The sequence below is a fragment of the Bradyrhizobium cosmicum genome (assembly GCF_032290525.1).
Taxonomy (GTDB): Bacteria; Pseudomonadota; Alphaproteobacteria; order Rhizobiales; family Xanthobacteraceae; genus Bradyrhizobium; species Bradyrhizobium cosmicum_A.
This window is the reverse complement of record NZ_JASXTA010000002.1, coordinates 450,582-506,615: the sequence shown is the minus strand read 5'-3', so window position 1 is coordinate 506,615 and position 56,034 is coordinate 450,582. Positions and strand designations below refer to the sequence as shown.

Below are 56,034 nucleotides of genomic sequence, written 5' to 3'. Positions count from 1 at the left end.
CCCGAGAACGAAGGGCAGCCGCAGCAGCGACTGCCAGACCCGCGCCAAATTGTTGCGGCGCTTGTGCAGTTCCGGTGCGGGAGTGACATCGGCGACCGATGATGGCGGATCGGCAATCGGCAGCGCCTGCGCTGGCAGCCGCGCGGTCTGCGGCACGCGCCCCTCCAGGAAGGCGACCGGACGCCGGATCGCGCGGAAGATCACCCACTCCGCCGCGAGGGCGCAGCCGAGCACCAGCGCCAGCTTCCAGGCGATCTCGATCAGGAGATTGTAGGCGGCGGGATCGTTCGCGGTGCGCACGATCCAGTAATAGAAGGCCGGGAAATGTGTCAGCGTCCGCGCGACGCCGGCGATCTCACGCGAGATCTCGCCGATCTCTTCCGACACTGTGAGCAGAAGCTGCGCGCCGAGGCCGTCGGCCGAGAGCGGGATCGGCGATTTCTGCTCGGGCGCGGGCGGCGCCGGCTGCTGCGGGCCCGATACATGCGCGATCGCGCGGAGCGTGTCGATCATCTGCGCGCGCTTCTTGTCGTCCTGGAGCGTCTCCAGCGCCCGCTTGGCCTCGTCCGGCGACAGCGCGGCTGCACTGCTGGCAGCCGGCGGCTCGGCGCGGGCGCTAGAGAGAGACGAGATCGCGAGGAAGAGAGCGGCGAGGAGCGCGGAGGCAAGCTTATGCGACACGAGGATTCCTTAGAAAAACAAATGCGCCCCGGCGGAATCGGAATCATCACCGCCGAAACGCATGCGTCATGTCGGATTGCCGTTATTCGCCCGCGCCCTGTGTCGGAAGTTTGCCGATCAGGCGGCAATCTCTTGGCATTTGCCGCAGCGCAGGATCGAGAACCAGGATCGAGAAGCACGTCTCAACGCCGACTCGCGCCTGCTGGAAGGCGCCGCGCAAAACACTCTCCCGTCATTCCGGGAATCGGACCTGGAATGACGGCGAGGAGGAGAGAGAAAGCAGGTTGTGAGGACATTTGCGACGGTGGCCCTCGTCAAAGGCATCCGTCACAAAAAGCGTGTTGCAGAATGCACAGCGCCGGGCAGGTAGGGGCTTTGCCTTACTGATGCAGCCCGCTAAACCTTGACCCGGCGTGCCGTTCGCGGTTTTTGCCGCTATGCGATAGTCCGAACGAGCTCCATCGCACTTAACGCGGCTGGATTTGCGGAGGTGGAGTCATAGACCTCCCCTTGCTCATGAGGTGGACGTTGCGCGTCGCGTATTCGCGACCACCGTGATGCTCCTCCCGAGACACAAAACTGTCAAGCAGGATCAGCGGCCGCAAGGATCACATTTGGGCGCGAGTTCCTGGATTGCAAAGCATCGCATCGTGAATTGCCGAAGCGAAAGCCACCGACGCCGGCACATGCTTCGACGCTGCAACCGCCGATGTCGAGCGCTTCTGCTCATGATGGGCGACGGGGGGCGATGGTGACATCATGCCCCTGTTTTGCCCGACGAGTCAAATCGAATTCGTAAAATCCGCAATCGCTCGCGCCGTCTCCGTCAAGCCATTGATTTCGCTATCCCCGGCTACTGTGCATGGGGTTGTTTTCGCGGTTTTTTGTCCGTGGCCATGAACGCGCGGGCTTCAGACGCCAGCTGACTGTCACTTCGCGCGCCTCTTGCCTTCCTTGCCCTCTTTCTCCAGCGCCTTGCGCACCAGCTCGAATTCCTCCAGCGAGGCCTTGTCGGCACGGGGAAAGCGCAGGTCGAGCTTTTCCAGCGCCGCAACGATCGCCGAGCCGATCACGACGCGGGCGAACCATTTGTGGTCCGCAGGCACGACATACCAGGGCGCATGAGGCGTCGCGGTGTGGCGGACGATGTCCTGATAGACCGCCTGGTAGCGCGGCCACAGCGCGCGCTCCTTGATGTCGTCCAGGGAGAACTTCCACTGTTTGGCCGGCTCCTCCAGCCGAGCGAGGAAGCGTTCGCGCTGCTCGTCCTTGGACAGGTTGAGGAAGAACTTCAGCACCAGCGTGCCATTGCGGCAGAGGTGGCGCTCGAAGGCGGAGATGTCCTCGAAGCGCTCCTTCCAGATGTTCTTGGTGACGAGCTTTTGCGGCAGCTTCTGTCTGGCAAGGATCTCCGGGTGTACCCGCGTGACCAGGCATTCCTCGTAGTGCGAGCGGTTGAAGATGCCGATATGGCCGCGCTCGGGCAGCGCGACCGCGTGCCGCCAGAGGAAATCGTGGTCGAGCTCCTTGCTGCTCGGCGCCTTGAAGGCAGTGACTTCGCAGCCCTGCGGGTTGATGCCCTCGAAGATTGCCTTGATCGCGGAATCCTTTCCGCCGGCATCCATGGCCTGGAACACGATCAGCACGGACCAGCGGTCCTGGGCGTAGAGCTTCTCCTGGAATTCGATCAGCCGCTTCTTGTTGGCCTCGAGGATCTCCTGCGCCGCCTCCTTGTCGAGATCGCCCTTCTCGTTGGTCTTGTAGTCCTTGAGGTGAAACTTGCCCGATCCATCATAGCGGAACGGCGTGATATAGCGGTCAAGCTCCTGGGCGAGCGATCTGGACGGCTTCTTGTTCATGAGCGCGGGGCACCTTGCGTTGCGGCTTCAATCGGTCGAGCACGCTACCAAGGATACCCTTGGGAAGGAATATGATGAAAAGCACGAGCAGCACGCCGTAAACGAGATTGTCCCAGCCGACCGCCTTGGTGCCGAAGCCGATGCGCAGCGTCTCGGCGAGCAGGATGGTGATGACGGCGCCGAAGGTCGGGCCGAGCGAGACGAACAGCCCACCGACGATGGCGGCGAACACCATCTGGAGCGACACCGCGATGCCGCTGACGGTGTCGGGCGTGATGAACATCTGGTACTGGCAGTAGATCGCCCCGGCGAGCGCCGTCATCAGCGCGCTGAGCAGCGTGATCTTCAGCTTCTCCGCGGTGACGTCGACGCCGGCGGCGGCCGCGGCGTCCTCGTCCTCCGAGATCGCCTCCAGCGCATAGCGTGCCATGCTGCGGTCGACCCAATGCCAGACCACGATGCCGAACAGCCAGATCCCGAGCGCGATCAGGTACCAGGTGATCTTGTCGTCGAATTGCAGCGCCAGCAGCTTGTTGCCGGCCGCCCGGTTCGGCGTGTAGCCGAGCGAGCCGCCGGTGTAGTCGCGCGTCGCGGTGATGACCTGCAGCACGATGCCGGACAGGGCCAGCGTCACCAGCACGAAATAGTGCCCGGTGATGCGGAAGCGGAAGCAGGGATAGCCGACGATCATCGCCAGCGCGCCGGCCGCGACCATGCTGACGGGAATGCCGACCCAGGGCGACCAGCCCAGATGATTCCAGAGCAGCGCGGTGACATAGGCGCCGATCCCCATGAAGCCGCCATGGCCGAGCGAGACCAGGCCGAACCGCCCCATCATCGACCAGGACGTGTAGGCGAACGACCAGATCAGGATCAGCACCAGGATGTGCAGATGATAGGGATCGCGATAGACGAACGGCAGCGCGACCAGCGCCGCCAGCCCTATCCCCCAGGCTGCAAGCCGTCCCTGCCCCATCATCGGCGCCTCGCAAGCAGGCCCGCGGGCCGGATGAACATCATGACGATGAAGAAGGCGAAGGCGAGCACGTAGCCCCATTCGAGATCGGAGAACAGGCCGCCGAGCGAGATGATCTCGGCGAACACGAAGGCGGCGATGAAGCCGCCGATGAAATTGCCGAGGCCCCCGAGCACGCAGATCAGGAAGGTGATCGGCCCGAAGGAGAGGCCGACGAAGGGGTGCACGTCGTATTGCAGCACAAGAAGGCAAGCCGCGAGCCCGGCCAGCGCGCCGCCGAGTGCCGAGGTGACGAGATAGATGCGCTTCGTATCGACGCCCATCAGCGCCATGATCTGGCGGTCCTGCGAGATGGCGCGGATCGCGGTGCCGGTGAAGGTCCTGGTCATGAACAGATAAACCGCAACCATGCCGACCAGCGCGGCCAGGAACGACAGCAGCCGGGCGTAGCTGAAGTTCATGTCGCCGAAAACCAGCACCGGCAGGCGGATGCCGAGGTTGCGGAAGTCGATGCCGAAGGCGACGGTGGCAAAGCTCTGCAGGACGAACAGCACGCCGCCGGTCGCGAGCAACTGGTTGATCGGCGGTGCCGTCAGCAGCGGCGCGATCACGAGGTAGTGCAGCGCCGCGCCGAGGATGCCGACAAGCACGATGGTGAGCGGCGCCGCGACGAAATAGCTGATGCCGTAATACTGCACCAGGAAATACATGGCGTACATGCCGATCATCACGAGCTCGGCGTAGCAGATCCAGGTCACGTCGATGACGCCGAAGATCAGATTGAGCCCGAGCGCGAGCAGCGCGAGCACGCCGCCGAGCAGGATGCCGTTGATCACGGCCTCCAGCAGATAGATGTCGAAAATCTCCAGGAACGCCTGCATGAACCTCACACCCCGAGATACGCTTCCTTGACCGTGTCGCTCGCCAGCATTTCGGCCGAGGTGCCGGACGCCCTGATCGTGCCCGCCTCGATCAGGTAGGCGCGGTCGACCACTTTCAGCACCTGCTGCACGTTCTGCTCGACGATCAGCACGGTCAGGCCGCGGGCGCGGATCCGCTTCACGAGCTCGAACACCTGCTGCACCACCACCGGCGCAAGCCCCGCCGAAGGCTCGTCGAGCAGCAGCAGTTTCGGATTGGACATCAGCGCGCGGCCGATCGCGCACATCTGTTGCTCGCCGCCCGACATGGTGCCCGCCATCTGAGAGCGACGCTCCTTCAGGCGCGGGAACAGTTCGAACACGACGTCGAGACGCTCGGCGTAGTGGCCGCGCGCCTCCTTCATGAAGGCGCCCATCTTGAGATTGTCGTCGACCGTGAGCTGCGGAAACAGCCGGCGGTTTTCCGGCACATGGGCGATGCCGAGGCTGACGATCTTGTGCGGCGGTGTCGCGACGAGATCGACGCTCTCCATTTTGATCGACCCGCGCGAGGGACGGATCAGGCCGGAGATCACGCGCATCAGCGTGGTCTTGCCGGCACCGTTGGGTCCGATGACACCGACGGCTTCGCCCGCCCTCACGTCGAGATTGACGTCGAACAGCGCCTGGAACGTGCCATAGCCTGCATTGACACCGCGGAGCTCCAGCATCATTGGCCTCCCGCGCGGCGGCGCGCTGCTGCGGCCGCGGCCTGCGTGGTCTCGGCATCGGTGCCGAGATAGACCTCGATCACGCGCGGGTCGCCGGCAACGGCACTCGGCAGTCCCTCCGAGATCTTCTCGCCGTGATCGAGCACCATGACGCGATCGACGACACGCATCAGCACGCCCATGATGTGCTCGACCCAGATGATGGTGATGCCGAGCTCGTCGCGGATGTTGCGCAGCATGTCGGCCGCCTGCCCCATCTCGGCCTCGTCGAGGCCGCCGAGACTTTCGTCGGCGAGCAGCAGTTTTGGCGCGGTGGCAAGCGCCTTGGCGAGTTCGAGCTTCTTCAGGCCGGCGGCGCCAAGCCCATCGACGCTGGCATGACGATCGGTGGGCAGGCCGACCATGGCCAGCGACCGCTCTGCCGCTTCTTCCGCCTTGACGCGGCTGTGGCGGCCCTGGCCGTAGAAACCGGCCAGCGCGACGTTCTCGAAGATGGTCAGGCGGCGGAACGGCCGCGGAATCTGGAAGGTGCGGCCGATGCCGCTATTGATGATCCGGTGCGGTGCGAGGCCCGCGATCTCGGCACCGCCGAACAGGATCGAGCCGGAGGTCGGCGCCAGCGTGCCGGAGAGCATGTTGAAGATCGTGCTCTTGCCCGAGCCGTTGGGGCCGATCAGGCCGAGGATCTCGCCCTGGTCGACCTTGAACGACACGTTGTTGACGGCGGTGAAGCCGCCAAACCGCTTCACCAATCCGTTCACTTCCAACACCGGAGCACTCCGCTACTGGTTGCTGTAGGTGGTGCCCTTCGGCAGCGGCAGCACGGCCTCACGCTGCGCCTGGCTCTTCGGCCACACCACGGAGGATTTGTCGTCGATATACTGGATCACGACCGGGAACGAGCGCTCGTTCTGCCCGGCCATCGGCGTACCCTCGCCGTAGAACTTGACGCCAAAGCCGAGCATGGTGCCGCCCTCGGGGATGTCGGTGTCGAGCGCGGCCTTGCGCAGCGCGTCGGGATCGACGCCGCCATATTTCTTGATCGCGCGCGGCAGCACGTCGGCCATGAAGACGTAGGTGTTGGACGCGCCGATGCCGACATGCGCCGAGCGGATGGCGACACCCGGCCTGATCTTGTCGAACTCCTCGCCGACCATCTTGATCACGGCCGGGAGCTTCGGATCCATGGTCTTCTGGTTGGCGAGCCAGATCGAGATCGGGTCGGCGTTGAAGATGTAGGCGGCGTCCATCCCCATGCCCTCCTTCAGCTTCTCATAGACGCCGTAGCCTGCGCCGTGCCCCATCAGTGCGCCGAACTTCAGCCCCTGCTCGCGGGCCTGGCGCAACAACAGCGTGATATCGGGGTTGTAGCCGGTGTGGAAAATGACGTCGGGCTTGGCGCGCTTCAGCTTGGTCACCAGCGCGGAGAGATCAGGCGCGGTCGCCGAATAGCCTTCGTTCATCACGACGTTGAAGCCCGCCTTCTTCGCGCCGGCCTCGTTGCCCCTGGAGACGTCGACGCCATAGGCGCCGTCCTCGTGGATGATCGCGACGCGCAGATCCTTCGGCTCCTTGTCGAACTTCGCCTTGGCGTTCTGCGCGATGAAATCCATCGTCATCATGCCGAACTGATCGCCGCTCGCCTGGGGGCGGAAGACGTATTTGTAGCCCTTCTCGTTGAACACGGCCGACGAGATGCAGGTCGTCATCCACATGAACTTCTTGAGCTGCTCGACGCGTGCGGCCACCGGCACGCATTGCGCCGAGGAGAAGAAGCCGAGCACCATGTCGACCTTTTCCTGCTCGCGCAGGCGGACGGATTCGTTGATGGCAATATCGGGTTTGCTCTGCGCGTCGGCGTAGACCGCCTCGATCTTGTAGCCCTCGACGCCGGTCTTGGCGAAATGGTCGAGGATGATCTTTGCGCCGACATAGTTGAGCTCGGATCCGCCGCCGGCGAGAGGTCCGGTCAGGTCAAAAACAACGCCGATCTTGATTTTCTTCTCTTGAGCCTCGGCCGAAGTCACCAGGCCCGTCGCTGATATCGCAACCAACAGCCCACGTACCAAACGGGCAGCCATGCGCAGGCGCATCAAAACCTCCCTGGACGATTGTGCATTGCATTCGTCTTGCTTATGGTTTGACCCCATCACATGGGCTGAGCGCAGCGATGTCAAGCCTCGCGCGTCAGCGCGATGCGAACTGCTGCTCGACAAAGGCCGTGACAAATCGCGGCATGGACGGCGTGAGATCACTCACCCCGCGCACGAGATGAATGGCCGACAATTCCGGTTCGGCCTCCCGCGCCAGATTGGCTTCGATCCGGGCGCGCGCGGCGTCACCGGGCATGTCAAGGTTGAGAATCTGAATCATTGCAATCGCCTCCTTCGTGACGACGCAGTGCCAATCCGGCTCGGCCCAGTATTCCGTCGCGGTCAGGCCGGTCTCCTCGCCCAGTTCGCGGACGACACTGCCGCGAATGTCGAGCACGCCGTCCCTGATGTCGTCGAGATCGGGCGTGCCCGAGGGGAAATAGATGCGGCCCTCGTTGGCGGTGTGCTGCGCCATCTCGCCCATGATGAAAGCGCCGTCGGAGGTGCGCAGCGCGCCCATGCCGAAGCCATTGAACACCGCCGTGTCGGGAAAGCCCCAGTCGCGCCAGGCGAGGAAGCTCGCGAAATCGGTTTCGAAGTAGGTCGCAGCCAGATGGCCGTCCGTAAACACGGCATCCCGCCCGAGCAGGACGCGGCCATTCCAGAGCCTCGGCCGCTCGCGCTGCTTTTCGGCGAAGTGCGCGGTGATGTCGGCTCGGCGCTCTTCCGCGAACGCCCAGACGATCGGCCGCACGGCAAGATCAAGCGTCGTGACGCGATGAATGACCAATGACGTCATGACGCCTGATTACAATGTCTTCGCATCAGTTTTTGGCGCTCCCCGTGGTCTTCTTGGCTTGATCGACGTATTTGTTGGTAAAAGTCTTGCTGACGTCGATCTTGGCATTCGCCACCTCGGGCGAGCCGACACTGAACACGGCGAGCACGGCATCGGCGCCCTTCGGGTCCATCTTGCCGGTTTCGGAGAACATCGGGATCGTGTTCTTCAGCGCGGCGAGATAGAGGTCCTTATTCTTGCCGACCAACTCATCCGGCATCTTCGCCATGATCTCCTCGGGCGAATGCGAATGGATCCAGGCAATCGTAGCGAGCATTGCATTGGTGAGCGCCTGCGTTTCCTTCTCGTGGGCGTTGATCCAGGCAACGGTCGAGTACAGCGCGCCGCCCGGATATTCGCCGCCGAACGTCTCGAGCGTATCCTTCTGGGTGCGGGTGTCGCTGAGGATGCGCAGATCCTTGTGGCTGCCCTGGAGCACGGTGACGGAGGGATCGAGCATCACGGCCGCATCGATCTGCCCCTGCTCCATTGCGGCGACCGCGGTGGCGCCGAGGCCGACGCCGATCACGGCGACGCTGGCAGGATCGAGCCCATTCTTCTTCAGCATATACTTCAGGAAGAAGTCGGTGGAGGAGCCGGGCGCGCTGACGCCGACCTTCTTGCCGGCGAGATCCTTGATCGACTTGATTTCGTTCGTGTGCGAGGGCGAGACCACCAGCACGAGGCCGGGATAGCGGTCATAGACCACGAAGGCCTGAAGCTCCTGCTTCTTGGCGGCAAGATTGACGCAATGGTCGAAATAACCGGAGACCACGTCGGCGCTGCCGCCGAGCACCGCCTTGAGCGCGTCCGAGCCGCCCTTGAGGTCGACCAGTTCGACGCTTAGGCCGGCCTTGTCGTATTCGCCGAGCTGCTTTGCCAGCACCGTCGGCAGATAGCACAGGCAGGCACCGCCGCCGATAGCGATGGTGACCTTGCTTTGCGCTGCGGCAAGCGAGGTGGTGAGCGTCAGCGCGAGCAGCGCGCCGGCGAGCCTGGCAATCGTGTTCTTCATTGGTTTCCTCCGTTCGGCTGGCGGCACCATAATGCAGCGCACCGGGCTTGAGAAGCACAACCAGGCTCTGGCCATCGGCCTTTCAGCGCAATAGCATGAACCGACAAGAACAATTCTCGATGGGGAGGAGTCCATGAATCGCTTTGTTGCCGGGCTGTCGATCGCCGATGGAGGGCGACGCGCTCGGGAACGCCAACGCTGTCGGCTACCGTTCCAAGATGTTCGCTAGCGCCGACGGCGCCACCATCTCGATCCAGGTCGGCAATGTGCCCAAGCACATGCATCCCAACACCAACGAGATCCAGTATATCCTGGATGGGACCGGGACGATCTGGCTCGGCGACAAGGAGGTCACGGTGAAGCCGGGTGACCTCGTCATCATCCCGAAGAGCACGCCGCATGGCGGCACCAAGCCGATCAGCGGACAGGTCAAGGCGATCGCCATCAAGACGCCGCCGCAGGCGCCTGACGACACCAAGCTGCTGGATTGAGCTTTCGCGATTGGGGCTCGCGCGGATGCGCGGGCGCCCCGCTTCGGTCAGCCGCGTCCGTCCGCGGTCGGCCGCCAGACCAGGAGACGTCGCTCCACCAGCGTGACGCCGAAATCGATCAGGATCACGAAGGCCGACAGCACGAACATGCCGGCGAATACGCCGGCGACGTCGAAGATGCCTTCGGCCTGCTGGATGAGATAGCCGAGCCCCGCCGCCGACCCCAGATACTCGCCGACGACGGCGCCGACCACGGCGAAGCCGACCGAGGTGTGCAGCGACGAGAACATCCAGGACAGCGCCGATGGCCAATAGACGTGCCGCATCAATTGCCGCTCGCTCATGCCGAGCATACGGCCGTTGTCGAGCACGGTGCGGCTGACCTCCTTGACGCCCTGATAGACGTTGAAGAACACGATGAAGAACACCAGCGTCACGCCGAGCGCGACTTTGGACCAGATCCCGAGGCCCAGCCACAGCGCGAAGATCGGCGCCAGCACCACGCGCGGCAGTGCGTTGACCATCTTGACGTAAGGGTCGAACACCGCGGCAACCAGTGGCTGGCGCGCGAACCAGAAGCCGACCAGCACGCCGCCGGCCGATCCGATCACGAAGGCCAGCACCGATTCCGTCAGCGTAATGCCGAGATGCTTCCAGATCACGCCGGATGAGAACCACTTCACGATCTGGGCAAAGACGTCGAAGGGATTGGAGAAGAAGAACGGCGGCAGCAGGATCTTGCCGAATATGGGGACGGTCGACAGCACTTGCCACAGCACAATGCCGACGACCGCGACCAGGACTTGCAGCGCGAGCAGCGTCGGGCGCGACATCAGACCGCCTCCGCCGCGTGAGTGGACTGCGCGTAACCCTTCATCACCTCGTCCTTGAGCACGCTCCATATCTCGCGGTGGAGCGCGTGGAACTCCTTGTCCAGCCGCACCTCGAAAATGTCGCGTGGGCGCGGCAAGCTCACGCGCCAGTCGCCGATGATGCGCGAGGACGGTCCCGCCGACATGATCACGACGCGGTCGGCGAGCGCGATCGCTTCTTCGAGATCGTGGGTCACGAACAGCACGGCCTTGCGATCCGCATTCCAGAGATCGAGCAGCAGATTGCCCATCACCTGGCGGGTCTGCGCATCGAGCGGTCCGAACGGCTCGTCCATCAGCAGGATTTTCGGATCGCGGATCAAGACCTGCGCCAGCGCCACGCGCTTGCGCTGGCCGCCCGAGAGCATATGCGGATACCGATTGGCGAAGGCGCCGAGGCCCACGGAAGTGAGCCATTTCTGCGCCCGCGGCAGCGCCTCTGCGCGCGGCGTGCCCTTGATCTCGAGCCCGATCGCGACATTGTCGAGCGCGGTCTTCCAGGGGAACAGCGCGTCGGCCTGGAACAGGTAGCCGGCATCCCGGTTCAGCCCCGCAAGCGGCCGGTCGAATATCTTGACGCTCCCGGCGGCCGGCTTCAGCAGCCCTGCCGCGACGTTGAGCAACGTCGATTTCCCGCAACCGGTCGGCCCGACGATGGCTACGAACTCGCCCTGTGCGACCGCCAGATGCGCCTTCTCCACCGCCGTATAGACCCGTCCGTCCCCGAGGTGGAACGCGACCTCAGCGTCTTCCAGCGCCACTGCCGTCGGCGTCGTCATGTATTCCCTCCAAATTTGGTCCGATGCCTTAGCCGCTCGCGCGGCCAAGTTCAATCAAGCCGCCAAGCGTGCTACGCATGGGCCTCATCATCCCCTCCCTCCACGGGCGGGTCAGCGAAGTGAGCCCGCCCGATGCCCTCCCGGCCGATGATCGGCTATGCCCGCGTCACCAAGAGCTTCGGTCCGCTCAAGGCGGTCGACGATGTGTCGCTCGACATCGTCGAGGGTGAGTTTGTGGCCGTCGCGGGCGGCTCCGGCTCGGGCAAGACGACGCTGCTGCGGCTCGCCAACCGGCTGATCGAGGCGGACGGCGGCACCGTCACGGTCGAAGGCGAGGACGTGCAATCCGTGGATCCGGTCGCGCTGCGGCGCCGGATCGGCTACGTCTTCCAGAGCGGCGGACTGTTTCCGCATTTGAGCGTGGCCGACAACATCGGGATCACGCCGAAACTGCTGGGCGTGCCGGCGGTGGAGATCACGGAGCGTGTCGACGAGTTGTTGGAGCTCGTGCAGCTCGACAGGACCGCACACCGCGACCGCCTTCCAGAGACGCTGTCGGGCGGCCAGCGCCAGCGTGTCGGTGTTGCGCGGGCGCTCGCGGCCGGTCCCCGCATCGTGCTGATGGATGAGCCGTTCGGCGCGCTCGATCCCCTCACCCGGGATGCGCTCGGCGACGACTATCGTTCGCTGCATCGCCGCCTCGGCCTGACCACCGTGATGATCACCCATGACATGACGGAGGCGATCCTGCTCGCCGACCGCATTGCGGTGATGCGCGCCGGAAAGCTGCTGGCGCAAGGCACGCCCGCGGAGCTCTCGAAGAGCAGCGACGATTACGTGCTCGAACTGTTGCGCACACCACGGCGGCAAGTCGAACGATTGAACGCGCTCTTGCCACAGAGCGGTGCGGCATGAGCCTGTTCGCCGACCCGCGCTGGGGCGAGGCGCTGTCGCACTTGCCCGACTATCTCGGCAACCACGTGCGGGTGAGCCTGGCCGCATTGGCGCTTGGCCTGATCGTCAGCCTCCCGCTGGCCATTCTCACCCGCAACCGGCCGGCGCCGCGAAGTATCCTGCTCGCGCTCGCCAGCATCGTGCAGACCGTGCCGGGTCTGGCGCTGCTCGCGCTGTTCTATCCGCTGCTGCTCGCGGCCGCCTCGGTCACGCTGGCCTGGTTCGGTGTCTCCTTTTCCGCCTTCGGCTTCCTGCCGGCGATGCTGGCCCTGGCGCTCTATTCCATGCTGCCGGTGCTGCGCAACGGCATCACCGGGCTCAACGGCATCGATCCGGCGCTGGTCGAGGCCGCCAAGGGCGTTGGCATGACCGCACGGCAGTCGCTCGTGATGGTCGAGCTGCCGCTGGCGCTGCCGGTGATGATGGCCGGGATCCGCACCGCCGCGGTGTGGGTGATCGGCACCGCGACGCTCTCGACCCCGATCGGGCAGACCAGTCTCGGCAATTACATCTTTGCCGGGCTTCAGACCCAGAACTGGGTGTTCGTGCTGTTTGGCTGCGTTGCATCGGCCCTGCTGGCCCTTGCCGTCGATCAGCTGCTCGGGCTGATCGAGAGCGGCCTGCGACAACGCAGGCGCACGCTTACAGCGCTTGGCGGCATCGGAATCGCGGCACTGGTCGCCGCGACGCTGGTGCCGACGATGGGGCGCTCTTCACAAAGCTACGTCGTCGGCGCCAAGACCTTTGCCGAGCAATATGTGCTGTCGGCCCTGCTCAGGGATCGCCTCCAGACGGCAGGCCTGTCGGCCACGGCGCGATCGGGCCTCGGCTCCAGCGTGATCTTCGAGGCGCTGAAGGCCGGCGACATCGATCTCTACGTCGATTATTCCGGCACGCTCTGGGCCAACCAGCTTCATCGCGCCGACATCAAGCCACGCGCGGAGCTGCTGGCGGATTTGAAGATGTCGCTCACCAAGGACAATATCACCCTGCTCGGCGAACTCGGCTTCGAGAATGCCTATGCGATGGTGATGCCGAAGAGACGCGCTGATGCGCTTGGCATCCGCACCATCGCCGATCTTGCCGTCCATGCGTCAACGATGTCGATTGCCGGCGACTACGAGTTCTTCTCCCGCCCCGAATGGGCCGCGTTGCAAAAGGCCTATGGGCTCCAATTCCGAGCCCAGCGCCAGATGCAGCCGGACTTCATGTATGCTGCGGTCGCCAGCGGCGAGGTCGACGTGATCGCCGGCTACACCAGCGATGGCCTGATCGCGAAATACGACCTCGTAACGCTGGACGATCCCCGACACGCAATCCCGCCCTATGACGCGATCCTGCTGCTTGCACCAAAGCGCGCCGGTGACGAGAAATTGCAGGCGGCGCTCAGTCCATTGCTCGGCAAGATCGACATCGCCACCATGCGCGAGGCAAACCTGCGCGCCAGCGGCAATGATGCGAACTCATCGCCCGACGCGGTGGCGAAGTGGCTGTGGGACAAGGTAGCCAAGCAATAGGCCGCCTACAGTCCCCGTATCATCCCCGCATTGATCAGCAGCCGGTTCAGCCGCCTTGCCTCGGCGCCGTCCTTGCAGCCGTAGAAGATGCCCTTGCAGCGGAGCATGATCTGCTTCTGCTCGGCGAAGGACGGATCGAGCGGAATGCCGGCAGCTTCCTGGATCACCAGCGGCAGATACGGGCCGTCGACCGTGTCCATTACGGCCTCGCTCTTCACCGGCTCGAAATTGACGGCGTCGATCGCGTAATAGGTCCCGTAGAGACGGGGATCGTAGCCGTCGAGCTTCTTGCCGAGAGCGCCCTCGTCGAGCCCGGGCTCGAGGATAGCAGGCGCAAACTCGGGCTGATGATCGCCATAGCGCACGATCAGGAAGGGCTCGCCGGGGAAGTTCTTCTTCAGCCCTGCGATGAACGCCTTGTACTGCTCGGCGCTCATCGCCTGCCGCCGCAGATATTCGTCGATAGACGGCGCGTTGCCCGGCGCGCGCCAGGTCGGCATCAGGTCCGGGCGAAAGCGCGTCTCCCAGGGGAAATGATTGGCGCCGAGATAGATGAAGGTGAACAGCGGCTTGTTGGGCGGCTGCTGGCCCATCAACTGAAGCGCCTTGTCGTAGAAGAAGCTGTCGGGCTCGACATCCTTGGCGCCGAGATCCTTCGAATCGAGGAAGCGTTCGATGCCGGTCGTCATCTGAAAGCTGCGCGCCGCCATGAAGCCGCCATAGGCTGGATAGAGCGACAGCGTGTCATAGCCGCAGCGGCGCAGGGCCAACGGCAGGCCACGCTCGACGCGGTTTGACGCGATGCGCGTCACGAAATAGGCAAAGCGGCCGAACGAGCGCGAGGAAAGCCCTGCAAGCACGTTGTACTCGGTGAACCAGCTCGGCCCGCCATTGCTCTCGGCCAGAAACATGCGCTGCTTGCCGTCCCAGGACTTGAAGTGATTGCCGTAGCCCTGCGGCACCTTGATGCCCTGCGCGGCGCGAATGTCGAAGCTGGACTCATCATGAATCATGATGATGTTCGGCCGGCGTGCGGCGGGGTGGCAGGCGTCGACCAGCGGCATGTTGAGGCGCTCGTTGGTCGAGGCGGCCGACTCCATGAAACCATATTGCGCGAAGTCGGAGACCGCGCTGACGCCGGAGCGGAAGAATTTCGAGAGATAGCCGTCGTCGTAATAGCCGCGCCAGGCCTCGTCCGGATGATAGAGCGAATAGCCGACCAGCGCGGCGACACAGGTGAGCATGGAGGCGAGTGCCGGCAAACGGCGAATGCGGAAGCGGTCGAGCCACCACAGCGCATACATCAGCGGCAGCGTGACGAGGCCGGCTGATATCACCGACCAGCGCAGGTTCGGGAAGATCGTGAACAGGAACGCCACCGTGTCGCGGTCGATCATCATCAGGTCGATGAAGTTGACCGTCATCTGCACGACGTCGTGCTTGAGCCGCGACAGCAGCACCAGCAGGACGACCACGGTCAGAGACAGCGCGCCGGACAATGCCGGCCGCCGCAGCAGCGCGATCCAGAAGAAGTTGAGGATGCCCCAGGCCAGTGCGAAGGAGAGCCGCGAGCCGAAATCGGTCTCGGTCTCGTACATCAGGCCGAGCGCCGCGAGATGGGGCGCAGCGACCGCGAGCAGCCGCCAGAGGCCGAGCGCGGCGACGCTGGCCAGCGCGGCGGTCGTGGCAGAAGGACCTGGATTGGGCGCGGACGCCATCGACGACACGCAACTTCTGGTCCGGCGCGGGAGGCCAGCCGTCTGGCCCCCCAGCGCCGTCCAGCGCAGCCGGATGCCTGCGCCATGTCATAAAACTGTAATTGAACGGTCACGGACAAGCAACGCAGGCCGCGCTTGGATCTTCGCTTAATGTGGCGAACGGCAACCGACTCTAGTGCTTGGCGATCCCCGTGATGAACAGGTCGATCACCCCTTCCGCCATCCGGTCGATCTCGCCCTGCTCCACGCCCCAGCGCGGCAAGTGGCCGTCGAGATTCATCCGGGCGAAACCGTAGACCAGGGCGCGGCCTGCGATCTGGATGCACTTGACGTCCGCCGAGCGCAGCAGGCCCTGCCCCGCCGCGTCGGTCAGCATCTGCTCAGTGAGCGCAACCAGTTCGGCATTGTCGCGCGTCAGCTCAGCGGAGCTGCCATGGGCGAAATAGCGCCCCGTGGAGATGATCTCGAAGTGTGCGGGATTGCGCATCGCCCAGCGCAGATAGGCAAGGCCGAAGGCGCGGAAGCGGCCGAGCGCATCGGTGGCCGGGGCCTCGCCCAGCGCCATCTCGATCTCGGTGCGAAAGCGCCGCTGTGCCTCCTCCGCGACCGCCGCCATCAGGGCATCGCGATTGGGAAAGTGCCGGAACGGCGCGCCCGGTGACACGGCTGCCCGGCGTGCAGCCTCGCGTACCGAGACTTCTGTCCCCTCCGCAGCCAGTTGCAGCGCAGCATCTATGAGGACGCGGCGAAGGTCACCATGATGATACGGCCGGGCTTCGGGCGTTTGGCGGCGGGCGCGCGGCTTGGAAGGCTGTCGGGCAGGCATGGAGCTTCCTAGCATCACCCGAACGTGAATGTAAGCAGCGATTACACCATTGACGATCTCGTCGCCCTAAAATGTAATCGATGATTACATGATGGAGGAGATTGCCATGTCGCAACGTCAAAGCTGGCTCGAAGGCGGGCGGCTGCTGGCGGCCCTCACCTTGAGCCTCATCGCGCTGAGCCTGTGGATCGCTGCGATGCGGCAGTTCGAGGTCGAGGGCGTGCGGATGGTGATCCGCTTCACGGCACGAAGCTCGCTGCTGCTGTTCTGCCTTGCCTTCAGTGCCGCGGCGCTGGCGCGGCTGTGGCCAAACGCCTGGACGCGCTGGCAGCGCCGCAACCGCCGCTATCTCGGCTTAGGCTTTGCGGCCTCCCACGCGATCCATGCAGTCGCGATCGTCGCCTTCGCCAGGATGGATCCGGCGGCCTTTGCGGACACCACATCAGCCGCCTCCTACATCTTCGGCGGCATCGGCTATGCATTCGTCATCGCCATGAGCGCGACCTCGTTCGATCGCAGCGCCGCACTGATCGGACCGCGCGCTTGGCGCGCGCTGCACCTCGTCGGCGGCTACTATCTCTGGTTCCAGTTCATGGTGTCGTTCGGCAAGCGCGTGCCGGCGATGCAGCTTTACGCCGCCTTCCTCATTCCGCTGCTCGCCGTGATGGCGCTGCGGCTGATCGCGATGGTCGCCCATCCACGCGGACGGACGGCCGAGGCGAGCTGAACGCCGATCAGGCCTGTGGAAGCAACCCGAGCCGCTTGGCGATGATGCGGTCGAGCGTCCGCTTCGGCAGCATCGCGCCGATCAGATGACGGACCGGGTCCGGCGTGATCTGGTAACGCACCTTGGGGCTCGCCACCGTCAGTGCCTCGAACACCACCTCGGCGATGCGCTCTGCCGGCAGGCCCTTGGCGCCGAGCTCCATCATGAACGCCATGACCTTGTTGAGCGCCGGCAGATAGGGCGAATTCTGGTAGACGGAGAGGTCGATCTGTTCGGCCTTGCTCCAGATCGGCGTCTTCACCGCGCCGGGGGCGACGATGATGACGTCGATGCCGAACAGCATCAGCTCGCGGCGCAGGCTTTCCGACAGCCCTTCGATGGCATGCTTGGATGTGCAATAAGGCGCCGACAACGGATTGCCGTTCCTGCCCGCAACCGAGCTGATCATGACGACCCGCCCCTTCGGCCCCGTCAGCGACGGATCGGCACCGAGCAGTGGCCCGAACGCCTGCGTGGCGATGACGGGGCCGATGACGTTGATCTCCATCTGGCGACGGAAATCATCCGCCGACAATTCGAGCACGGGACCGGCGACCGCGATGCCGGCATTGTTGACGAGGCCGGCCAGCGTCTCGCCAGCCAGCACCTCGCGCACATTTCGCGCGGCAGCGAGAACCGCGGCCTCGTCGGTGACGTCGAACAGCAGCGGCGTGAAATTCGTGCCGAACTCACCTTTGAGCCGGTCGGCGTCGGCCTGCTTGCGGACGCTGCCGAAAACGCGATAGCCGCGCCCGATCAAAAATTTCGCAATGGCCCAGCCGATGCCGGTGGATGCGCCGGTGACGACGACAGATCGCATGGTCTTTCCCCCTTTAGAGCCCCGCAATCAATGTAGGAGGAACTCGATGGTACGCAATGCCGTCGACTTCTCGAGCCGCGCAACGATGGGTGTTTGGCGCGAGTGGGACGCACTGCAAGAAAGCGCGACGGGGGTCGGTTCTTAAGATGAAGCAGTGCGCGAACGTCGAAAAGTGGAATTGATTGCGCGATGAGAGTGCAGATGAAGATCCGAATCCTAGTCTCTGAAGACGCAGTGCTTTTGGCGATCGCCGGATACTGAAAAAGTTCTGAAAAACGACGAGGGCCAAGAATGTGGTTTAAGCGTCAGTTCTTGCCACTCTGAGAGCACTTCAACTCGCGAAGAACTTGAATGAAGCAGCAATGCTTCGCGCGAGACGGAAGGAGCGAGACCGCTGTTTGCGATCTCGCTCAGATATAATCGCGAAGATTTAAGATTTGGTTTGGCGCGTGAGTCTTATTGTTCTTCTCGCATCCGCGTCCCGAACGTAGCGCGTCAGAGACGCGCTGCGCCCAGAGAACGGCGACTTAGTTCTTCGACTTATCGACCAGCGCGCCCTTCTTGATCCAGGGCATCATGTCGCGCAGCTTGGCGCCGACTTCCTCGATCGGGTGCTGGGCGAGCTTGGCACGGGTCGCCTTGAACGAGGTCTGGTTGACTTTGTTCTCGAGCATCCAGTCGCGGGCGAACTTGCCGCCCTGGATGTCGGCGAGGACGCGCTTCATCTCGGCCTTGGTCTCGGCGGTGACGATGCGCGGGCCGGTGACGTACTCGCCGTACTCGGCGGTGTTGGAGATCGAGTAGTTCATGTTGGCGATGCCGCCTTCATAAATCAGGTCGACGATCAGCTTCACCTCGTGCAGGCATTCGAAATAGGCCATCTCGGGGGCGTAGCCGGCTTCGACCAGGGTCTCGTAACCGCCCTTGATCAGCTCGACCAGACCGCCGCAGAGCACCACCTGCTCGCCGAACAGGTCGGTCTCGCACTCCTCCTTGAAGGTGGTCTCGATGATGCCGGCACGGCCACCGCCGACAGCCGAAGCGTAGGACAGGCCGAGATCGTGGGCATTGCCCGAGACGTCCTTGGCGATCGCGATCAGGCAGGGCACGCCGCCGCCGCGCTGATATTCGGAGCGAACGGTGTGGCCGGGCCCCTTCGGCGCGATCATCAGCACATCGAGGTCGGCACGCGGATCGAGCAGGTTGAAGTGAACGTTGAGGCCGTGCGCGAACACGAGGGCGGCGCCCTTCTTCATGTTGTCGTGCAGGTGCTCGCGATAGATGTCGCCCTGGAGCTCGTCCGGGGTCAGCATCATGACGAGGTCGGCCCATTTGGCGGCTTCGGCGACGTCCATCACCTTGAAGCCCGCGGCTTCCGCCTTCTTGACCGAGCCGGAGTCCTTGCGCAGCGCAATGGCGACTTCCTTGACGCCGGAGTCCTTGAGGTTGAGCGCATGGGCGTGGCCCTGGCTGCCATAGCCGACGATGGCGACCTTCTTGCCCTTGATCAGGTTCAGGTCGGCGTCGCGATCGTAATAAACACGCATGGTCGTTTCCTCATTCAGGGCCAGAATCGGCCAAAGGTCAGTGTCCGAAGGGCGAAATTTGCGGATTTCGGGGGCTGTCTAGAGCATTTTGGCCCCTGAAGGAAACCCGTTTCTGCATGGAAATCCGCGACATCATGCATCCACGAAAACGGGGTAGAGGGAGGCGAGTAGCAGGAGCGCCATCAGGATATTGAAGGCGCGGACCAGCCGCTCGGAGGTCAAGACCGGCCGTAGTGCACTGCCGAACAGGGCCCAGACCACGGTCGAGACCGTGCCGACGAGCAGGCTGATCAGGGTCTGGATCGCGATGTTCAGGGGGAATCGGGCGATCGCCGCATAGGCGGTGATGGTGCCGATCACGATCACCCAGCCCTTGGCGTTGACCCATTGGAACATGGCCGCGCCCCAGAAGGTCATCGGCCCGCGGCCGCTCGCGCCACCCGGCGCGCTCGGGCCGGACATGGCTATCACGGCGGCGAGATAGATCAGGTAGGCGGCGCCGGCATATTTCAAAATCGTCTGGAGGATCGGGTAGGCCAGGAACACGGTGCCGAGCCCCAGGCCCACCGCAGCAACCATGAAGGCAAAGCCGATGACGATGCCGGCGATGTGCGGGATGGTGCGCCGGAAGCCATAAGTGAGGCCCGAGGCCAGCAGCATGATGTTGTTCGGCCCGGGGGTGAAGTACATTACCACCATGAAGGCGAGGAAGGCATAGAAGAGCGAGGAGGCCATGTTCACCTCACGCGGTCTTCGGCAGGATTTGGGGGCGCTTCGCCAGCACCATCACCGCGATACCGCCGATCACGGTGATCATGCCGGCAAGACGTAGCGGTCCGAACCGTTCACCGAACACGATGCTGGAAGCGGCCGAGCCGACGAACGGCACGAGCAGCGCGAACGGCACCACTTGCGCCGCGGGATAGTCACGCAGCAGCCGGCCCCACAGCCAATAAGCGATGCTGGTCGAAATACCGCCTAGCGCCAGCATGCAGAGCGCAGCGGTCGGCGACATGTGCGTCAGCGATGTCCAGGTCGATCCCGGGCCGTTGGTGATCAGCGCGAGCACGAACAGCGGCACGGCCGACGCAAGGCACAGCCAGGCGAAAAGGTCGAACATCGGCACGCCACGCGCGCCACGCAGCAGGATATTGCCGACGGCAAAGCTGATGGGAGCGATCATCAGCACGGCAAACGCGCCGACGCTGAAATCATAGCCGACGGTGCCGCAGATCATCAGAAGGCCAACTGCAGAGATGGCGACGCCGAGCGTCTGCACCGGCGTCGGGCGTTCGCCGAATGCGGCCGCGGCAAAGCCGATCGTGAACAGCGCCTGGCTCTGCACGACGACGCTGGTCAGACCGACCGGCACGCCATGGGCGATGCCATAGGCCTGACTCAGGAACTGGCCGAGGAACAGCGTGAAACTGATCGCGACAAGCAGCGACCAGGCGATCTTCGGCTTGCGAATGAACAGGCACGGCACCGCGGCGATGGCAAAGCGCAGCGCCGTCATCAATTCCGGTGAAAGCTCGTCGAGCGCGATCCGGCTCGCCACGAAGGCAAGGCCCCAGGTGATCGCCACCAGGATGGCGATGAGGATGTCGGCCGGCTTCATTGTTGTTTTCCGGTTCTGCCCTGTCGTGCAGCCCTATTGTTTTAGCCTTGCTCGCCGGCCTTCGGTTTGCGCAAAAGATACGTGCCGTGCATGGGCGCGTGATAGTCGGCCGAGACCAAGGTGAAGCCGACGTCGGTCAGCATCCGCTCCATCACCCAGCCGAAAGTGGAATATTCGTCGCGCATATGCGTCACGACGCTCTCGCGCGAGAAGTCGTGGTTCTTGATCTGGTAGTCGGCCCATTGCTCGACATCGCGCTCGATCGCGTCGGGCATCGAGACATAGACGATGTCGCGCAGATAGAAGCTCGCACCTGGCTTCAACGCGCGAAAAATCCGCGACATCGCCACCGCCTTCCAGAAGTCCGGCAGATGGTGCAGCGTGAACTCGCTGACGATCAGATCGTAGGATCCCGGCTGATAGGCAAAGCTGAGCAGGCCGGCAGACTGCGTGCGCACGGGCGCCTTGCGGTCGCGGGCGTAGATCTCGGCCAGCGCCAACATCGCCGGCGAGATGTCGATGGCGTCGACCTCGGCGCCCATCAGCGCCGCTTCGGTGGCGAGCACGCCGTTGCCGCAGCCGATGTCGGCGATCCGCCAGCCGCGCTGCACCCCGAGCATTTTCAGCGCGGCGCGCGCCCGCAGATCGGCATCGTCATGGGCGTCGTAGATCGAGGCCACCGCCGGCCCGATCCCCATCCGGTTCCGCTCGTTGTAGTACCAGTCGCGCGCCAGCATGGCTCACATCCCTTCAGGCCCGCGGCCGATCGCGGCAACGCCGGTGCGCGACACCTCGATGAGGCCGAGCGGGCGCATCAGGTCGATAAACTGGTTGATCTTGTCGGTATTGCCTGTGATCTCGAACACAAAACTCTCGGTGGTGGCGTCGATCACGCGGGCGCGGAACGCATCCGCCAGCCGCAGCGCCTCGACGCGGTGCTCGCCCTGCCCGCGCACCTTCACCATCGCAAGCTCGCGCTCGATCGAGCGTTTGGTCTGGGTCATGTCGACGACGCGATAGACCGGGATTATGCGGTCGAGCTGGTGCTTGATCTGCTCGATCACCATCGGCGTGCCCGTGGTGACGATGGTGATGCGCGACAGATGCTTCTGGCTCTCGGTCTCAGAGACGGTGAGACTCTCGATGTTATAGCCGCGGCCGGAGAACAGGCCGATGACGCGCGCGAGCACGCCAGGCTCGTTCTGCACGAGCACCGAGAGCGTGTGCGTCTCGTTGGGATCGTGGCGCTCCTCGATGAAGTAGGCGGATGCGGGCTGGTTCATTGTCGTCCCCTCTATTCCTTCTCGTCATGCCCCGCGAAGGCGGGGCATCCAGTAATCACCGGCGTCGAGAGTCTCACGACGGCGGTGGCATACTGGATCGTCCGGTCAAGCCGGACGATGACAGCGGAGTTTGTGACCATCGCGCTCACACCAGCGCCTTGCCGCCCGCAAACGCCTTGGCCGTGGCCTCGTCGTTCGCCTGCTCGGGCAACAGCATCTCGTTATGCGCCTTGCCGGAGGGGATCATCGGGAAGCAGTTTTCCAGCGACGCGACACGGCAGTCGAACAGCACCGGGCGCTTGACCGAGATCATCTCCTGAATGGCGCCGTCGAGATCGGACGGCTTGTGCACCTGGAGGCCGACGCCACCATAGGCTTCCGCGAGCTTGACGAAATCGGGCATCGCCTCCGAGTAGGAATGCGACAGACGATTACCGTGGAGCAGTTGCTGCCACTGCCGCACCATGCCCATGTACTGGTTGTTCAGGATGAAGATCTTGATTGGCAGCTCGTATTGCACTGCCGTCGACATCTCCTGCATCGTCATCTGCACCGAGGCATCGCCCGCGATGTCGATCACGAGGCTGTCCGGGTGGGCAACCTGCACGCCGACCGCGGCCGGCAGGCCGTAGCCCATGGTGCCGAGACCTCCCGACGTCATCCAGCGATGCGGCTCCTCGAAACCGTAGAACTGCGCCGCCCACATCTGGTGCTGGCCGACCTCGGTCGTGATGTAGGTGTCCTTGCCGCGCGTCGCCTCGAACAGGCTCTGGATCGCGTGCTGCGGCAGGATCACGTCGTTGCTCTTTTTGTAATAGAGCGAGTTGCGGGCGCGCCACTGCGCGATCTGCTGCCACCAGGCCTTGATATCAGGCTTCTTCGCCTCGGCCTTGAACACCTGAAGGATGTCGCCGAGGATGTTGGCGCAATCGCCGATGATCGGCACGTCGACGCGGATGTTCTTGTTGATCGAGGACGGATCGATGTCGATGTGGATCTTCTTCGAGCCCGGCGAGAACGCATCGACCCGGCCGGTGATGCGGTCGTCGAAGCGCGCGCCGACGCACAGCATGACGTCGCAATCATGCATGCTCATGTTGGCTTCGTAGGTGCCGTGCATGCCGAGCATGCCCAGCCAGTTCTTGCCCGACGCCGGATAGGCGCCGAGGCCCATCAGCGTCGAGGTGATCGGAAAGCCGGTGACCTCGACCAGCTCGCGCAGCAGCTTGGTCGCCTCCGGGCCGGAATTGATGACGCCGCCGCCGCTATAGATCACGGGGCGCTTGGCGCCCGCGAGCAGCGCCACGGCCTTGCGGATCTGCGTCGCATCCCCCTTCACGCGCGGCGCATAGGAGCGGTGCACGTCGGACTTGCGCGGCGGATGATAGGTGCCGGTGGCGAACTGCACGTCCTTGGGCACGTCGACCAGCACCGGGCCCGGACGGCCCGTGGTCGCGACGTAGAACGCCTCGTGCAGCACTTTTGCGAGATCGTTGACGTCGCGCACCAGCCAGTTGTGCTTGGTGCAGGGACGCGTGATGCCAACGGTGTCGCACTCCTGAAACGCGTCGTTGCCGATCAGATGCGTCGGCACCTGGCCGGAGATGCAGACCAGCGGGATCGAGTCCATCAGCGCGTCGGTCAGCGGCGTCACCATGTTGGTGGCGCCGGGGCCGGAGGTCACCAGCGCGACGCCGGGCTTGCCGGTCGAGCGGGCATAGCCCTCAGCAGCGTGGCCCGCGCCCTGCTCATGGCGGACCAGGATGTGCTGGACCTCGCTCTGCTGGAAGATCTCGTCATAGATCGGAAGCACGGCGCCGCCGGGATAGCCGAAAATGTCGGTCACGCCGTGATCGATGAGCGCGCGGACGATCATCGCAGCGCCGGTCATCTGGTTCGGATCGTGGCTCTTGTCACTCATTGGCTTGCTCCGGATGCGCTGTTGCCAGCGGCTTCGTTCGTGTCGGGTTCGGGAAATAAAAAAGGCCCCGAAGAGGGCCCATGCACACCGCCTGTCATGTGGGTGGCAGCTAGCCACCCCCGGCGGTGTGCCTGGGTACGACGGCGATAAGGAGTTTGGTAATAATATTACGCATGGCAGGTGCCCGGCTTCCCAAAGGTTGCGCGAAACATAGCGGCCAAAGCCCGGATGTCAAGGCAATGCGGCCGTTCCCGCGCGATTTTGGCAGTGTAGCGGCGTTCCCGTGGTTCGGCGAGAGGTAAATTCGGGAACCAAGGCACAAAGGCGTGTCAGCCGGGGTCCCGTGCCGCGTTCACGATGGCGGCGAGCCATCCCCTCGCCTCCTCCGGCTTGATCCATTCGAACTCCGGCAGCTGGTGCCGGAACCAGGTGAACTGGCGCTTGGCGTAGTGGCGGGTGTCGGCGCGGCCGATCGTGGCCGCTTCCTCCAGAGCGAGTTCACCGCGCAGATGCCGGAGCAGCGCCGGCACCCCATGGGCCTTCATGGCCGGGAGCAACGGATCGAGCTGGCGGGCGGCGAGCCGCTCGACCTCCTTCAGCGCGCCGGCGCCCAGCATGGCGTCGAAGCGGGCATCGATCCGGGCGTAGAGCTCTTCGCGCTCGGGCGCGAGAAACACGGCGCGAAAACTGCCCTTGGGCAAGAGCGGCGGTTGGCCCTCGTGGTGCCAATCCAAGAGGGAGCGACCAGTCGCTTCGACCACCTCGAGAGCGCGCGCAATACGGGTTCGATCGCGCAGGTTCAATCGCACGGCAGCACGCGGATCGCAGCGCGCGAGTTCGGCGTGCAGCGCCTCGACGCCGTTTCGCTCCAGCCGCGCGCGCACGCCCTCGCGCACCTCGGCAGGAATCGGCGGCACCACGGACAGACCCGCCGTCAGCGCCTTGAAATAGAGCCCGGTGCCGCCAATGAAGATCGGAAGCCGGCCCTTGGCTTTCGCCTCTTCGAGCGCCTTCGCCGCGTCGGTCACCCAGGCGCCGGCCGAGAAATTCACGGCCGCGTCGACGTAGCCATAAAGACGATGCGGCACACGCGCCTCATCGGCCCCCGTCGGCCGCGCCGTGATGATGCGCAGATCGCGATAAACCTGCATGGAATCGGCATTGATGACGAGGCCGCCCGCGCTGAGGGCAAGCTCCAGCGCCAGCGCCGACTTGCCGCTCGCGGTCGGGCCTGCGATAAGCACGGCCTTGCTTGAATGCCCCTCGGTCACGAAAACCTCAAATGTCCCTCGTCGCCACGCTGATCTGCAATCCGAACAATCCCGCGCTCGATAGTACCATCGTCGACGGCGCCCGTGCCGTGCTGCCTCAGGCAACGCCCGCGCACTGGCTGTTCGACGGGGTTGCGGTCGACATTCCCTTCGGCGCCGACGGTAACCTCGAAGGCGACCGTCACGCCATCGAACAGCGGCTCCGCGAGCTCCGCGGCGACCTGCCGATCGACATCGTGGTGCAGCCAGTCGGCTTCCGGCGCAAGAAGCTTTTTCTCGCCGACATGGATTCCACCATGATCGGCCAGGAATGCATCGATGAGCTCGCCGATCTCGTCGGGATGAAGCCCCACGTGGCCGCCATCACCGAGCGCGCCATGCGCGGCGAGATCGAGTTCGAGCCGGCGCTGCGCGAACGCGTCGCGCTGCTGAAGGACCTTCCTGCCAACGTGGTCGACGAAGTCCTGGCCCAGCGCATCACGCTCACTCCGGGCGGCCGCGCGCTGGTCGCGACCATGCGCGCGCACGGCGCCTATACCTGCCTCGTCTCCGGCGGCTTCACCCTGTTCACGCGCGCGGTCGCAGCCAAGATCGGCTTCCAGGAGAACCGCGCCAACGAGCTCGTGGTGCGCGACGGCAAGTTCACCGGCGAGGTCAAGGAGCCGATTTTGGGTCGCGCGGCAAAGCTCGCGACGCTGGTGGATTTGATGGAGTCGTTCGATCTCGACGACCTCGACTCCGTCGTGGTCGGCGACGGCGCCAACGATCTCGCGATGATCCAGGCCGCGGGCCTGGGCGTGGCATATCACGCCAAGCCGGCGGTCGCGGCGGCGGCGGCGGCGCGGATCGACCATGGCGATCTCACCGCGCTGCTGTATGCGCAGGGGTATCGGCGCGAGGAATTCGTTGAGGGGTAGCCTCACCCGTCGTCAGCTCTCGCCGCACGCTCAGCAGCCGTAGGTGGGCAAAGGCGCACTAGCGCCGCGCCCACCACCTGCTGCGATGGTGGAAAGATGGTGGGCACGCTTTCGCTTTGCCCACCCTACGGAACTGCGCCGCGACTACTGCACGCTCAGCGCCACGAAGCGCAATTCGCCGTCGCCGTTCGAGACCAGCAGCAGCACGGACTTCTTGCCGTCCTTCTTGAGCTGGTCGACCCGCTTCTGAATGTCGGCGCCGCTGGACACCGCCTCCTGCGCCACCTCGACGATGACGTCGCCGGCGGAGAGGCGCTTCTCGGCAGCGTCCGAATTGGCGTCGACATTGGTGACGACCACGCCCTTGACGCTCTCCTTGATCTTGTAGCGTGTGCGCAGATCCTTGTTCAGCGCCGCGAGATCGAGACCGAGTGCCTTCTGCGTCACCAGCTTCTCCGGCGCGGGCTCGTCGGTCTTCACCGCGGCCTGCACCTTGTCGGGATCCTGGAGACGGCCGAGCATGACCTTCTTGATCTCTTCCTTGCCCTTGCGGATGATAACGACGTCGACCTCCTTGCCGACCGCCGTGTCCGCGACGACGCGCGAGAGATCCTTCGGGTCCTTGACGTCCTTGCCGTCGAACTTGACGACGACGTCGCCGGGCTCGATGCCGGCCGGTTTCGCCGGGCCCTTGTCGTCGACGCCTGCGACAAGCGCGCCGCGCGGCGGCTTGATGTTCAGGCTTTCGGCGATCTCATCGGTGACGCTCTGGATGCGCACGCCAAGCCAGCCGCGGCGCAACTCGCCGAACTGGCGGAGCTGGTCGACCACGGCGACAACCGTCTTCGACGGCACGGCGAAGCCGATGCCGATCGAGCCGCCCGAGGGCGAGATGATCAGCGTATTAACGCCGATGACGTCGCCATCGAGGTTGAACAACGGCCCGCCGGAATTGCCGCGGTTGATGGAGGCGTCGGTCTGGATGTAGCTGTCGTAGGGCCCCGAGGAGATGTCGCGGTTCTTGGCCGAGACGATACCAGCCGTCACCGTACCGCCGAGGCTGAACGGGTTGCCGATGGCGACCACCCAGTCGCCGAGGCGGAGCTTGTCGGAGTCGCCGAACTTCACCGCGACCAGCGGCTTGGTCGGCTTGAACTTCAGCACGGCAAGGTCGGTCTTCTTGTCGACGCCGACCAGCTCGGCCTTGATCTTGGTGCCGTCGTTGAGGATGACGTTGATCTCGTCGGCGTCCGCGATGACGTGGTTGTTGGTGACCGCGACGCCTGATGTGTCGATGATGAAGCCGCTTCCGAGCGAGTTGGTCTTGCGCGGCGGTGGGCTGTTCTCGCCGCCCTTGCTGCCGCCGCCGGGACCCTTGCGGTTCTTGAAGAAGTCGTCGAAAAACTCCTCGAAGGGCGAACCGGGCGGCAGTTGCGGCATGGTGTTGCTGCCGCCGCCCTTTGCCTCGACGGTCTGCGAGGTCGAGATGTTGACGACCGCGTCGATCACCTTCTCGGCGACGTCGGCGATGCCGTCCGGTCCGCGCGCAAGAGCAGGCGCGCTGAACGCGCTGAATGCACTGACGGCGAGCGCGGCGAGCCCTAGGCGCAAGCGGGTCGGAGCAATGGTGGCAGCGGTCATTGGTATCTCCAGAGAAAAAGATTAGGCGCCAGGGATTCCCGCCCAAGACTGCGCTCGAACGGGGGGACGGCGCAAGCGCGGACCTTGACGGGCCTCAAGACCCCGACAATACGGCGAAAACCCGCCTGTCGCCTTCACTTTGGCGTTGGCGCGAGGGCTAAATCGGGCGACGCATCACCCAGATCAGGACCAAGCCGGCCAGGGCCGAGCCGATCCCGACCGCCCGCAGGATATTGTCGGGCGTAGCGATGGCGCTCTTCATGGCCTTGCGCATCCAAGCCGGACTTGCCGCAAACATCAAGCCTTCGAGCACGAACAGGATGCCTAAGCCGATGAGGAAGTCGGCGAACGCAATGGACCTCATCGGATTGGAACTCCCGTTGTGCTGTTCTTGTCTGGACGAAGGGCGGCCCGATCTGCCGCCCCTGTCTGGCTTACGGCTTTGCCGGCGTCGCCATCTTGCCGGACGGGTTAACAAAGAACCGGAAGAAATCCGAATCCGGCCGCAGCAGGAAGCGGGTGTCGTTCGCGCGCAGCCCGGTCTCGTAGGCCGACATCGACCTGTAGAAGGCGAAGAAGTCGGCATCCCTGCCGTAGGCTTCCGCGAACAGGCGGTTGCGCTCGGCATCGCCCACGCCGCGGGTCTGCTCGGCCTGTGATCTGGCTTCCGCCTCGATCACGGTCGCCTCACGATCGGCCTTGGAGCGGATCTCCTGTGCCTTCTGGCCGCCCTGTGCGCGGAACTCGGCGGCTTCGCGCTCGCGTTCCGTCTTCATACGCAGGTAGACCGCCTGGCTGTTCTGCTCCGGCAGGTCGGCGCGGCGGATCCGGACGTCGACGACCTGGATGCCGTAGCCGTCGGCTTCGCGATCGAGGTGCTCTCGGATGCGCTGCATCAGCTTCTCGCGGTCGTCGCGCACCACGTTGATGAAGGTGACCTCGCCGAGCACGCGGCGCAGCGCCGCATTCAGGAGCGTGGTGAGCTGGATGTTGGCGGCCTGGATCGACCCGATGCTCTGATAGAAGCGCAGCGCGTCCTTGATGCGGTAACGCGCGAAGGCGTCGACCACGAGCCGCTTCTGGTCGGACGCGATCGCTTCCTGCGACGGGTTCTCCAGATCGAGAATCCGCTTGTCGATGTTGATCACCGAATTCCACGGCGCCTTGAAGTGCAGGCCGGGGTCGGTGACGACGTCGACGGGCCTGCCGAACTGCAGCACGATGGTCTGCTCGGTCTGCTGCACCGTGAACAGCGACATGTAGCCGACGATCACGACGAGCAGGAGCCCCAGCAGCGTGACGATACCTGTGACCGGAGACCTCATCGGCTGCCTCCGCTCGACTGCTGACCGGTGGTAGGTGGCCGTTTGGTCGTCAACTCGTTGAGCGGCAGATAGGGCACGACGCCCTGGCCCGAGGGACCGCCGTCATAGACGAGCTTGTCGGCACCGCCGAGCACGCGCTCCATCGTCTCCAGGTAGATCCGTTCACGCGTCACGTCGGGCGCCTTCTTGTATTCCTCGTAAACCTTCAGGAAGCGGGAGCTCTGGCCCTTGGCCTCGGCGACCGTCTGCTCCCTGTAGCCTTCGGCGGCCTGCATGATCTGCGCCGCGCGTCCGCGAGCCTGCGGCACGACCTGGTTGGCGTAGGTCTGCGCCTCGTTCTGCAACTGCTCGAGATTGGCGCGCGCCGCCTGGACGTCGCGGAACGCGTCGATGACCTGCGCCGGCGGGTCGACCTTCTGCATCTGCACCTGGCTGATCTGAATGCCGGCGCCGTAGCTGTCCAGGGTCCTCTGGATCAGCTCCTGCACGCCCTGTTCGGTGACGTTGCGCGCACCTGTCAGGATCGGCTGGATCTGCGAGCGGCCGATCACCTCGCGCATCGCGCTCTCGGAAACCGCCTTCACGGTGCCTTCGGGATTCTGGATGTTGAAGAGGAAGTCGCCGACGCCGTCAGGCTTGATGCGCCACAGCACGGTGAAGTCGACGTCGACGATGTTCTCGTCGCCGGTCAGCATCAGGCTCTCTTCCGGCACGTCGCGGATGGAACGGCCGCGCCGCGCCGGATCGTCGATCAGCGTCATGCCGATGGAGATGGTGGAGACGCGCAGCGCCTTCGGCAGCAGCACGGTCTCGATCGGATAGGGCAGATGATAGTTCAGGCCCGGCTGCACGGTGCGGACATGCTTGCCGAAGCGCAGCACGACACCGAGTTCCTCGGACTGCACGCGGAAAAAGCCCGACAGAAGCCAGAACGCGACAATGAGCAGGACGATCAGCGTGATGCCGACGCCGGAGAAATAGCCGCCCGGCATGATCTGCTGGAGACGGTCCTGGCCGCGCCGCAGAAGGTCTTCCAGATCCGGCGGTCTTGGCCCGACCGGTTGCGGTCCGTTGCCCCATGGCCCCTTTGGACCCGAGCCCCATGGGCCACCGCCCTGATTCTTCCACGGCATTCGACGCTCTCCTCGGCAGGGTGGAATTGCCCCCGCCCGCATTGTCCGGTCCGGCTTTATAGGGGACAGGCAGGTCCCTTACAACGCGGCCCTCGCCGCCTCTCGAGCTATGCTCGGGCACGAAAAAGTCAATGTAAACATTGGCGAAAGCGGTTAATGGCGGCGCCGCCGACGATATGTCACATAGGAGAAGTCGGCGCTGTCGTCGGGTCCGGCGGGATGGCGGACGCGCTTGACCTCGTCCCATTCTGCCTTGTCGATGTCGAAATGCGTGTCGCCTTCGGGCCGCGCGTGCACTTCGGTGATCTCGAGGCGATCGGCGCGATCGAGCCATTGCCGAAAGATCTCAGCGCCGCCGATCACCGCGATCTCGGCGACCGAACGCCGCAGGGCATCGCCGCGCGCAACTGCGCCCGCATCCGCAGACGACGTCGTGACGACGGCACCATTGGCGCGATAATCCGCATCGCGCGTGATGACGATGTTGGTGCGGCCCGGAAGCGGCCGGGGCAGGGATTCGAAGGTCTTGCGGCCCATGATCACGGGCTTGCCGATCGTGAGCGCCTTGAAGCGCGCCATGTCGGATTTCATTCGCCACGGCATCGCATTGCCCGCGCCGATGACGCCGTTCTCCGCAATGGCGACGACGAAGACGATCTCCATCAGGAGGTGCTCCCGGCAAGCCGGGTCAGCGCAGGACCGGTGACGCGGCACAGCGTCCAGTCGTCCATCATGACGGCGCCGAGCGACTTGTAGAACGCGATCGACGGCGCATTCCAGTCCAGCACCGCCCATTGCAGGCGCGACCAGCCGTTGTCGACGCATTCCTTGGCGAGATGGACCAGCAGCGCCTTGCCGAGGCCCCTGCCCCGATGCGACGGCCGCACGTAGAGGTCCTCGAGATAGATGCCGTGACGGCCACTGAAGGTGGAGAAATTGACGAACCAGACCGCAAAGCCCACGGCTTCGCCGTTCCACTCGGCAATCGCGCAATAGAGTTGCGGCCGCTCGCCGAACAGCGCGTCCGCAATCATCGTCTCGGTCGCCTCGACTTCGTGCGAGAGCTTCTCGTAGTCGGCGAGCTCGTGGATGAAGGCGAGAACAAGCCCGGCTTCGTCCGGGCGCACGCGGCGGATATTGAGCGACATCGATGCTAGACCGCGACTTCCGCCTTGATGTGCGGATGCGGGTCGTAGCCGACGAGCTCGAAATCCTCAAAGCGGAAGGAGAAAATGTCCTTCACATCGGGGTTGATCCGCATCACCGGCAGTGCCCGCGGCGCACGCGTGAGCTGCAGCCGCGCCTGCTCCAGATGGTTGGAATACAGATGCGTGTCGCCGAACGAATGCACGAAGTCACCGGGCTTCAGGCCCGTGACCTGCGCGACCATCATGGTGAGTAGCGCGTACGAGGCGATGTTGAAGGGCACGCCGAGGAACACGTCGGCCGAGCGCTGATAGAGCTGGCACGACAGCTTGCCGTTGGCGACGTAGAACTGGAACAGGCAGTGGCACGGCGGCAGCGCCATCTTGTCGACCTCGGCCGGATTCCAGGCCGAGACGATCAGGCGGCGCGAATCCGGATTGCGCTTGATCATGTCGACCACATTCGCGATCTGGTCGATGCTGCGTCCGTCCGGCGCCGGCCAGGAGCGCCATTGATGGCCATAGACCGGGCCGAGATCGCCATTGGCGTCCGCCCATTCGTCCCAGATGGTGACGCCGTTGTCGCGCAGATATTTGATGTTGGTGTCCCCCTTGAGGAACCACAACAGCTCATGCACGATCGCCTTCAGCGGCAGCCGCTTGGTGGTCAGCATCGGGAAGCCGGCGGACAGATTGAAGCGCATCTGATGGCCGAACACCGACAGCGTGCCGGTGCCGGTCCGGTCGGTCTTCTCGGCGCCGTCTGAAAGAATCCGCTCGAGCAAGTCCTGATACTGGTGCATGTGCCAATAAGCCTTTGGGGAGGCGGCAAACTTAACCGCCACCCCCGCGCTGCGACAGCGGCGATTCGCCGTCCCCACTGATTATACCCGGAAAAGTGAGCCTTCCCGGCGCAAACGACAAGGGGCGGAACTGACGTCCCGCCCCTCGTCCATCAGCTTGATTCCGTTGCCTAACTTGCCGGCTTGAACGCTGTCCCGCGGATCAGTTCTCGGATTCGGTGAACACCTCGTCGCGCTTGGCGCGCAACGCGGGCAGCACCGTGAGGACCAGCAGAAATGCCGCGACCCCCAGCAGCACTGCCGACAGCGGACGCGTCAGGAACACGCTCCAGTCACCGCGCGAGATCAGAAGTGCGCGGCGCAGGTTCTCTTCCATCAGCGGCCCCAGCACCATGCCGAGCAGCAGCGGCGCCGGCTCGAAATCGTGCTTGATCAGCCAGTAGCCGACGAGACCGAACACGCCCGCGAGGATGACGTCGACCGGCGCGTTGTTCACCGAGTAAATGCCGATCGCGCAGAAAATCACGATCGAGGGGAACATCAGCCGGTAAGGCACGCGAAGCAGCCGCACCCAGATGCCGACCAGCGGCAGGTTGATGATGATCAACATCAGATTGCCGATCCACATCGAGGCGATCATGCCCCAGACGAGGTCGGGCTGCTTCTGCATCACCTGCGGGCCCGGCACGATGCCGTGAATGGTCATCGCGCCCACCATCAGGGCCATCACCGCGTTCGGCGGGATGCCGAGCGTCAGCAGCGGGATGAACGAGGTCTGCGCCGCAGCGTTGTTTGCGCTTTCCGGCCCCGCCACGCCCTCGATCGCGCCGCGGCCGAACCGCGACGGATCCTTCGCAAGCTTCTTCTCGAGCGTGTAGGCCGCGAACGAGGCGATCACCGCGCCGCCGCCCGGCAGGATGCCGAGGATCGAGCCGAGCACGGTGCCGCGCAGAATCGCAGGCGTAGAGTCTTTCAGATCCTTCCGGGTCGGCATCAGACCGGTGATCTTCTGCTGCACGAGGTCGCGGTTCATCTCGGCGCCGGCGTCGAGATTGCGGATGATCTCGGCAAAGCCGAACACACCCATCGCGACCGTTGCAAAGCCGAGGCCGTCCGCGAGCTCCGGAATGTTGAAGGCCATGCGCGAAGCACCGGTCTCGATGTCGGAGCCGACCATCGACAGCAGCAGGCCGAACACGATCATCGCGATCGCCTTCAGCACCGAGCCCTTGGCCAGCACCACCGCAAAGATCAGGCCGAGCACCATCAGCGAGAAATACTCGGCCGGACCGAACGCCAGAGCGAGTTTTGTGAGCGGTGCGCCGAGGAGGGCGATCAGCACGGTCGCAACGCAGCCGGCGAAGAACGAGCCGATCGCGGCGATTGCCAACGCCGGGCCGGCGCGGCCCTGCTTGGCCATCTGGTGGCCGTCGATGGCGGTGACGACCGATGTCGCCTCACCGGGTATGTTGACCAGGATCGACGTGGTCGAGCCGCCATATTGCGCACCGTAATAGATGCCGGCGAGCATGATCAGCGCGCCGACCGGGGGCAATCCGAAGGTAATCGGCAGCAGCATCGCGACCGTCGCGATGGTGCCGATGCCCGGGAGAACGCCGACCAGCGTACCGACGAGGGCGCCGATCAGGCACATCAGGAGGTTGATCGGAGTGAGCGCGACGGCAAAGCCGTGAGCGAGGTTGGCAAAAATATCCATCACGCCCTCACTGGATCAGGAAACGCGGAAACATCGGCATCGGCAGGCCGAGCACGTAGGGGAAGAGGATGGCGCAGCCGAGCGTCAGGCAGGCGCCGACGATGGCGGCCTCCAGCCAGCGCGTCTCATGCGATCCGGTCGCAGCGATCATGAAGCTGACGAAGGCCGTGACCACGACGCCGAGCGGCCGGATCGCCAGCGCGAAAAACAGGATCGCAGCCATCACGAACAGCGGCCCGCGCCAGGAATAATGGGCGAATGCCGCTCCCTGCGTCATCAGGCCGGTCAACGCAATGCCGGCAGACAGGGCGACCAAGAGACCGCCGAACATACGTGGTGCTGTACCTGCGCCGAAAGAGAAACCGCGCATACCCTGCAGGTCGCTCCCTGCCCACAGCGCAAACAAGGCGAGCGCCATCAGCACGATCCCGCCGACATAATCCTGGGCCGACCTGATCGTCATGAACAGCGTGAGAATGGCCACCGCAAAGATTGGATAGGAATAGATCAACGCGAGGAGTGCATCCGACGAAAGCGTCGACTTGACGGTCGGACCTGGCGGCCACGAGAACAGGTAGCCCAGGATCGCGCCGGGGAGGGCAGACAGAATGAGAACGAAACTCTGGAGCGAAGTCGCAAGGGCCATTGTATGCCCGGCGACGACCTGCAGCGGGCCGCGTCCCGTGCCCCAGCCAAAAATCGTCCCGATCGACCAAATGAACTCGAAAATCTGCGGCGCGATCGCCAGCAGACAAAAACCGATCGCCACCGAGGTGTTTCGGGTGGCTGTCGCTGAGTGGCCCATCGTCTCGGCCATGCATGTCTCCTCCGCGACCCGTAAGTCACGCGCACTGTTGTTCTAATCGGCTGGAAAACGGATCCCCCGCCCGGATCACTGCCTAGCGATTTTCATCACACAATGCCAGCAAAACCAAACAGGCCCCCGGCGAGCAACAGCCATAGTGGATTGATGCGCGAGACGGAGGCGATCCCTGCAACCGTCGCGGTCAGGAGCAGTGCAACAAGAGTGCGATCGGTCGAGTGGGCCAGGATCAGGGCGCTGGCTGCCATCAATCCGATCGAAAGCGGAACCAGCGCAGCCTGAATCAGCGCGGGCCAGCGCGACTGGCTCGGCCTGTTCAGGAGACGGCTGACATAATAGGCAAGCAGCGCGGTCGGCAGGCACATCGCCAGCGTCGCCGCAAGTGCGCCGGGGATTCCGGCGACGGCATAGCCGATTAACGTAACGATAAGCACATTCGGACCGGGCGAGAACTGCGCGATCGCATAGGCGTCGGCGAACTGCTTGTCGGTCATCCAGTGATTCACCTCGACGGCGATGCGGTGCATCTCCGGCACCGCCGCCGCCGCGCCGCCGACTGCGAAGAGCGACATTAGACCAAAGGTGGAGATCAGCGCCCGAATCGGGTTTTCGCTATTCATGCTGCTACCTTCCGCCGCATGAAATATGTAACGCCGATGCTCACGGGAATCGCGACCAGCAACACCGCCTGGAGCGGCAGGCGGAGCACGCCGATCGCGATGAACACGCCGAGCATCAGGATGAGTGCGATGGCGTCCATCCGCTTTAACAAGGGCGTCATCATGCGGAAGACCACCGCGATCAGCAGCCCGACCGCCGCGCAGGAGATCCCCGCAAGGATGCGGCGCAGCACATCCACATCGCCGAACCGGGCGTAGATGATCGCGAGCACGGTCATGATCATCGTCGGCGGCAGCAACAACCCGGTAAAGGCGGCAACGCCGCCGGCAATCCCGCGCAGCCGCGAGCCGAACACCATCGACAGATTGACGATGTTGGGTCCCGGCAGGAAATGGCAGAGCGCAAAGGTCTCGTTGAACTCGTCCGCGGTCATCCAACGGTGCTGATCGACGATGGCGTGCCGGGCAAACACCAAAACCCCGCCGAAACCGGCCAGCGACATCCGGGCAAAGGCCAGGAACAGCGCAAGCAGGCCGGGCGGTGGGGCGTGGACGGCGAGGACATCCGGCTCTTGGGCGGCCGGTGCTGAATCCGTGGACATGTCAGGAGCTTAGAACGCGCGCGGCAGCGGGGCCAAGATCATCCGGCGGGCGGTGCGGAACCTCTTCAAAAGGAAACGTGGGATCGCTGCTCGAAACCCCTGTTTTTTGAGAGCTTTACCCCCTATATTGTGAGTGCCGGTTCGCCGGCTATGGAAATAAACGGTCGTCGCAATAAACCATTCGGACCCGGGGGCGGTACCCGGCGCCTCCACCAAAGCCCACCGATTTTCGGGCTTCAGCCTGCCGAGAGGCGGGTTTTGGCGGGGGCGAAATAGGATCGACGAGGGCGTAAAGGGCGAACTTTTTCCCGGTATTGTTCCGCCGTTATCGGGCTATGCAATAGTTGCCAACGACAACTTTGCTCCGGTTGCTCAGGCTGCGTAACGCAGTTTGAAAGACCATTCTGAAGTCCTAACGGGTTAAGCTCCGTTAGGCGGGGTTCGGAGGCACCTGGCAACAGAAGCCTCCACTTACCTTTGATTTCCTTTCCGGCGGGGACTCCTGCTGACCCGTCAGGCGCGGTACTATTGCGGCTTGGCGAGTCGGGCCGGCAGGGCCCAGCTCCTGGAATGCAACAGGACCATCATGGCGACCGATCATATCCGATACGATGTGCTGGCCCGTGACGCGCTGCGCGGCGTGCTGCGGAAGGTGCTGACCGACGCCGCGTCCCATGGACTGCCGGGCGAGCATCATTTCTTCATCACCTTCGTCTCGAAGGCTGACGGCGTGAAGATCTCATCGCGGTTGCTGGCGCAGTATCCGGAAGAGATGACGATCATCCTGCAGCACCAGTTCTGGGATCTGACCGTGCTCGAGGACCGTTTCGAGGTCGGCCTGTCCTTCGGCGGCATCCCCGAGCGGCTGGTGGTGCCGTTCAGCGCCATCAAGAGCTTCCTCGATCCGTCCGTGAAGTTCGGCCTCCAGTTCGACACCTCCGATGTCGCCGAGGTCTTGCCCGAGAATTTGCCGGCCGCTCCTGCGCCGTCGGCCGTCGCGGTGCCAGCCTCTGCCACCGGGACGGCGGAGAGCGCGGAAGAGCCGACCGCCCCGAGCGAGGGCGGCGCCGAGGTCGTGCGGCTCGATCGTTTCCGCAAGAAATGATCTAGGTTCGGCGCGCAGCCGTCGCGCCCGGCCAAACTGCCTATATAGAAGAGCACATGAAGAGGCCGTGCGGCGTTTCGCGCGGCGGAATGGATGTGCTCATGGCCAAGACCACCAACGCGAAGACCGCCCGCCCCGCGACCCGCACCGAGACCGACAGTTTTGGTCCCATCGAGGTCCCCGCCGACCGCTATTGGGGCGCACAGACCGAACGCTCGCGCCAGAACTTCCGCATCGGCACCGATCGCATGCCGATCCCGCTCGTGCACGCGCTCGGCATCGTCAAGCTCGCCGCGGCTCAGTCCAACCTCGAGCTCGGCCTGCTCGACCGGCGCAGCGCCAATGCCATCATCCGTGCCGCGCGCGAGGTGATCGAGGGCAAGCTGGACGACCATTTCCCGCTCGTGGTGTGGCAGACCGGCTCCGGCACCCAGAGCAACATGAACCTCAACGAGGTGATCGCCAACCGCGCCAATGAGCTGCTTGGCGGCGAACTCGGCGCCAAGAAGCCGGTGCATCCCAACGATCACGTCAACATGAGCCAGTCGTCGAACGACTCGTTCCCGACCGCGATGCACATCGCCGCCGCAAGCCGCATGCATGCCGATCTCGTCCCTGCCCTCGGCGAGCTGCTTCGCGCGCTGCGCAAGAAGGAGAAGGAGTTTGCCAGGATCGTCAAGATCGGCCGAACCCATACCCAGGACGCAACGCCCCTGACGCTCGGCCAGGAGTTCTCCGGCTATGCCGCGCAGGTCGAAAGCGGCATCGCCCGCCTCAAGGTGGCGGTGAAGGACCTTTATCCGCTGGCGCAGGGCGGCACCGCCGTCGGCACCGGCCTCAACTCGAAGCCGCGCTTTGCAAAGCTGTTCGCAAAGCACGTCGCCGCGATCACCAAGCTGCCCTTTACCAGCGCGGCGAACAAGTTCGAGGCGCTGGCTTCGAACGACGCCTATGTGCTGGCGCACGGCGCCATCAATTCGGTCGCGACAGGCCTGTTCAAGATCGCCAACGACATCCGCCTGCTCGGATCGGGCCCGCGCTCGGGGCTCGGCGAGCTGATCCTGCCGGAGAACGAGCCGGGCTCTTCGATCATGCCTGGCAAGGTCAATCCGACGCAATGCGAGGCGATGACCATGGTGTGCTGCCAGGTGTTTGGCAATCACACCGCCATCACGATCGCCGGCAGCCAGGGCCATTTCGAGCTCAACGTCTACAAGCCCGTGCTGGCCTACAACATGCTGCACTCGATACGCCTGATGGCCGATGCCGCGCGCTCCTTCACCGAACATTGCGTCAGCGGCATCCGCGCCGACGAGAAGCGCATCAGGGAGCTGATGCAGCGGTCACTGATGCTGGTAACGGCACTTGCCCCGAAAATCGGCTACGACAACGCCGCCAAGGTGGCCAAGACCGCGCACGCCAACGGCACCACTCTGAAGGAGGAGGCGCTCCGCCTCGGCTTCGTCTCGGCGGATGAATTCGACCGCCTGGTGCGACCGGAGAAGATGACCAGCCCCGGTTGAGATTCCGAATTCAGATGGTCATCCGTAGTGATACGGACGCTTGATTCGTAGAAATGTAGGGCTTTGCGGGCCGGATTTGATTACCGTCAATGTTGCGGCCGGCCGGCGTGCTACGCAGCCTTTCCGCCCCCGGCGGGCGAGATTCATCGTTTGGTGGACCGAGGCCGATTGACGAGGACGAACGAATGGCGATCAAGTCTTGTGGGCCGCGACGCGGCACCCTGTTTCTGAATGTTTCATCCTGCCTGAAGAGGATTGGATGATGGAGACGCGGCATGGGGAACGTCATCAACCTGAATCGTTTCCGGAAGCGCGCCGAGCGGGAAGCCTCGGCGAAGCAGGCGGACGCCAACCGGGCGAAGTTCGGCCGCACGAAGGCGGAGCGGTCGGCGGAGGAGACGCACGCGGACCAAGCGAAGGCGCGCCTGGACCAGCATCAGATCGATCGCGAGGATCCGTCATGAAATCGCCCGTGGTGAAACGATCGATCGTCGTCGCCGGCCACAAGACCAGCGTCAGCCTGGAAGAAGCGTTCTGGAACGGCATGAAGGAGATCTCGGGCCTGCGCAACATGACGCTGTCCGAGCTCGTCGGCGAAATCGACGGCGCCCGCCAGCAGGGCAATCTGTCCTCGGCGATCCGCCTGTTCGTGCTCGACTACTTCAAGAGCCGCGCCATGGCCGCCATCCAACAGGACAAGGTCCCGGCCCAGTAGCCGCCGGGGCGCTTTCCCGGAGCGTGCCGCGGTCTGCACTTTAAAATCACTCTAAGGTGCTGTTTCAGCGAGCCAGCGCGCTTGACCTCAATGCCCTGCGTTGAAAATACAGGGCATGACCGACACCAATGAGACGCGTCCGCAAATGCCGCTGGGCCTGGCCCAGCGCGGCTACACCGGCGTCATCCAGCATCTTTCCGCCAGCGAGGCAGGCTCGGCGCTCTCGGACATCGAACTCGAGAGCCGCCTGATCGAGCTCGGCTTCGTCGAGGGCGCCCGGGTCGAGGTCCTGCACGAGGGCTTGGTCGGGCGCGACCCGATCGCCGTCCGCGTCGACAACATCACGATCGCGGTCCGCCGTCGTGAAGCCATGGCCATCATCGTCGCTTAGATAGCGGCAGGACCCCTGATCCAAGGCCTGATCCCATGGAATTACCCCTGCTGCATCTCGCCCTGGTCGGTACGCCAAACAGCGGCAAGACCTCGCTGTTCAATGCCCTGACCGGCAGCCGGCAGAAGGTCGCGAACTATCCGGGCGTCACCGTCGAGCGCAAGGAAGGCTTCTTCGTCACGCCGCAGGGGCGTCAGATCTCCGTGGTCGATCTGCCCGGCACCTATTCGCTGCGCGGCCGTAGCCCGGACGAGGAGATCACCCGCGACTTCGTGCTCGGCAAGGCCTCCGGCGAGACCGTGCCCGACCTCGTGCTGTGCGTGGCCGATTCCACCAATCTGCGCCTGACCATCCGCCTGCTGCTGGAGCTCAAGCGCACGGGACGGCCGATGGTCCTCGTGCTCAACATGTTCGACATCGCGAGCCGCCGCGGCATTACTGTCGACGTGGAGCGGCTCGCCAAGGAGCTCGGCGTGCCCGTGGTCACCTCGATCGCGGTGCGCAAGGGCGGCACCGCCGACCTGCTGGTCCTGACCGACGAGATCTCGGCAAAGCTCGCCGCCGAGCCGGCCGAAAACACCTGGCGCGCGCTCAGCGTCTCAGAGCTGCGCGCCACCCAGCGCGAAGCCGACCGCATCATCGCCGACTGCGTCAGCCTGCCTGCTAGACCCGACACCTGGACCGCGCGGATCGATGCCGTAGTGCTGCACCCCGTCGGCGGGCTGATCGTGCTGGCGCTGATCCTGTTCGTGATGTTCCAGGCGGTGTTTGCCTGGGCACAGCCGCTGATGGACCTGCTCAACAACGGCTTCGACGCGCTCGGCGAGTTCGTTCACGCCACCCTGCCTGCCGGCCTGCTTCAGAGCTTCCTTCAGAATGGCGTGATATCTGGCGTCGGCAGCGTCATCGTGTTCCTGCCGCAGATCATCATCATCTTCCTGTTCATCCTGCTCTTGGAAGATTTTGGCTACATGGCGCGCGCCGCGTTCCTGATGGACCGCATCATGGGCGGCGCGGGACTACACGGCCGCGCCTTCATTCCGCTGCTGTCGAGCTTTGCCTGCGCCATTCCCGGCATCATGGCGACGCGCGTGATCGACAACAAGCGCGACCGGCTGACCACGATCCTGATCGCGCCGCTGATGACCTGCTCGGCGCGCATCCCCGTCTACACGCTGATCATCTCCGCCTTCATTCCGGCCAGAGACGTCTGGGGTTTCGTCAACCTCCAGGGGCTCGTGATGTTCGGCCTCTATGCGGCCGGCATCGCCAGCGCGCTGGCGGTCTCGTTCCTGATCAAGTTCTTCATGCTGCGCGACTATGCGCCGGCGCCGTTCATGCTGGAGCTGCCGGACTACAAGATGCCGCGGCTGAAATCGATCGCGATCGGCGTCTACACGCGGGCCAAGATGTTTTTGCATCGCGCCGGCACCACGATCTTCTCGATGATGGTGCTGATCTGGTTCCTGGCCTCGTTCCCGCAGCCGCCCGCGGGCGCGACCGAGCCCGCGATCGACTTCAGCCTCGCCGCGATGATCGGCAAGGCGCTGGAGCCGCTGCTCGCCCCAGTCGGCTTCAACTGGCAGATCGCGGTCGCGCTGATCCCCGGGATGGCGGCGCGCGAGGTCGCTGTCGCAGCCCTCGGCACCGTCTATGCGATCGAAGGCGGCAAGGAAGCGGCCGAGCAGATCGGCCAGGTGCTGGCGACGAAATGGTCGCTCGCAACCGCCCTGTCGATGCTGGCCTGGTACATCTTCGCCCCGCAATGCGCCTCGACCCTGGCGGTGATCCGGCGCGAGACCGGCAGCTGGGGATGGATGGCGGCGACCTTCGCCTACATGCTGGTGCTGGCCTATGCGGCGAGCCTCGTGACGTACAATGTCGCGGTCGCGCTGGGGGCGGGTTAGATCCTCGCAAAACCAAAACTGCGAAAACAACCCCATGCACAGTAGACGGGGGCCGTGAAATCAATGGCTTACGTGTGCACAAAAATCATTCGACCGTAGCTCGGATGGAGCGCACCGAAATCCGTGGTGCTTCGATGTTTCACCGGACCCTGATTGCGCTTCGCTGCATCCGGGCTACAGACCAACTGCCTGTTGCTCCGTCGGGCAAAACACTGACACAATGGCATCATCGGCCTCGTCGATATCGAGATCGCGACCAGAGCGGCTCCCTGCGTCCATGAATCGTTTCAGCACCAACAGACTAACCGCCGAGAGGCTGAACGAAAATCACCTCGCCGACCTCGTCTCGCTGCATCTCGATGCTGAAGTGTCCCGCTATCTCGGCGGCGTGCGCGCGCCCGAGGTCACGAAGACCTATCTTGCCACCAACATGGCGCATTGGGACCAGCATGGCTTCGGGCTGTGGACGCTGCGAACGAACGACGGCGCGTTCGCGGGACGGGCGGGCATCCGGCACATCCTCGTCGACGATATCGACGAGATCGAGATTGCCTACGCGTTCAAACGTGAGTTCTGGGGCCTGGGGCTTGCGAGCGAGATCGCGACCGCGCTGACGGACATCGGGCTGTCCCATTTCGAGCTGCCGTCTCTGATCGGCATCGTCTTCGCCGGGAACGGCGCGTCGCGCCGCGTGCTGGAGAAATCGAATTATGTCCTCGAGCGCAGCACGTACCGCCACGGCGAAGACGTCGTGATTTACCGCGCCCGACGGTGAGAGATCGGAAGGCTATCGTGCCGATCGGAGTGGGGCGTGTGCTCATAACTCCAGCGCCTTCGTTCTCCGGGCATATCGCATGTGAGAATAACCACCCGAGCGGCAAGGCCGCCCCGGAGGGCGGCCTTGGATGATCCAGCTTACCAGCGGCCGGTGCCGAAGCTGAAGCCGATGCTGGGCCCGCCGCCGTAATAACCGTATCCGCGATCATAGTAGCCGGGACCGCCATAATATCCGTAGCTCCGGCGCACCACGTAGCCGTCATCGCCGTCGTAATAGCGTTGTACATAGCGCGGCCCGCGGGTCCGGAAGCAGCGGCCGTACTCGTTGCATACCAGGCGAACCTGATCGACGTTCGCGATCTCTGCCGATCCGATTGCGGTGGGATTGAGCGGAGCCGCCGAAGCGGCCGAGGCCAGCACGGCGGCGGCCGTAAAAGTACCGAAAGCGATCATCCTCATGTTCGTTCTCCTTGCTGCGACCAGATCAGTCGATCTCTTCAATGATGCGACGCTCCTGCGGCTCCACTATGTAGGTCCGGCTGTCGCGATGGATGTAACGGTACTCGCGCAGGCCGGGGGACTCGCGATAGACCTCCTCGGGGAACGCCTCGAACTCGACGCCCTCCGGCACGCGCTCGCCGGTGCGGATCTCGGTTCTTACCGTGCTGCCCGTGGTGCGCCGTTCGGCGGGACGCGCTTTAGCGTGCTTGCGGATCACTTCACGATCCCGATCGCTGAACGTGGCCTTGCGCTGTTCCGTGCGGGCCGGAGCGGCCGCCGTGGACCGGCCGGAGTACGGCAGAACCGCGACGATCTTGTAGCTCGAAGGCTCAACGATCACGATCTCGTCCTTCACCAGGACGAAGTTATAGCCGCGATATTGCGGCACCACCTCGACGACCTCGTTGGGCAACGGCTGCAGGCGAACGTCTCGCGGCACGGCCGTGCCAACCGACAGCGAAAAGTTCACGCTGGTGAGCGGCTGGACGTTGAGGCGCGACACCGACTGGCTGATGCGGGTGCGTTGCTGGTCGTTGATATTGACGGATGCGTTCACGTCGGTGCTGGAGGAACGGTCGGCCGTGGTCTGCTGCGTGCTTGGCTGCTGGGCCGTGTTCGTCGCGCCGCTTCCGGTCTGAGGCTGCTGCGACCGGTTGTTGGCGGCGGGCGGCGGATTTGAGGACGGTGTCTGAGTGGTCGCCGGAGAATTGGCTTGGGCCTGGCTCGGCGAATTGCCAGAGGCCCGTGCCTGCGAGGTGCTCGTTCCGGAGTTCGGCGTCGGCGACTGCCGGGCGGCGTCCTGATTGTTCGAAGCCGGCGCCTGGGTCTGAGCCGAATTGTTCGACGAGGAAGACGAAGGTGCGGTCTGCGCCGGATTGGCGGGCGTAGCCGTGGAGGTGGAGTCCTGCTGACGCTGCGAGGCCGAAGGATTCTGGCCCGAAGTGCTCGGACTCGATTGCGCGAATGCGGAAGTCGCTATCGCCAGGGCTGCGCTAGTGGCCAAAAGTAAACGCTTGTTCATATGAAGCTCCTTGAATGCTGTGTCTCAAATGCTGTGTCGCGACAACATTCGGAGGCGAGCCGTGGTTCCAAATTCGGGAAATAGTGGCAATTGGCCGTCGCGAGGATCGTCTCTTTCGGGCCTACGAAGCAGGAACTTCGCAGCCTGCGATGCCTTGGACGCCTTGCGGCGGGAATAAACGGAACCTGTCGAAGGGTAACACCCCGTCAGCGACGAGGTCCGCGGCCCTTCCACATCGAGAAGCGATGAAAGGAAATCTCCGCCAGCTTGCGTTAGGCCGACTTTCGTCGAATCCTTTTGCGTTGCGGTCCGGGGCGCACTCTCGGTTCGCGGCCCTCTACAGGAGGGACCTCCGGTATTGGTTTTCGTACTCTTTTGCCATTCGCTTTGCCGAAAAACGCTGCTCAAACCGGGCGCGCACTTTTCGTCTGTCCAGACGCTCCAGCTCGTTGACCGCCTTGATGGCCTGCGCCTCGTCCTCGACGATGAAGCCGGTGAGGCCGTGCTCGACGATCTCGGGCACGGAGCCCGACCGATAGGCGATGACCGGCGTCCCGCACGCCATCGCCTCTATCATCACAAGACCGAACGGCTCCGGCCAGTTGATGGGAAACAACAAGGCGGCGGCGCCGGCGAGGAATGGCTGCTTCCCCGCGTCATCGACCTCGCCGACGAGCTGGACGCTCTTGCCGTCGATGTGAGGTTCAAGCCGCTTCTTGAAGTAGGCAGTCTCGGCACGGGGTATCTTGGCGGCGATGCGCAGGGGCTTCCCAGCAGTGCGCGCGATGCGGATCGCGGCCTCCGGTCCCTTCTCCGCGGTCAGGCGGCCGAGAAACGCCAGATATGGTCCCGGTTCGTAAGACGGCTGAAACAAGCGCGTCGGCAAGCCGTGGAGGATCGTGCCGATCCAGTTCGCATCCGGAAGCGGCAGGCGCTGATGGTCGGAAATCGAAACGAAGCCCGCTTCCGCATACTCCCGGACGACGTCCGATAGTCCCGGCAGGTCTAGCCGGCCGTGCATGGTCGTGAGAAACGGCACGCCGGTGCGGCGCAGGACCGGAAGAGGCAGCCAGTCGATATGGGAGTGGATCACGTCAAAGTCGCCCGCGCACTTCGCGATGGCTTCAATCGCCAGAGCGCAGGCGGCGCTTGGATCGGCGCCCCTCCGCCCGAGGCGCAGCGCGCGGGGCCATACCGGATGAAGCTTGCCGCTTGTACGGGAGTCGCCGCTCGCAAACAGGGTGACGTCGTGTCCGAGCTCTACCAGTTCATCCACCAGCCAGGCGATCACCCGCTCCGTGCCGCCATAAAGTTTTGGAGGGACGCTTTCGGCCAGGGGAGCGAGTTGGGCGATGCGCATCGGTCCCTAAACCCCTAACGCGCATCGCAAGGCCAGCACGACCGTCGCTGAGATGAGGAACGAGATCGCCAGCAGCGTCCAACCGGGCCTCGTGCTTTCGCGAGCCACCCGCGCGACGAGCATCTTCATGCAGGTCAACATTCGTCCGCGGGTAGCCGGTGCAGGTAGGCGAGTCCCAAGCTTGCGAGTTCTTCGGAATCGCCTTCTCGCTCTTCCCCTCTCCTTTGCAGGTGACGCTCGAGCAGGCAGCGACGGTTGTCGGACGCATCAACATCCGGATGCGTCGCCCGGAAGACCGACCACGCCGTGTCTGCGGCCCTTCTCACGGTAACCTCGTCCACCATTCTCCCGCTCCAGCGTCTCGAATCTCATCGTTTGCAACTCAACATGCCCTGGAAGGTTTCCAAGTTTTCCCGAAAGAGCTGATCCACTCCGCTCGTTGCACCGCATCCAACTGACGGCTGCGCCGATGATCGTGCGCCCCACTTGCCGCGACGGCTGAGCGCATTGCGCTCGTGCCAAAGCCGACCGCTGGCGACAACTCGTAGCATGGGTAGCGCGGCGCGAAACCCATCACGTCTCAACAAACTCTGAAGCAACGATGGGTTCGCAAGAGCTCCGCCCCATCCTACGGACTGGATTGACGTCGAATGACTTCCGACGCGGACAACATCAAAGGATTGTGGCGCGGCACGCCTTCTCAATCGTTGGCCTGTGGTGTCGGGAACGACGCGGTGAACACCGTTTCATCCCGCACCGACGATGCGACGATCGACCCGCCATGGGCGCGCGCGATCTCCTGGGCAATGTATAGCCCGAGCCCAAGCCCTTTTTGGTTCGGCAGAACGTCGCCGCGATCGAACGCGGTGAAAAGGCGCGGCATCGTTTCGGCCGGAATTGGCTCACCTTTGTTGACAACGCTAATGTCGAAGCCAGCTTCGATCGTGCTGGCCAGCACCTTGATAGGCTGGCTGGCGTCTCCATAGGAAATCGCGTTGCCGAGAAGGTTGGACAGCATCTGACCAATGCGGAGGACGTCGATCCTCACGTTCCCCGGGACGTTGACTTCCGTTTCGATAAGCCGATCTGGATGCACGTACTTGAACTCCGAGACGATCTGCTCGATGACGGGCCCGAGCGCCACGTCCTTGAGCCTCAGCTGCATTCCCGCACCAAGCCGCGCGCGGGCGAAGTCCATGACGTTGTCGATCAGGCCCGCCATCCGGGCCACGCTTCCTTGCAGAAGAGTGATCCAGTTCCGTCCCTCCTCATCGACCTTCTTGTTCAGAAGCCGAAGGCCGCCCTGGATCGAGGCAAGAGGGTTTCTCAGGTCATGACCGAGTACGGCGATGAACTGCTCGCGCAGTTCCGCGTTGCGTTGCTCGAGCGCGAGCCTGCTCTCGCTCTGCTCGACGCGGTCGACAGCGTCGAGGTGAGACGCGATCAGCTCCGCAAAAAGCTTGAACATGCCAATGATTTCGGGGGTCCGAAGCTTGCGCGGCTTCGGATCGATCGCGCAAAGAGTTCCGAAGAATGAACCGTCCGGAAGAATGATCGGCACGGAGATGTAGCTTTGGAAGCCATATTGCGCGGGAGTGTGATGCTCGCAGTAAGCAGCATCTTCACTGACATTGTCGATGACGACGGCCTCGCGGCTCTGCCGGATCTCATGGCAGATCGTGGTTTCGACCTTGAGCTCGTCACCGGGCTTCAACCCGAACGCAAGTTCGTCACGCGAGGCACAGGTGATCCACCTGTCCTCGGTCACGCGGGCAACGGCCGTAAACCCCATGCCAGTGGTCCGGCTGACCACGTCCAGGATGGTCGAGACCGCAGCGATTCCGCCGATCTTGGCTATGTCGCGCTCGAAATCCATTGCAACTCCGTGTCGGGAACGGCGCACCGCGCGGCGTGCTGGAGAAATCCGACTATGTCCTCGAGCGGAGCACGATCCGTCACGTTGAGGATGTCATGATCTACCGCAAAGGACGCTGAGAGACGGGCCGCGATCAGGATGCTTGGTCCAATTCTGAACCGACTCGGCTTGAGCTCTCGTCGTATCCTCAACTGACACTCCGCGGGAGCGGGTCCGGCAACGGTACCCCTTTTACACGAGATACCCGAACGTCTCGGTCCAATCGCGCCACTCGCCCCACGGGAACTCAACGCCCATACAGGAGTTCCATATGCAGACTCTGTCCGGTCCAGGTCCCGGCTACTCCTTAGCGTTGGCACAAAGAGGGGCCTCCCGAAGAGATGCGTTGAGGGGGTGCAATGAAAGGAACGTCCACGGCTGCTCCAGACGGTGAAGATTTGCCGCGAGTGTCCACCGGCAGCGAAGGCCTGGATGACATCCTGGGCGGCGGCTTCGACGCCAACCGGATGTATCTCTACGAAGGCCGGCCGGGGACCGGCAAGACGACCATCGCGCTGCAATTCCTTCTCAGGGGTGTGCGCGACGGTGAACGCGTCCTCTATATTTCCCTGTCCGAAACCAAGCGCGAGCTCACGGTGGTCGCCCAGCGCCATGGCTGGTCCCTGGAAGGCGTCGACATCTTTGAACTGGTCCCGCCGGAGACGACCCTCGATCCGGACCGGGAGCTCACGGTTTTCCATCCCGCCGAAATGGAGCTGAACGAAACGACCGGCCTGATCTTCAAGGAGGTCGAACGGCTCAATCCCGCGCGCGTGGTGCTCGATAGCCTGTCCGAGCTGCGTCTGCTTGCCCAGAACCCGCTTCGTTACAGGCGGCAGGTGCTGGCCCTGAAGCATTTCTTCACCAACCGCAACTGCACGGTTGTGCTCCTGGACGATCTTTCATCGTCCCAGGATGACCTGCAACTGCATTCGATCGCGCACGGCGTCGTCATGCTCGAACAGATTGCGATCGATTACGGAGCAGAACGGCGGCGGATCCGCGTGATCAAGATGCGCGGCATTCGGTTTCGCGGCGGCTTCCACGATTTTACAATCGCACAAGGCGGTTTGCGGATCTTCCCGCGCCTCGTCGCGGCCGAACACCACAAGTCGTTCCCCGGTGAGTTCACGTCCAGCGGCAACGCCGAACTAGACCAACTCCTGGGAGGCGGCCTCGAGCGTGGCACCAATGCCCTGTTCATAGGCGCTGCCGGAGTGGGTAAATCGTCGCTCGCGCTCACTTATGCGATAGCGGCTGCGGAACGTGGCGAGCGCGCCGCATTTTTTGCCTTCGATGAGGGGCGCGGCACGGTGGAAGCTCGAGCCCGGACGCTGGGCCTGCCGCTCGAGGAGCACCTAGAGTCAGGACTTATTCGGTTTCAGCAGATCGATCCGGCCGAATTGTCGCCCGGTGAGTTTGCAGCAACCTTGCGCAGGAGCGTTGAGATCGACGATGCCCGCGTGGTCATCATCGACAGCCTCAACGGTTACCTGAACGCGATGCCGGACGAACGATTCCTCATCCTGCAGATGCACGAACTCCTGACCTTTCTGGCCCAGCAGGGGGTGGTGACCATCCTGATCCTCGCCCAGCACGGGCTGGTGGGTCCGATGGAGACGCCGCTCGACATCAGCTATTTGAGCGACGCAGTACTCATGCTGCGCTATTTCGAGTCCGCCGGAACGGTGCGGCGCGCCCTTTCCGTCGTCAAGAAGCGCAGCGGCAATCACGAGCATACGATCCGCGAGTTTCGTCTCGGCAGCACGGGAATCAAGGTCGGCCCGCCCCTCAAGGAATTCATGGGTATCTTTTCGGGCAATCCGCGTTACACCGGCAAGGATATTCCGGAAGGCTTCGCCGGATGAGTGTCGACAGCGACAACCGTGTTCTCATCTTCGCTCCGATCGGTCGCGACGGACCGGCATCAGCCGAGCTTTTCCGCGGTGCGAGCCTCGATGCCGTCATCTGCCGAAGCCTGCCGGAACTCGTCAGCGAGATGACGGACGGCGTGGGCGCGGTCTTCCTGGCTGAGGAAGGACTGTTTGGGAAAGATACGGCGCCGCTCGCTCAATGGATCGCGAGTCAGCGGCCATGGTCGGATCTCCCTTTTATCGTTCTCACCAGCCATCGCGATCAGCCGGCCGTCGTCGCCTGGCGCCGCAATATCGTCGCGCTGCTCCGTAACGTTTCGCTGCTGGAACGGCCGGTCCAGCCGATCACGCTGACCAGCGCAATGCAATCGGCGATCCGGGCCCGACGGCGTCAATATGAAATCCGGGCTCTGCTCGCGGCACGCGAGCAGACGGCGCAGCAGCTCGAGAAGCTGGTGGTCGAGCGCACGCGAGAGCTGGAGGAGGCCAACAACCAGCTTCGGCTCGAGATGAACGAGCGCACTCGCGTGGAGGAGACGCTTCGCCAAGCACAGAAAATCGAAGCCATCGGCCAGTTGACCGGCGGGGTGGCGCATGACTTCAACAATCTGCTGATGGTCATTTCCGGCGGTCTCGACATGCTTGACCGTCAGACGGACCCTGCCCGCCGTCGCCGCCTGATGGACGGCATGGTCCAGGCTGCACAACGCGGGGCCAGTCTGACCCGACAGCTGCTTGCTTTCTCTCGCCGCCAGACGCTGCGGCCGGAGCCGGTCGACGTTGCCTCGCAGATGGGAGGCATGCGCGAGCTGCTCGACCGAAGCCTGAGAGGCGACGTCCACGTTGAGTTCGACTTTCCGGATACGCTCTGGCCGGTGGAGGTCGATCCCGGCGAGCTCGAACTGGTGATTCTCAACCTCGCCGTCAACGCCCGCGACGCGATGCCCAATGGCGGCACGATTGTCGTACGTGGGGAAAACCTGCCCGATCTGAACGACGAGCAGATTGCAGGCGACTATGTGCGCCTGTCCGTCGTCGATACCGGCGTCGGCATGGGGCTGGAGATCCTGTCGCGCGCATTCGAACCATTTTTCACGACCAAGGAGGTCGGAAAAGGCTCGGGGCTGGGGCTTGCCCAGGTCCACGGATTTGCGACGCAGTCACGGGGCACAGTCCGCATTCGGTCGGAAGTCGGCCGAGGTACCAGCATCGAGCTCTATTTGCCGCGATCGCTCAGCGTTCCGACCAGGGAGCGGCACCTGATCGATCTCAACATGGTGCGGCCGAGAAAGACCAACCGTGGTCGAATTCTCCTGGTCGAAGACGATGACGAGGTTGCCGCACTTGTGAGCGAGATGCTGGGGCACCTAGGTTACGAGGTCACACGCGCTGCGAGTGGCGCCGCCGCGCTCGGCGCGCTGGCCGACGGCCGCGCCGTCGACGTCATCTTTTCCGATATCATGATGCCCGGCGGCATGAATGGAGTCGAACTGGCACGCGAGATCAAAAGACGGCGTAGCGACATACCCGTCCTTCTGACCAGCGGATACTCCGAAGCCGCAGTTCATGACGCCGCGTTGGAAGGTATTCAAATTCTACCGAAACCGTATCATATCGACGAATTGGCTGCGGCGCTCGGCGCAGCAAGGTCGGAACCAGGATTTGATACGGAGTCGAAAAGATCGACCCGTTTTTGATGCCAGAAGGTCCCGTAGCACGAAACGGGTCGACGACGGGGCCTCGACGCTGGCCATCTCGAGGATCATCTCGCCGACCCAGTCGCCCTCCATCTCGATCCCGCATCTTCCGCCATCTCGGCGCCGTACGTTCGGCGAAGGTCACAAAGACCTGTTCCGCGATCCGGCGAAGGTCTTGTGATTTGCCGCATCAGACGGTGAGAGGCGCAGCGCTCAGCCGCTACGCAACCGAACGACCCATTGCGGCAGTGACGCGAGGAATAACACGGTGCACACGCACAGCAGAACGATGTCCTTGAACAGGAATTCGCCAGTCAGGTTCCACGCCATCGGATCGGACGAAAGGCTCCATGTGACGACGCCCGGCGTCGTGAAGAAGAACGACCACGTGATCGCGAAGGTCACCATGCCCATGAATGAACCCAGCGCCGACAGGACCGGACTGAAGCTGCCGGCCGCGAGCAGCGCCGCAATTACGAATTCGGCAACACCTAGAAAATACGCCTCTCCCCGCAGGCCGAACACCGACAGCCAGGAGATGATCGGACTGTTGCTGATGAACTGGGCGATGCCCTGTGCGGATTGCAGCGTAAATTTCTGCATTCCAAACGACACGAATATGATGACCATGTCCCAGCGGAGAATGGCGAAGAGACGGTAAGAACCGCCTCCATTCTCGGCGATGTTGAACCCTTGCATGTGACGATTTCTCCCAGGCTTGCATATCCGCGAGCGCGAAAAAGGCATTCGCTGAAGGCTGTACGGAGAGGAGCTTCCGTCGTTACTTGCATCCGCAGGTTCCACGGATCACGGCTGCGTGCGACGAGCGTGTCCGCGTCAGATCGCAAACTCGACGTCCGGAACGTTCAGAGCTCATGGAGCGCGGCGATGAGCTGTCCGGGGTGAAACGGCTTTTCGAGAAGCACGCTGTCGGGCACGCCTTGCGACTTCCATAACTCCAGGTCGGCACCCGCCATCATATACACGACCGGAAGGTCCGGATGTTTCTCTCGCATTCTGCGGGCCACATCCCAACCGCTCAGCCTGCCGCCGAGACAGACGTCGGTCACGAGCGCCTTGTGATGCTTCCCCCTGGCGATGAAGACGGTGATTGCCTCCTCGCCCGACGACAGGATGTCCGACGCAAACCCGGCCTCCGCCAGCGCGTTCTCGAGCACGCCCTGGAGCGGATATTCGTCCTCCACGATCAGGATCGAGGGCGGTTCCGACATTCATTTGCCTTGAGCTCGCCGGCGATACGTCGCGGCACGCAACATTTCAGTTGGTGCGGAGCTACGGCACGAATGTGCAGCTTTGTTGGCGATGCGTCGCGGTTCCGCAGTTTCCTGTGAACCCTAAATGGCCTGGTCAAGAAATGTTCTTGAGGGTTCCTGCAACGGCAATCGCGGCCATCGCCGGGTCCCGGACGACCGCCATCCCGAGCAACTCAGGCAATGATCAGTTTCGCTGCGCCCGCCTGGCCGACGGCGTCTTACCGGAAATACCCCAGCACCAGATCGATGTCAGGGCCGCCGGCGACCGTGCCGTTCAGCTCGGCGTCGATGACGCGGCGGCAGGCTTCGATCGCGGCATGATCGCCGAGATCGTTGGCGGCTTCCAGCACCAGCCAGGCAGCGTCCACCGAAGCCTTGTCCGGAGCCGATCCGCCGACGTCGGCGCTGAGGTTCTTGCTCTTGCGAATCGCGGTGCCGAATTGAGGCAACATGGCAAATACTCCCTCTTCCTCAGTGCACCTGGAGCTCGGGCTGACGGCCCGTGTCGGCACCTGCACCGGTCTTGCGCGACTGGTAGAATTTCAGAACGCTGCGCGAGGTCTCGATCTTGAGCTTGCCGAACTCGCGCTCGCTGTCCTGGAGCTCGCGCGCCGTGATCAGATGATCCTTGGCGCCGAGGAACAACAGGGACATGGTCGTGTCCCACGAGAAGTCGAGCGCCTTGCACAGCACCAGGAGAATCTCGCGGTTGCGGTCCATCATGGCGCGCTCGATCACGTCGACCGGCAGCGACGACAACAGCGACAGGCCGATCTGCACCTCGTCGAACCGGTGCTGGCGCGCATAGTTCGAGATCGAGTCCTGGTTGAGGTTGCCCTGGCGGTACTGCGTCGTCACCACGCGCTTGGCGACGAAATAGCTGCGCGAGGACGGACCGAACTTGGACTGAAGATCGCCGGTCACGTCGGTCACCGAGCTCTGGATCTGCGACATCATCTCGGGCCGCTCGGTCTCGAGCCGGCGGCGGACGTCTTCCGACGCCTTCGAGATGAGCTGCTGGAAGACGTGGCGCGGCACGTCCTTGCGCAGGCCAAGCTGCTCAGCGAGGATGGAGTCGCCCTCCGCGCGCCGGACCATGTGCAGGAGGCCGGAGCCGGAGAAGCGGGCGCCCTCGTTCTTGACGACCGAGGTCACGACCTCCTGGTCGCCGCGCTTGACCAGCACGTCGGTGACCGCTTCGCCGATCGACTTGCGCTGGGCGATCGCGAGCAGATGCGACTGCCCCTTGGTCATCGCGCTCTCGACCAGCATCTTCTCATCGATGCGGGTGGAGTCGCGCAACACGGGCCCGGCGACGGCGATCTCGTCGTCGAGGGCGAGCTTTTCGATGACATTGAACGGCGCATGATCGCACGCCGACATCACATCCGAAAGCTGCGCACGCGCGGCCACCTCGATCTCGTCGGCGAGCCGGCCGATGACCTCGCCGAACATGCTGATCTCGTCGTCGCTGTAGCGGCCGGTGATCAGGATGTCGGTCGCATGCCACAACGCCTTCGCCCGGCTCTCGTCGGTGCCGCGCGCGATGGCGTCGTCCAGATCCTGTAGAAGCGATTTCGCCCCGTTCATGTCGATCACCCCAGTTCTTGGTAACTCTTTGGCGCGCCATCCTGTCGGTAGCGGCAGGACACCGAATTTCTCTGAGACTCGAGACTAGGGAACAAACGCGAGAATCCGGTAAAGTCGGTGCAGCAGTTTTGCCGAGCAGAACTCGTTCAAATGCGAGGGATCGGGTTTACCGGCAGGCAGAAGCCTACGCTTGCCGAACGGAGTTGAGGCACTTTGCTTCCCCGCCGTCATGGCCGGGCGTAGCCGTCCGAAGGACGGCGTCGCTTCCGCTCGCCTATGCCCGGCCATCCACGCCTTGCTGCACGAAGAACGCGGATGCCCGGGCCTTCGCCTCGCCGAAGCGGCTTCGGCCGCGCAGGCGGGACAAGCCCGGGCATGACGAGTTCGGCGCTTACGGATTCTGTGGCGTCAGCACCAGCGGCGGCTTCGGCCTGGGCTTTGCGGGCGGCGGCCCTGGGGCCGGCCTCACCTCGATCGGCGGCGGCAGGGGCGCGACCTGCTGGCTTGCGAGCGGCGGGCTCACAAGTGGCGGGGTTGCAAGTGGCGAGCTCGTAAGCGGCGGGCTCGGTGCTGCGGGAGCCGCCTGCGGCGCCTTCGGTGTCGGCGCGGCCTTTGCCTTCGGCGGCGGTGCGCGGCGGGGATCGCGGCCCGGCGTCGGCACGTCGGTCAGCGACGGCTCGGGCGCCGGATCCGGCGAGACCAGCGTCGGCAGCGCCGCGGTCGCCGGCGGCGGCTCGCCGCGCTCGATGGCATCGAGCCGGCGCGTCTCGCGGTCGATGGCGCGCACCGCAAGCCACGAGGACAGCGGCGCGACATCGACGGTCCGGTTGAGCCTGTCCGGCGGACCTGCCGCGAACAGCTGAATCTCCGGCGGTGCGCCCGAGAGCCCGGTCATGATCGGCGTCAGGCTGGCGCGAATGTCGGCCTGGTCGGCCGGAATGTCGTAGCCGCCGGAGACGATGGCGCGGGCGTTCTTCGCCTCCAGCGCCGTCGCGCCGAAGCGAAGGCGGCCGTCGCGGATCGTGAACGGGATCTGCGCCGAGGCGACGGCAATCGGGGCGGCGGCAAGCGCCGGCTCGACCAGCTGGCGCAGCCTGACGTCGTCGGCAACCTGGCCGCCGTCGCTGGCGCGAATGGCGATCTCGAAGGCGCGCGGATTGAGACCGCTGATCTCGGCGGAATCCAGCGTCACCGTGCCGTTGCCGCCGAGCGCACCAGTCAGCGCCGCGACGCTGCGGCCCTGGCTCGTCAACGCCATCTGCACCGAGGCGCGGCCCTTCGGCAGCGCGAGGTCGCGGTAGCGCAGCGCCGCCGCATCGACATTGCCGAGCTCGACGCGCGCATTCAACGTCAGGCCACCGGCGCCATTGCGCGCGTCGAGGCTCGCCGATATCTCGCCGCCACCGAGGCCGCCCTTGAGCGCATCGAGCGCGAGCGACTGGCCGTCGCTCCGGATCGTGCCGCCGATGGGGCGCAGCTCGATGCCGCCGGGCAAGGTGCCGCGCAGGGCCTGGAAGGCGATGCGGCCGCGCCAGCCACCGAGCAGCCCCGTGCTCAACGGCTCTCCGGCATCATGTCCGGCGGCGCCGATCGCCATCGCCAGCGCAGGCATCAGATCGAGCGCGTCGAGGCCGATCTCGCCCTCGACACTCTTCTCCTGATCGAGCGTCACCGCGAGATGGCCGCGCAGATGCGAGCCGGCGGCGCTGCTGTCGAGATCGTCGAAGCTCAGGCGGTTACCCGACAGGCCGACGCGCGAGGACAGGTTGACCCGCTGCACCGACTTGTCGGCCGGACTGGTCCCGAACAGCGGCGCCAGATTGGCGTTGCGCACGCGCAAATTCACGCTGCCTTTGAGGTCGGACGATTTGGGCCCCGACAAATCGACGCTGCCTTGCGCATCCGCATCCAGGCCGCCGCCGCTGAGCTTTGCGTTCAACTGCAGAGGCTTGCGCCAGGCGCCGTTCACCTTGGCTTCGAACTGCGAGGCGCCCTCGCCTGCGGCCACCACGCGATCGAGCCCGACCAGCGCCAGCAAGGCACTGGCCTGCGGTGTCGATATTTTTGACTCCAGCGTGAAGTCGCTGTCGCGCAATCTGTCGAGATCGATGCCGTTGATGGCAGCCACCGGCGTCTGCGCGGTCAGCGTCGCGGTGGCCTTGAGCTGCGGCGCGTCGAGATCGAACACGGCGCGGGCGTTGCTGCGGTCGGCATGCTCGGCG

General features: G+C 64.0%; 56 protein-coding genes and 1 other RNA gene (2 of these 57 running past the window's edge). 15 read left to right on the top strand and 42 right to left on the bottom strand.

All coding sequences use genetic code 11. The annotated features are described in order from the left end of the window. From QSV46_RS06125 to QSV46_RS06085, 9 genes are all read right to left on the bottom strand, one after another. A protein-coding gene (locus tag QSV46_RS06125) for a mechanosensitive ion channel domain-containing protein (protein ID WP_314947860.1) crosses the window boundary here: on the bottom strand, positions 1-681 show its beginning. Its footprint begins 1,653 nt before the window's first position; only the first 681 of its 2,334 coding nucleotides appear in the window; the start codon lies at positions 679-681; its stop codon lies beyond the left edge, outside the window. Positions 682-1,610: 929 nt separating this feature from the next. After that, positions 1,611-2,540, bottom strand: a complete 930-nt coding sequence (locus tag QSV46_RS06120; protein ID WP_314947859.1) for a polyphosphate kinase 2 family protein — start codon at positions 2,538-2,540, stop codon at positions 1,611-1,613. Beyond that, positions 2,500-3,519, bottom strand: coding sequence for a branched-chain amino acid ABC transporter permease (locus tag QSV46_RS06115; protein ID WP_314947857.1), 1,020 nt, complete (start codon positions 3,517-3,519; stop codon positions 2,500-2,502). The genes QSV46_RS06120 and QSV46_RS06115 overlap by 41 nt, the downstream gene beginning before the upstream one ends. Continuing rightward, entirely contained in the window at positions 3,516-4,397 is an 882-nt protein-coding gene (locus tag QSV46_RS06110) for a branched-chain amino acid ABC transporter permease (protein ID WP_314947854.1), read from the bottom strand. The genes QSV46_RS06115 and QSV46_RS06110 overlap by 4 nt, the downstream gene beginning before the upstream one ends. A gap of 5 nt (positions 4,398-4,402) precedes the next feature. Continuing rightward, positions 4,403-5,107, bottom strand: coding sequence for an ABC transporter ATP-binding protein (locus tag QSV46_RS06105; protein WP_314947852.1), 705 nt, complete (start codon positions 5,105-5,107; stop codon positions 4,403-4,405). Continuing rightward, positions 5,107-5,877 carry an ABC transporter ATP-binding protein gene (locus tag QSV46_RS06100; RefSeq protein ID WP_314947849.1) on the bottom strand — a complete coding sequence of 257 codons (771 nt, stop codon included), beginning with the start codon at positions 5,875-5,877 and terminating at the stop codon, positions 5,107-5,109. Before QSV46_RS06100 ends, QSV46_RS06105 begins: the two co-directional genes overlap by 1 nt. A 12-nt stretch (positions 5,878-5,889) precedes the next feature. After that, positions 5,890-7,200, bottom strand: a complete 1,311-nt coding sequence (locus tag QSV46_RS06095) for an ABC transporter substrate-binding protein (RefSeq protein ID WP_314947846.1) — start codon at positions 7,198-7,200, stop codon at positions 5,890-5,892. A gap of 94 nt (positions 7,201-7,294) precedes the next feature. Further along, positions 7,295-7,999, bottom strand: coding sequence for an NUDIX hydrolase (locus QSV46_RS06090; protein WP_314947844.1), 705 nt, complete (start codon positions 7,997-7,999; stop codon positions 7,295-7,297). Positions 8,000-8,024: 25 nt separating this feature from the next. After that, positions 8,025-9,053 (bottom strand): ABC transporter substrate-binding protein, encoded by a 1,029-nt coding sequence (locus QSV46_RS06085; protein WP_314947842.1) that lies wholly within the window; start codon positions 9,051-9,053, stop codon positions 8,025-8,027. Between the two features lie 167 nt (positions 9,054-9,220). On the opposite strand from QSV46_RS06085, the gene QSV46_RS06080 reads away from it, so the two are divergent. Further along, a complete protein-coding gene (locus QSV46_RS06080) occupies positions 9,221-9,544 on the top strand; it encodes a cupin domain-containing protein (RefSeq protein WP_314947840.1) in 324 nt (107 codons plus the stop codon). Positions 9,545-9,591: 47 nt separating this feature from the next. Here QSV46_RS06080 and QSV46_RS06075 read toward each other — a convergent pair whose 3' ends face one another. Continuing rightward, positions 9,592-10,377: an ABC transporter permease gene (locus QSV46_RS06075; RefSeq protein ID WP_314947838.1), complete on the bottom strand. Its 786-nt coding sequence runs from the start codon at positions 10,375-10,377 to the stop codon at positions 9,592-9,594. After that, positions 10,377-11,195: an ABC transporter ATP-binding protein gene (locus QSV46_RS06070; RefSeq protein ID WP_314947837.1), complete on the bottom strand. Its 819-nt coding sequence runs from the start codon at positions 11,193-11,195 to the stop codon at positions 10,377-10,379. Before QSV46_RS06070 ends, QSV46_RS06075 begins: the two co-directional genes overlap by 1 nt. Before the next feature lie 132 nt (positions 11,196-11,327). Between QSV46_RS06070 and QSV46_RS06065 the strand changes: the two genes are divergently transcribed. Both QSV46_RS06065 and QSV46_RS06060 read left to right on the top strand, forming a co-directional pair. Then, positions 11,328-12,110, top strand: coding sequence for an ABC transporter ATP-binding protein (locus tag QSV46_RS06065; RefSeq protein ID WP_314947835.1), 783 nt, complete (start codon positions 11,328-11,330; stop codon positions 12,108-12,110). Next, positions 12,107-13,666 carry an ABC transporter permease/substrate-binding protein gene (locus tag QSV46_RS06060; RefSeq protein WP_314947833.1) on the top strand — a complete coding sequence of 520 codons (1,560 nt, stop codon included), beginning with the start codon at positions 12,107-12,109 and terminating at the stop codon, positions 13,664-13,666. The genes QSV46_RS06065 and QSV46_RS06060 overlap by 4 nt, the downstream gene beginning before the upstream one ends. A 5-nt stretch (positions 13,667-13,671) precedes the next feature. Here QSV46_RS06060 and QSV46_RS06055 read toward each other — a convergent pair whose 3' ends face one another. Together QSV46_RS06055 and QSV46_RS06050 are read right to left on the bottom strand one after the other, a co-directional pair. After that, a complete protein-coding gene (locus QSV46_RS06055) occupies positions 13,672-15,384 on the bottom strand; it encodes a sulfatase-like hydrolase/transferase (RefSeq protein WP_314947831.1) in 1,713 nt (570 codons plus the stop codon). A 172-nt stretch (positions 15,385-15,556) separates the two neighbouring features. Further along, positions 15,557-16,210 carry a TetR/AcrR family transcriptional regulator gene (locus QSV46_RS06050; RefSeq protein ID WP_314947829.1) on the bottom strand — a complete coding sequence of 218 codons (654 nt, stop codon included), beginning with the start codon at positions 16,208-16,210 and terminating at the stop codon, positions 15,557-15,559. A gap of 106 nt (positions 16,211-16,316) precedes the next feature. Here QSV46_RS06050 and QSV46_RS06045 point away from each other — a divergent pair, with 106 nt between their 5' ends. Beyond that, a complete protein-coding gene (locus tag QSV46_RS06045; protein WP_314947826.1) occupies positions 16,317-16,937 on the top strand; it encodes a hypothetical protein in 621 nt (206 codons plus the stop codon). 7 nt (positions 16,938-16,944) lie between these two features. On the opposite strand, the gene QSV46_RS06040 is transcribed toward QSV46_RS06045, so the two are convergent. The 8 genes from QSV46_RS06040 to miaA all read right to left on the bottom strand — a co-directional run bounded on the left by QSV46_RS06040 (position 16,945) and on the right by miaA (position 25,436). Next, positions 16,945-17,796 (bottom strand): SDR family oxidoreductase, encoded by an 852-nt coding sequence (locus QSV46_RS06040; RefSeq protein ID WP_314947824.1) that lies wholly within the window; start codon positions 17,794-17,796, stop codon positions 16,945-16,947. 527 nt (positions 17,797-18,323) lie between these two features. After that, a complete protein-coding gene (gene ilvC / locus QSV46_RS06035) occupies positions 18,324-19,343 on the bottom strand; it encodes a ketol-acid reductoisomerase (RefSeq protein WP_140978497.1) in 1,020 nt (339 codons plus the stop codon). Between the two features lie 132 nt (positions 19,344-19,475). Further along, the gene (locus tag QSV46_RS06030; protein WP_314947818.1) at positions 19,476-20,078 is read right to left on the bottom strand and encodes a LysE family translocator; all 603 of its coding nucleotides are present in this window, start codon (positions 20,076-20,078) and stop codon (positions 19,476-19,478) included. A gap of 7 nt (positions 20,079-20,085) precedes the next feature. Beyond that, on the bottom strand, positions 20,086-20,961 hold the full coding sequence (locus tag QSV46_RS06025; RefSeq protein WP_314947815.1) for an EamA family transporter: 876 nt from the start codon (positions 20,959-20,961) through the stop codon (positions 20,086-20,088). A gap of 41 nt (positions 20,962-21,002) precedes the next feature. After that, positions 21,003-21,698 (bottom strand): class I SAM-dependent methyltransferase, encoded by a 696-nt coding sequence (locus QSV46_RS06020; RefSeq protein ID WP_314947814.1) that lies wholly within the window; start codon positions 21,696-21,698, stop codon positions 21,003-21,005. Between the two features lie 3 nt (positions 21,699-21,701). After that, positions 21,702-22,244, bottom strand: coding sequence for an acetolactate synthase small subunit (ilvN, locus tag QSV46_RS06015; protein ID WP_314947811.1), 543 nt, complete (start codon positions 22,242-22,244; stop codon positions 21,702-21,704). Between the two features lie 145 nt (positions 22,245-22,389). Continuing rightward, the gene (locus QSV46_RS06010) at positions 22,390-24,165 is read right to left on the bottom strand and encodes an acetolactate synthase 3 large subunit (RefSeq protein ID WP_314947808.1); all 1,776 of its coding nucleotides are present in this window, start codon (positions 24,163-24,165) and stop codon (positions 22,390-22,392) included. Between the two features lie 329 nt (positions 24,166-24,494). Further along, positions 24,495-25,436, bottom strand: coding sequence for a tRNA (adenosine(37)-N6)-dimethylallyltransferase MiaA (miaA, locus tag QSV46_RS06005; RefSeq protein WP_314947805.1), 942 nt, complete (start codon positions 25,434-25,436; stop codon positions 24,495-24,497). An 11-nt stretch (positions 25,437-25,447) separates the two neighbouring features. On the opposite strand from miaA, the gene serB reads away from it, so the two are divergent. Beyond that, entirely contained in the window at positions 25,448-26,353 is a 906-nt protein-coding gene (gene serB / locus QSV46_RS06000) for a phosphoserine phosphatase SerB (RefSeq protein ID WP_314947803.1), read from the top strand. 144 nt (positions 26,354-26,497) lie between these two features. Here serB and QSV46_RS05995 read toward each other — a convergent pair whose 3' ends face one another. The 11 genes from QSV46_RS05995 to QSV46_RS05945 all read right to left on the bottom strand — a co-directional run bounded on the left by QSV46_RS05995 (position 26,498) and on the right by QSV46_RS05945 (position 36,162). Further along, complete coding sequence (locus tag QSV46_RS05995; protein ID WP_314947801.1) at positions 26,498-27,994, bottom strand: Do family serine endopeptidase; 1,497 nt, start codon at positions 27,992-27,994, stop codon at positions 26,498-26,500. A 157-nt stretch (positions 27,995-28,151) separates the two neighbouring features. Beyond that, positions 28,152-28,358 (bottom strand): DUF2065 domain-containing protein, encoded by a 207-nt coding sequence (locus QSV46_RS05990; protein ID WP_314947798.1) that lies wholly within the window; start codon positions 28,356-28,358, stop codon positions 28,152-28,154. Between the two features lie 70 nt (positions 28,359-28,428). Then, positions 28,429-29,319 (bottom strand): protease modulator HflC, encoded by an 891-nt coding sequence (locus QSV46_RS05985; protein ID WP_314947796.1) that lies wholly within the window; start codon positions 29,317-29,319, stop codon positions 28,429-28,431. Next, the gene (hflK, locus tag QSV46_RS05980; RefSeq protein WP_314947793.1) at positions 29,316-30,452 is read right to left on the bottom strand and encodes an FtsH protease activity modulator HflK; all 1,137 of its coding nucleotides are present in this window, start codon (positions 30,450-30,452) and stop codon (positions 29,316-29,318) included. The genes QSV46_RS05985 and hflK overlap by 4 nt, the downstream gene beginning before the upstream one ends. A gap of 153 nt (positions 30,453-30,605) precedes the next feature. Then, the gene (locus QSV46_RS05975) at positions 30,606-31,115 is read right to left on the bottom strand and encodes a dihydrofolate reductase (RefSeq protein ID WP_314947790.1); all 510 of its coding nucleotides are present in this window, start codon (positions 31,113-31,115) and stop codon (positions 30,606-30,608) included. Further along, complete coding sequence (locus QSV46_RS05970; protein WP_314947788.1) at positions 31,115-31,600, bottom strand: GNAT family N-acetyltransferase; 486 nt, start codon at positions 31,598-31,600, stop codon at positions 31,115-31,117. Before QSV46_RS05970 ends, QSV46_RS05975 begins: the two co-directional genes overlap by 1 nt. 5 nt (positions 31,601-31,605) lie before the next feature. Continuing rightward, positions 31,606-32,400, bottom strand: coding sequence for a thymidylate synthase (locus QSV46_RS05965; protein ID WP_314947787.1), 795 nt, complete (start codon positions 32,398-32,400; stop codon positions 31,606-31,608). A gap of 202 nt (positions 32,401-32,602) precedes the next feature. Beyond that, entirely contained in the window at positions 32,603-34,117 is a 1,515-nt protein-coding gene (locus QSV46_RS05960; protein ID WP_314947785.1) for a tripartite tricarboxylate transporter permease, read from the bottom strand. 7 nt (positions 34,118-34,124) lie between these two features. Then, a complete protein-coding gene (locus tag QSV46_RS05955) occupies positions 34,125-34,934 on the bottom strand; it encodes a tripartite tricarboxylate transporter TctB family protein (RefSeq protein WP_314947783.1) in 810 nt (269 codons plus the stop codon). Between the two features lie 95 nt (positions 34,935-35,029). After that, on the bottom strand, positions 35,030-35,560 hold the full coding sequence (locus QSV46_RS05950) for a chromate transporter (RefSeq protein WP_314947780.1): 531 nt from the start codon (positions 35,558-35,560) through the stop codon (positions 35,030-35,032). Beyond that, positions 35,557-36,162, bottom strand: a complete 606-nt coding sequence (locus tag QSV46_RS05945) for a chromate transporter (RefSeq protein ID WP_314947778.1) — start codon at positions 36,160-36,162, stop codon at positions 35,557-35,559. The genes QSV46_RS05950 and QSV46_RS05945 overlap by 4 nt, the downstream gene beginning before the upstream one ends. A 96-nt stretch (positions 36,163-36,258) precedes the next feature. Between QSV46_RS05945 and ssrA the strand changes: the two genes are divergently transcribed. The 8 genes from ssrA to QSV46_RS05905 all read left to right on the top strand — a co-directional run bounded on the left by ssrA (position 36,259) and on the right by QSV46_RS05905 (position 42,578). Then, positions 36,259-36,634, top strand: a transfer-messenger RNA (tmRNA) gene (gene ssrA, locus QSV46_RS05940). Between the two features lie 114 nt (positions 36,635-36,748). After that, positions 36,749-37,267, top strand: a complete 519-nt coding sequence (locus QSV46_RS05935) for an SspB family protein (protein ID WP_314947775.1) — start codon at positions 36,749-36,751, stop codon at positions 37,265-37,267. 89 nt (positions 37,268-37,356) lie between these two features. Further along, positions 37,357-38,790, top strand: a complete 1,434-nt coding sequence (fumC, locus tag QSV46_RS05930; protein WP_314947774.1) for a class II fumarate hydratase — start codon at positions 37,357-37,359, stop codon at positions 38,788-38,790. A gap of 275 nt (positions 38,791-39,065) precedes the next feature. Beyond that, positions 39,066-39,254 carry a DUF4169 family protein gene (locus QSV46_RS05925; RefSeq protein WP_314947771.1) on the top strand — a complete coding sequence of 63 codons (189 nt, stop codon included), beginning with the start codon at positions 39,066-39,068 and terminating at the stop codon, positions 39,252-39,254. Then, positions 39,251-39,505, top strand: a complete 255-nt coding sequence (locus QSV46_RS05920; protein WP_314947768.1) for a ribbon-helix-helix domain-containing protein — start codon at positions 39,251-39,253, stop codon at positions 39,503-39,505. Before QSV46_RS05925 ends, QSV46_RS05920 begins: the two co-directional genes overlap by 4 nt. A gap of 115 nt (positions 39,506-39,620) precedes the next feature. After that, the gene (locus QSV46_RS05915; protein ID WP_314947766.1) at positions 39,621-39,896 is read left to right on the top strand and encodes a FeoA family protein; all 276 of its coding nucleotides are present in this window, start codon (positions 39,621-39,623) and stop codon (positions 39,894-39,896) included. Positions 39,897-39,931: 35 nt separating this feature from the next. Further along, the gene (locus QSV46_RS05910; protein WP_314947763.1) at positions 39,932-41,803 is read left to right on the top strand and encodes a ferrous iron transporter B; all 1,872 of its coding nucleotides are present in this window, start codon (positions 39,932-39,934) and stop codon (positions 41,801-41,803) included. Between the two features lie 277 nt (positions 41,804-42,080). Beyond that, complete coding sequence (locus tag QSV46_RS05905; protein ID WP_314947761.1) at positions 42,081-42,578, top strand: GNAT family N-acetyltransferase; 498 nt, start codon at positions 42,081-42,083, stop codon at positions 42,576-42,578. Positions 42,579-42,718: 140 nt separating this feature from the next. Here QSV46_RS05905 and QSV46_RS05900 read toward each other — a convergent pair whose 3' ends face one another. The 5 genes from QSV46_RS05900 to QSV46_RS05880 form a co-directional block, all read right to left on the bottom strand. Further along, positions 42,719-43,039, bottom strand: coding sequence for a hypothetical protein (locus tag QSV46_RS05900; protein ID WP_187435970.1), 321 nt, complete (start codon positions 43,037-43,039; stop codon positions 42,719-42,721). A 25-nt stretch (positions 43,040-43,064) separates the two neighbouring features. Beyond that, positions 43,065-44,102: a DUF1236 domain-containing protein gene (locus QSV46_RS05895; protein ID WP_314947755.1), complete on the bottom strand. Its 1,038-nt coding sequence runs from the start codon at positions 44,100-44,102 to the stop codon at positions 43,065-43,067. 337 nt (positions 44,103-44,439) lie between these two features. Then, on the bottom strand, positions 44,440-45,462 hold the full coding sequence (locus QSV46_RS05890) for a glycosyltransferase family 4 protein (RefSeq protein ID WP_314947753.1): 1,023 nt from the start codon (positions 45,460-45,462) through the stop codon (positions 44,440-44,442). Positions 45,463-45,596: 134 nt separating this feature from the next. Further along, the gene (locus QSV46_RS05885; RefSeq protein ID WP_314947749.1) at positions 45,597-45,806 is read right to left on the bottom strand and encodes a hypothetical protein; all 210 of its coding nucleotides are present in this window, start codon (positions 45,804-45,806) and stop codon (positions 45,597-45,599) included. A gap of 356 nt (positions 45,807-46,162) precedes the next feature. After that, positions 46,163-47,338, bottom strand: coding sequence for a GAF domain-containing sensor histidine kinase (locus QSV46_RS05880; RefSeq protein ID WP_314947746.1), 1,176 nt, complete (start codon positions 47,336-47,338; stop codon positions 46,163-46,165). Between the two features lie 398 nt (positions 47,339-47,736). On the opposite strand from QSV46_RS05880, the gene QSV46_RS05875 reads away from it, so the two are divergent. Together QSV46_RS05875 and QSV46_RS05870 are read left to right on the top strand one after the other, a co-directional pair. Beyond that, positions 47,737-49,245, top strand: a complete 1,509-nt coding sequence (locus QSV46_RS05875) for an ATPase domain-containing protein (RefSeq protein WP_314947743.1) — start codon at positions 47,737-47,739, stop codon at positions 49,243-49,245. Next, positions 49,242-50,948 carry a response regulator gene (locus QSV46_RS05870; RefSeq protein ID WP_314947741.1) on the top strand — a complete coding sequence of 569 codons (1,707 nt, stop codon included), beginning with the start codon at positions 49,242-49,244 and terminating at the stop codon, positions 50,946-50,948. Before QSV46_RS05875 ends, QSV46_RS05870 begins: the two co-directional genes overlap by 4 nt. Positions 50,949-51,161: 213 nt before the next feature. Here the strand turns inward: QSV46_RS05870 and QSV46_RS05865 are convergent, their stop codons facing one another. The 5 genes from QSV46_RS05865 to QSV46_RS05845 form a co-directional block, all read right to left on the bottom strand. Beyond that, complete coding sequence (locus QSV46_RS05865) at positions 51,162-51,647, bottom strand: YkgB family protein (protein WP_314947738.1); 486 nt, start codon at positions 51,645-51,647, stop codon at positions 51,162-51,164. A 167-nt stretch (positions 51,648-51,814) separates the two neighbouring features. Beyond that, on the bottom strand, positions 51,815-52,180 hold the full coding sequence (locus tag QSV46_RS05860) for a response regulator (RefSeq protein ID WP_314947736.1): 366 nt from the start codon (positions 52,178-52,180) through the stop codon (positions 51,815-51,817). 260 nt (positions 52,181-52,440) lie between these two features. Then, complete coding sequence (locus QSV46_RS05855) at positions 52,441-52,674, bottom strand: hypothetical protein (RefSeq protein ID WP_314947733.1); 234 nt, start codon at positions 52,672-52,674, stop codon at positions 52,441-52,443. A 19-nt stretch (positions 52,675-52,693) separates the two neighbouring features. Then, positions 52,694-53,812, bottom strand: coding sequence for a DUF2336 domain-containing protein (locus QSV46_RS05850; protein ID WP_314947731.1), 1,119 nt, complete (start codon positions 53,810-53,812; stop codon positions 52,694-52,696). Between the two features lie 391 nt (positions 53,813-54,203). Then, a protein-coding gene (locus QSV46_RS05845) for an AsmA-like C-terminal region-containing protein (RefSeq protein WP_314947729.1) crosses the window boundary here: on the bottom strand, positions 54,204-56,034 show its 3' end. Its footprint extends 1,847 nt past the window's final position; only the last 1,831 of its 3,678 coding nucleotides appear in the window; its start codon lies beyond the right edge, outside the window; it ends in the stop codon at positions 54,204-54,206.

Coding starts and splice junctions, on each gene's coding strand:
- QSV46_RS06025 (WP_314947815.1), bottom strand. CDS start 20,961: ATGAAGCCGGCCGACATCCTCATCGCCATCCTGGTGGCGATCACCTGG.
- QSV46_RS06060 (WP_314947833.1), top strand. CDS start 12,107: ATGAGCCTGTTCGCCGACCCGCGCTGGGGCGAGGCGCTGTCGCACTTG.
- QSV46_RS06010 (WP_314947808.1), bottom strand. CDS start 24,165: ATGAGTGACAAGAGCCACGATCCGAACCAGATGACCGGCGCTGCGATG.
- QSV46_RS06055 (WP_314947831.1), bottom strand. CDS start 15,384: ATGGCGTCCGCGCCCAATCCAGGTCCTTCTGCCACGACCGCCGCGCTG.
- QSV46_RS06040 (WP_314947824.1), bottom strand. CDS start 17,796: ATGCGATCTGTCGTCGTCACCGGCGCATCCACCGGCATCGGCTGGGCC.
- QSV46_RS06075 (WP_314947838.1), bottom strand. CDS start 10,377: ATGTCGCGCCCGACGCTGCTCGCGCTGCAAGTCCTGGTCGCGGTCGTC.
- QSV46_RS05975 (WP_314947790.1), bottom strand. CDS start 31,115: ATGGAGATCGTCTTCGTCGTCGCCATTGCGGAGAACGGCGTCATCGGC.
- QSV46_RS05935 (WP_314947775.1), top strand. CDS start 36,749: ATGGCGACCGATCATATCCGATACGATGTGCTGGCCCGTGACGCGCTG.
- QSV46_RS06080 (WP_314947840.1), top strand. CDS start 9,221: ATGGAGGGCGACGCGCTCGGGAACGCCAACGCTGTCGGCTACCGTTCC.
- QSV46_RS06120 (WP_314947859.1), bottom strand. CDS start 2,540: ATGAACAAGAAGCCGTCCAGATCGCTCGCCCAGGAGCTTGACCGCTAT.
- QSV46_RS05960 (WP_314947785.1), bottom strand. CDS start 34,117: ATGGATATTTTTGCCAACCTCGCTCACGGCTTTGCCGTCGCGCTCACT.
- QSV46_RS06105 (WP_314947852.1), bottom strand. CDS start 5,107: ATGCTGGAGCTCCGCGGTGTCAATGCAGGCTATGGCACGTTCCAGGCG.
- hflK (WP_314947793.1), bottom strand. CDS start 30,452: ATGCCGTGGAAGAATCAGGGCGGTGGCCCATGGGGCTCGGGTCCAAAG.
- QSV46_RS05865 (WP_314947738.1), bottom strand. CDS start 51,647: ATGCAAGGGTTCAACATCGCCGAGAATGGAGGCGGTTCTTACCGTCTC.
- QSV46_RS05910 (WP_314947763.1), top strand. CDS start 39,932: ATGGAATTACCCCTGCTGCATCTCGCCCTGGTCGGTACGCCAAACAGC.
- QSV46_RS06070 (WP_314947837.1), bottom strand. CDS start 11,195: ATGACGACGCCGACGGCAGTGGCGCTGGAAGACGCTGAGGTCGCGTTC.
- QSV46_RS05950 (WP_314947780.1), bottom strand. CDS start 35,560: ATGAATAGCGAAAACCCGATTCGGGCGCTGATCTCCACCTTTGGTCTA.
- QSV46_RS05875 (WP_314947743.1), top strand. CDS start 47,737: ATGAAAGGAACGTCCACGGCTGCTCCAGACGGTGAAGATTTGCCGCGA.
- serB (WP_314947803.1), top strand. CDS start 25,448: ATGTCCCTCGTCGCCACGCTGATCTGCAATCCGAACAATCCCGCGCTC.
- QSV46_RS05965 (WP_314947787.1), bottom strand. CDS start 32,400: ATGCACCAGTATCAGGACTTGCTCGAGCGGATTCTTTCAGACGGCGCC.
- QSV46_RS05995 (WP_314947801.1), bottom strand. CDS start 27,994: ATGACCGCTGCCACCATTGCTCCGACCCGCTTGCGCCTAGGGCTCGCC.
- QSV46_RS05880 (WP_314947746.1), bottom strand. CDS start 47,338: ATGGATTTCGAGCGCGACATAGCCAAGATCGGCGGAATCGCTGCGGTC.
- QSV46_RS05900 (WP_187435970.1), bottom strand. CDS start 43,039: ATGAGGATGATCGCTTTCGGTACTTTTACGGCCGCCGCCGTGCTGGCC.
- QSV46_RS05860 (WP_314947736.1), bottom strand. CDS start 52,180: ATGTCGGAACCGCCCTCGATCCTGATCGTGGAGGACGAATATCCGCTC.
- QSV46_RS05925 (WP_314947771.1), top strand. CDS start 39,066: ATGGGGAACGTCATCAACCTGAATCGTTTCCGGAAGCGCGCCGAGCGG.
- QSV46_RS06020 (WP_314947814.1), bottom strand. CDS start 21,698: ATGCTGGCGCGCGACTGGTACTACAACGAGCGGAACCGGATGGGGATC.
- QSV46_RS06110 (WP_314947854.1), bottom strand. CDS start 4,397: ATGCAGGCGTTCCTGGAGATTTTCGACATCTATCTGCTGGAGGCCGTG.
- QSV46_RS06090 (WP_314947844.1), bottom strand. CDS start 7,999: ATGACGTCATTGGTCATTCATCGCGTCACGACGCTTGATCTTGCCGTG.
- QSV46_RS05895 (WP_314947755.1), bottom strand. CDS start 44,102: ATGAACAAGCGTTTACTTTTGGCCACTAGCGCAGCCCTGGCGATAGCG.
- QSV46_RS05885 (WP_314947749.1), bottom strand. CDS start 45,806: ATGGTGGACGAGGTTACCGTGAGAAGGGCCGCAGACACGGCGTGGTCG.
- fumC (WP_314947774.1), top strand. CDS start 37,357: ATGGATGTGCTCATGGCCAAGACCACCAACGCGAAGACCGCCCGCCCC.
- QSV46_RS05905 (WP_314947761.1), top strand. CDS start 42,081: ATGAATCGTTTCAGCACCAACAGACTAACCGCCGAGAGGCTGAACGAA.
- QSV46_RS06085 (WP_314947842.1), bottom strand. CDS start 9,053: ATGAAGAACACGATTGCCAGGCTCGCCGGCGCGCTGCTCGCGCTGACG.
- QSV46_RS06065 (WP_314947835.1), top strand. CDS start 11,328: ATGCCCTCCCGGCCGATGATCGGCTATGCCCGCGTCACCAAGAGCTTC.
- QSV46_RS06045 (WP_314947826.1), top strand. CDS start 16,317: ATGTCGCAACGTCAAAGCTGGCTCGAAGGCGGGCGGCTGCTGGCGGCC.
- QSV46_RS05985 (WP_314947796.1), bottom strand. CDS start 29,319: ATGAGGTCTCCGGTCACAGGTATCGTCACGCTGCTGGGGCTCCTGCTC.
- QSV46_RS05850 (WP_314947731.1), bottom strand. CDS start 53,812: ATGAACGGGGCGAAATCGCTTCTACAGGATCTGGACGACGCCATCGCG.
- QSV46_RS05990 (WP_314947798.1), bottom strand. CDS start 28,358: ATGAGGTCCATTGCGTTCGCCGACTTCCTCATCGGCTTAGGCATCCTG.
- QSV46_RS06115 (WP_314947857.1), bottom strand. CDS start 3,519: ATGATGGGGCAGGGACGGCTTGCAGCCTGGGGGATAGGGCTGGCGGCG.
- QSV46_RS05870 (WP_314947741.1), top strand. CDS start 49,242: ATGAGTGTCGACAGCGACAACCGTGTTCTCATCTTCGCTCCGATCGGT.
- QSV46_RS06095 (WP_314947846.1), bottom strand. CDS start 7,200: ATGCGCCTGCGCATGGCTGCCCGTTTGGTACGTGGGCTGTTGGTTGCG.
- ilvC (WP_140978497.1), bottom strand. CDS start 19,343: ATGCGTGTTTATTACGATCGCGACGCCGACCTGAACCTGATCAAGGGC.
- ilvN (WP_314947811.1), bottom strand. CDS start 22,244: ATGAACCAGCCCGCATCCGCCTACTTCATCGAGGAGCGCCACGATCCC.
- QSV46_RS06050 (WP_314947829.1), bottom strand. CDS start 16,210: ATGCCTGCCCGACAGCCTTCCAAGCCGCGCGCCCGCCGCCAAACGCCC.
- QSV46_RS06030 (WP_314947818.1), bottom strand. CDS start 20,078: ATGGCCTCCTCGCTCTTCTATGCCTTCCTCGCCTTCATGGTGGTAATG.
- QSV46_RS05945 (WP_314947778.1), bottom strand. CDS start 36,162: ATGTCCACGGATTCAGCACCGGCCGCCCAAGAGCCGGATGTCCTCGCC.
- QSV46_RS05890 (WP_314947753.1), bottom strand. CDS start 45,462: ATGCGCATCGCCCAACTCGCTCCCCTGGCCGAAAGCGTCCCTCCAAAA.
- QSV46_RS05970 (WP_314947788.1), bottom strand. CDS start 31,600: ATGTCGCTCAATATCCGCCGCGTGCGCCCGGACGAAGCCGGGCTTGTT.
- QSV46_RS05920 (WP_314947768.1), top strand. CDS start 39,251: ATGAAATCGCCCGTGGTGAAACGATCGATCGTCGTCGCCGGCCACAAG.
- QSV46_RS05855 (WP_314947733.1), bottom strand. CDS start 52,674: ATGTTGCCTCAATTCGGCACCGCGATTCGCAAGAGCAAGAACCTCAGC.
- QSV46_RS05915 (WP_314947766.1), top strand. CDS start 39,621: ATGACCGACACCAATGAGACGCGTCCGCAAATGCCGCTGGGCCTGGCC.
- QSV46_RS05955 (WP_314947783.1), bottom strand. CDS start 34,934: ATGGCCGAGACGATGGGCCACTCAGCGACAGCCACCCGAAACACCTCG.